Origin of the sequence: Nostoc sp., from assembly GCF_036919495.1 — a bacterium.
Taxonomy (GTDB): Bacteria; Cyanobacteriota; Cyanobacteriia; order Cyanobacteriales; family Nostocaceae; genus Nostoc.
In genome coordinates this window covers 1-52,917 of record NZ_JBALBZ010000071.1, presented here as the reverse complement: position 1 = coordinate 52,917, position 52,917 = coordinate 1, and the positions used below count along the sequence as shown (strand labels likewise).

Below are 52,917 nucleotides of genomic sequence, written 5' to 3'. Positions count from 1 at the left end.
TATTAAATCAGGGTGAGTTAGTTATTAAATGGCATCGAAAGATAAAAAACAAGGGTAATAGTGGCTATGTTGCAATTTAAATGCCGATTAGCTTAGTATCTTCAATTGTGCCAGTGTTCATATTCGACGGATGCAGAAAGCAGGGCAAACGCATCTAAATATTGACGAGCCTGAATCAGGATGAAATACACCAAGACTCAAACTAAATAAGGCTTTGAGGAAATTAAATCCCACTCACCTTGAAAATGATAATCATTGCGAGGGGGAGTTAGAGGCAGCCGACGGCTGCCTAAATTTTCACAGTCAGTTCTCCACTAAATAGCGTAGGTTTTCTCACAGTCTGATTCTCAATAGTTTTAGATTAATGACTAGGAATCACGAGAAAACCAGCGCAAAGAAAAACTCAATTTATGCGCTCGCTAGCGCGTTGGGCGGTTACGCCATCGAAAACTCTTCAAAGTGAACTTATGATGGCGTGAAAAGTCAGGACGGCTGCCTGTCAGAGAACATGGTATTCTCACATTTATCACAAAGAAGAATTACATTCTCCCAGCTCCTAAAATGAAGCTCAAACCAAAAATCACGATTGCTGACCATTTTTGGGGAATAGAAGACCCACGAATTGACCGCACTAAACGACACAATTTAATTGATATCATGACCATTGCTGTATGTGCTGTGATTTGTGGAGCGGATGGTTGGACGGCAATCGAGACGTATGGCTGTGCGAAGTATGAGTGGTTAAAAAGATTTTTAGAACTTCCAAATGGAATTCCATCACACGATAGATGGTGAAACAACGGTTGAAACCCATTATTTTATCAGTAGCCTTGAGTCAAATGCTAAACAGTTTGGTAATTCTATTCGTAGTCATTGGGGAATTGAGAATTCATTACATTGGATATTGGATGTCGCCTTGAAGGAAGATGACTGTCGGATTAGGAAAGATAATGCTCCACAGAATTTTGCAATTCTTAGACATATTGCAGTTAATCTTTTAGGTCAAGAGAAACGTGTCAAACGTGGAATAAAAAATAAACAGTTTCTCGCTGGACTGGATAACAATTATTTAGCAAGAGTTTTAGCATTAACATAAACTAATATATCAGAAATTAAATTTGAATATTTAGGAAAAATTTCACTTTTCCTCTAGATGAACATAGTTTTATAAACTCGAATCTTGAGCTATTTTAGTATCAATAAATAATTATTCAGCTTCAGATAAGGTAATTCATGTTTTTTGAGAATACTTCATTTATTTTCTTTATCATTTTATGCATTTTTACAATTATCTATGTCATTTTGAAATCTCTCTTAGTTTTTATTAGTAAATAAGGTGCGTTTCCCCTACTCCTAGATTGACTTAGCTGAGGACAAAAAGCATTAGAGGATGTTTGTCAAGCTTTTGAGAAATGATTTGCATCAACTTGCTCCCGGTTAGCCAAGCACCTGCTGCGGAAACTGTGAATACTAACCCGTTCAATGCCCAGCCGCGCACAAGTATCTCTGAGAAATTTATCAGTGCTGAGAAATAAAAAATACCTCTCAAGTAATAGATGTATTCTGTGCTGTGATAGAGGATTTTCTGTTCCTACTTCAGTATTATATGTAGACAAGGGAATTGTTAGAGAAATCATAATTTCTCTGCTATTTACCTAATGTTTAGCGTATCTTGCTTAGAGATAAACAATTTTTAAGGTCATGTTGGTAGTAGATAAATAGTCTTATAATCACGATAGCAAACATGAATAACACAAACGAAGTTAGTAGTAATAATAATTTGGATCGGCAGGAGATAGAGAATGAAACTGATATGTCTTCGTCATCTAATGAACTGATACAGACAAAAAAAACAATTAATATAGATGGTCAGCGTCCAGTCGATCCAAGTAATTTTGAAATAAAAGAAACAATTAATATAGATGGTCAGCGCCCAATTGGTAAGAATGAAAACGATTATGATAAAACAATTAATATAGATGGGCAACGCCCGATTGCTAAGAGCGCTTTTCAAGAACATGAGATGCTAAATGTAGACGGTAAGCGTCCAATTGACCCTAGTGATTTAAATGTTGAGGAGATTCTTGACATAGACGGTCAACGTCCAATCACTAAGAGTAATTTGCAAGTTCAGGATACTCTAGAGATAGATGGTAGCCGCCCAATAGTTTCAGAGCACACTACTGAAGAGCAAATACTAACGGATTATGTAGATTAAAAGCACGACTTTCGTTGATACTGTAAACTAGTTAATATAAAACAAGGGCACGCAGTTATCTACATTATCATACACTTTTGTATTATGCTTTTGCTAACCTGTTTAGTGTATGCAATAAGATAAAGTTTTTAGTAAGTTGTCAAGGGAATCTGACAGTTGCATGAAGCATTTGCAATTTGTAGTAGTTTGCCAAGAAAGGTAGATAGCCGTAAAGAGCAAATATGTCTAAATACTTTACTTTCGCTCAAAGATAAAAATAATTGAAATCGGTTTGTTTGTCTTGGGATCACACGGCTCGTATAAATTTAGCAATCGGTAATTCAAAGCATGAAACTGGTTGATCCATGATTCGAGAGTTCTAAAATACCAAGGAGTAGGGTAAAATGGCTGATCTGCAATTGCTTGCCATGAAGTTTTGCGCCACTCATTGGAGTATATAGAGTCACCGCAAGCAATTATCGGATGAAGCGTTTGAATGATTATTTTGCCTTTATCCTCTAACAAATTATCGCCTGCCTTGGCAATCTTATCAAGAGCGCATTCGCCTAGAATTGAAAAGTTGCAAATAAAGCAAGAGAAATAGTTGATGGTGCTAAATCTTTGTGATGCAAGATCCGAGTACAAACAGACAACAAAGCGAGAATCACCACTATGTCTTGCTGCCTCAATGAGATCGGCACAAAAATCAACACCCCAGCCATCAAATCCTAAAGAAAAAAGCTGTCGAGACAACCATCCCTCACCGCATCCAATATCTAAGAATGTTTTTGGATTAAGTTGGCTTACTGCTTTGACTATAGCGGCATATGTGGCGATCGCACGACTATAAATTTGTTTATTACGAATTGCTTGTGTCCATAACAAAGCATTCATCTGCCATGAGTCAAGGATTCGTTTTTCATTCTCGTCCATACAACACTGCTCAAATAGCACGAATATTTTTATATTTTAAAAACATAAATAATGCAGCCAGATGCAGGATTTCCACTATTTCCAAGAATCGCAGTTTTGCTAGTTGACCAAATACCCAAAATATGTATATTTTTATCCAGTGATAACAGCTATCTAACGTGGGTTCCAACACCAAGAAGAAAGCCTGTCTCTTTAAGCAGCAGACGTAGTTCTGCGTGAGGAAGTTTTGTGTCCTTGTTGTTATTTTCCCACATATCAGAAAAGAAGTCTTGCATCAACGCAATGATGCTGCGGTACTTGACGATGCTGGCAACATAAAACTCATCTAACTTCATCACCCCATCAGCATGTATCTGCTCGATGTTGTCAAGTAATATAGACCGCACTTCATAGGGTTTTAAGCCTTCTTTTATACTATATTTTTCCATAATCTTGTGTTTATCGTTATCCGAACATAAATCATACGATGATTGAATAAGATGACCAAGATTCCGCAGGACTTCTCCATAGTCGTAAAATGTGTTCTGCTTAAAGAAAAACTCTTCATCTGTAGTCAACGTAAAACTCTTGTCTAGTACCAAACCAAAATCGGTCAAATATATCCGCTTACCGTCGGTGAGGATGTTGCGAAAATGTGCATCAAAGTGGATGATTCCCTTCGTTCTCAAAAAGTTAATCGTTGTGCGTAAATCATCCAGGGGTTTCTGAAGTTTGTTGGGGTTTAAGAACAGCCATGTTTCCAGAACATGCGGTATGTACTCTAGAAACAAAAGCAACTCATAGTTGGCGTTCGCTCTATCTAACACATAATTTCCGGCGTTGGTACTATTACCCCAGTACTCTACGTAACTTTTTAGACGTGACCTATCGACATCTGCACGCTGCCCAGAGAAGGGAATAATCCGATAATGGTACATCAGTGGGAAGGTGGCAATTGCCCCTGACAATACCCAGTTGGTTGTCTTGATATGGGTTACAAGTTCCCGGAAGACCCCAAAACCAGTGGAACCGAAGCCGTAATTACAGTAAGTCGGTAAGTTATAAATGTTTCTGGTGGAGAACAGGTTGTCAAATTCGATGTTTGTAACCGGAACACGTTTCACAAAGACCTTGGATTTCCCAAGGACAATGGTGTGATTCATCCCCCAACCCGTGCTTGACTCATTCGACTCACTATTGTCAAACAGATAACGCAATTGTGCATTATCTAACTGAGCTATTTGTGAACTAAGTTTGAAGTACTTCTTCTTTCTAAGTTCTATATGCTTTTTAGCCATTTACCCCGTCCAGCCACAGCATGAGAAACCGTAAAACTATTCTGAGTATTTTAACTAATTGACAAAAACCGCTTTATCTCAGCCTATCTGTGATTGGCGATCGCTTTTGAAGAAAACTTTGCGATTTACTGACTTTAAGCCTGCTCATCAAATCGGCTGCGAAAGCCTCCATATTTTATCCAATATTGTTTCAAATTGTGGCAAGGTGTATGCAAACTGGCTCTTGCTTGATACAAAATCACTTGACGATGAGCGCCCATCCAAATTTTATTACTTGGGTCAACCGAAATAATAGTACCTCCTAACGCTCCCACACATTGGGAAAAACGCTCAATAGCACTATAATCTACGGTTTCAAAAACAAAGAAATGACCTGAACAAATTAAATGCCTGCTGCGAATCCAGCACTGCATTTTTTTCTGCGCTTCTGGGGGTAGCATATTTGCTTTAATGTCCAGATTAGGCAGGGAAAGATCATAGGATATTTGGGACTTCATGGGCGAAACCCTCCCGCTTTTCAAACCGCAAAGCCCCAAAGCTAGATCCCCAAACCTGCTCGTTTGTATTGACATCCAGCCCTCTATCTAGGCTTACCCAAGTAGTTTGTGTGATTTCGACGTAACTATCGAGATAAGTCTGGCAGCCATTTTTCTCAATTAAGCACAAGTTTCCAGGCTCAACAGCACCTATAAATCTATCTCCCTCCCGTTTGAAAATCATCGAGCAGTTATATCTGCGTGCGATACAATCTGGGGTGATGGTTTTAAGAATGCTTAACTCACGGGCTGCACCAGCATAGTAAAGGGCATTTTTTAAACTGTAGTTTTCGATATAAATCTCATCGCCACGATCTACTAAGCGATGTACTCCCTGTCTATAAGGTCTCCACAAATCATAGTCATAAACCTGTTCTGAATAAAGCCCGATTCCTGAGAAGAATTCAAACGGTAATGGACGAAATAATACGTGAATATGGGCGTAATCTTTAGGATTTTCAAATGCCTGTTTATAATTGCTGAAATCCCCTGACATCCAACGAGCTAGGGTGATTAAATGATTCGATGTACTGTCGCGGATATGTGGTGGTGAAGAATTCATAAGTAGATGAGGATAAATAAACAATACAGAATTTGTTTTCTAAATAGGACTTACGCAAAAACACTCTCAAACTCTCATTCCTCCGTGACCTCTGCGCCCTCTGTGGTTCGTTTTCCGTTACCCGTGCGTAAGTCCTACTAAAGTTGCTTTTCTTGGGATTTGCCCAAGACCGCAGTTTCTGCAAAATTCAAAATTATGACTTTAACATATGGCAAAAGTGTCTATTAAAAAACTAATGACATAACGAAACTAACGTGGTCAATTCATATTGAGACTTACGCTCTGACGTTGTATATATATGACTAGAAATATCTAGAGAGCCATTTTTGGATCTAGTTTATTTGTGAATATTCTGGCGGATTTCGGAAGAAAAAGAGGCGGTGACAACTCCTGTACCAGCGCTGGTTTTAATTAGAGAAACCCGACAACGGACATTGGGATTGACAAACCATATCTTTTCTTCGGCGGCGGCGCGATCGTAGGCGGTGACTAGTACGAATGTGCTGTCTTCTGTTAAGTAATAATCGCCAGCCGCTGCGATCGTTTCAGCATAGCCTTGATCGCGCAGAAGTTTACCACGATGGGGATGAGTTGGATCGGGGATAGGAACTAGGACGCAACTACCTTTGATTTCATTTTCATCCCAGTCTGATTGGCCTTCCCAACTCATCCGAAAGGGAGACACAACTGTTTGAGGATCAATGTTATAGGCTTTACACAAGTCAATTACTGCCGGATCGTTATCTGGGAGAGCAATGATATCTATCTCAGACTGTACGGCTTCAAAGTGACTAAATGCTAAATGATGGGCACTGCGTTGCGATCGCCAACGCCCAATAGAATTTGCAACAAACTCTGTAATATTCATCAACTCTTTGGTTTGTGTTTTTAGCTATTTGCTTTTGGATTGGAGAATCTCCCAATTTCCCCTTACAGATCATCCATATACAAAATTTTAGGGCTGGAAAATTCTCCATTGGTAGCGTTAAGCTATTTCTGTGATACTAAGAATCTTGCCTCCTGTTTTCTGAATGCTCTGAATTTTTTGGGCTAGCTGGTTGTATCCCACGTCAAAGGTTGCCATGCTTTTAGTCACCCGAACACCAAAATTGGCTTTGGAGACAGCGACGCGGAACCGCTTCCCTGTATTGCTGATAGCACCGGAACCACCTGCTGGGGAAACAATTTTGGTCGCCAGGTTAACGCCAATGTCGCTAATCAATTTTGCTGATTTGCCCAAATCATTGGCAGCAAATCCCCGCATCAATGCGAAGGTACGGTTAAAACCGACATTCTTGACCCCAGTTTGGGTACGATTACCACGGGCAGAGGGTACAATATTGTCGCCAAAACTCCTGATATATTCGTCGCTGTCAATGTAGGAGTTTATTTCTGCTGCGTAGCCCTGAGTGTTGTAAATTTGCACATGTTCTGCCACTTCAGACTGATCTTGGGGGGCGCGACCGAGCAAATGTTTGAAGTTTAATTCGATAAAACGATAGGGAGAGGAAGTTTCAAAAAACAGCGAACGGTATAGATCGGATTGAGCCACGGCTCTGACGAAGCCAGTAACAGTAATGTCACCATTCCGCAATTGAGACTCTGCACTGGTAAGCCGTTGGTTTTCAAATACATGAGCATTGCCCAAAACTTGCCGATACACTGCTCGAATCGCGGCTTGCAGATCATTCTCGGTGGCGTTGTTGGGGCGTAATTCAAAGGACTCAGCTTCTATCCAAAGTGCCATGTTAATGCCTCCTAAATTTAGGATTTTCGTGTGATTTTTTGAAAAATTGCAAATTAAAAAAGTTAATCGTCTTGGTGGGCAATGCCCACCTTGTTAAAGGTTACACAATTTCAGTAATACTGACGATTTTGCCAGAAGTACGATGAATCCTCTGAATTTGCGGGGTCATTTTACTAGCTGGAACAATGTACTCAGTCGTACTGATGCGGCGGGGGCTGTCGAATTTGGAACCCGTCACTACGATTTTGAACCGTTTTTCGGTGCCAGAACCAATCACAGTTGCCGAAGAGGCTTTAATGGTATTGGCACTGTTGGTTGCAACTGCATAAACCAATTGGGCAGTTTTAACTGAACTGTCAATTTGAGCAGGGCCGCGATCGAGAGCAAATATCCGGTTGTAGCCCACTTGCTTGAAGTTGGCTTCGCTGCTTTTACCGCGATCGTAAGGTACTACGTTTTCGCCAAAGGCTGCTTGATATTCACTGCTATCGATGTAAGAATCAATTTCAGCATCGTAGCCCTCGGCGACAGTGCGAACAATATGCTCGGAAACTTCTCTTTGATCCTGGGGTGCGCGACCAAGCAAGTGCAGAAAGTTAAGTTCTACAAAACGGTAGGGAGCGCAAGACTCAAAGTAGCGGGTACGATAAAAATCAGACTTGGCAACGGCGCGAACAAATTCCCGCACAGTGATGGAGCGATCGCACAATTGTGATTCTGCTCTCACCAACCGCTCACTCTCCATGACATGAGGGTTGCCTAAAACTTGTTTGTAAACTGTACGGATGATAGTTTGAACTTCCTCTAAGTCACTAGCGGGCCAAAGTTCAAGAATTGTCTGGGATGCCATTGAAATCTATGTTCCTCAATTTTTTAGTTTGCACCTGAATTTATATAGCAGTGATACTTGCTATCACACCCCCCTGCTGGTGAATCCGTTGATACTCTTGAGAGAGCTTTTCGTATGGCACCAGAAAGACTTGGTTGGAACGGCGAAACTTGGAAATATTATTGAAGGTTTTGGCACGATAACCTGTGACTTCAATGCGGTAAACTTTACCACCAGCACTAGCATTGACTCCAAGACGAGTCCGCGCACCAGTAGGAGGTGGAGAGAAGGTTGCTCCAGCACTAGCAGGTGAAATTACTGCTGTAGGTGTGCCTTGAATTACTAATGAATTTAGCTTGGGAGCCTTGCCCGACAGGTCACCCTTCAGGCTGCTGCTGGAAGCACCCCGCACTAACTGAAAGGTGTGAGTAAATTGCACCATGCTCTGAAGCGCTTCGGTTTTATAGCCTCGGATGTAAGGCACAAAGTTTTCGCCAAAGGTAGATTGATACTCATCACTATCGAGATAAGAATCAATTTCAGCTTCAAACCCTTGAGTATCAAGAATGGTGCTGTGTGCCCGCATTTCTTCTAAATCTAGCGGTGGACGACCCAGCAGATGGCGGAAGTTGAGTTCGATCGCCCGATAGCGCGCACAACTGGTGAAAAAGCGAGAACAATAGAGTTCAGATTTAGCCACTGCTCTGACAAACTCGCGGACGCTCAATTCACCCCGCTTAAACTGGGATTCGGGCACAGCAAGCCGCTCACTTTCCATCACATAGGCATTGCCTAATACTTGCCGATAGACTGCCTGAATAATTGTTTCTACTTCTTCTTCTGAGCGACCCGATACCCACTCAACGGGAGGGGTTTCATCAAATAAACTTACTCCCAGGCGTGAAGCTGGTCCAAATGGCATTAATTGTTTCTCCTGTTAACGAAAGTTTAAGAAAATTGTTTCAATTTATAAATAAATTTCAGATTGCTCACCCAGTCCAATCAAATTGCTGGATTAATTTGTTGCAACTTAAATTGCCAGCTTCTATAAGCATGGAAGTTTTGATTTCCTAAATGCTCAAGCTTTTTAGGCGTTTTATCCGCTTGGTTATGATCATTTTCTTATGAGCGCGTAACGATAAGCATCAAGATTTGTAAAGTTTGAAAAAATGAGAGAATTTTGCACTCAGTTTGCACAAATGATTTTAATTTTAATGGGGATAGGGCATTGGGCAATAGTCAAGCATCTCCCTTGTCCTCCTTGTCCATAGTTCACTCCGTCGCCCTGGCGCGGATTAACAAATCTATTCCAATAAAATTGTCTGTCATAGTTTCCAGATTACCTGTGGCTGCTGCGATCGCTAGAGAAGTCCAACTACCGATGTTGGTGGTATCCATTTAGGCAGCCAGTTCAATTAATGCTTTCACCGTATAAATATGCCCATTATGCTTTCTTGAGTTCAATTTTGAATACACTATCTGCGGGTTTCTGGGCGATAGTGGCATCCCAAGCGATCGCCTGCAAAAATACATCACCAGAGTGCTTCTTAACTTTCTGCTATATTTGAGTTGTTACGCTGCATTTTTACTTTGGGTTAACCAGGACTAATTTACTACAGTAGTCGAATGATGGCGATTTTATCTACTAGCCCTCAACACCTGTTCAGCCCTCAATTTTAAATCTGGGAAGGTTAGAGAGACGATAGTCTGATTGCCTCGAAACTGCTGAATTTCATACTCCCCATTCACTAGCGTACAGATAGAGAGGGTGGGTTGTTTGGGCTTCCCAATGTGTCGAGTACCACCATTAGCTGCGTAGTCTGCAATCCAATATTCGGGAATGCCTAAAACCGCGTAGTCTTCAACCTTACGGGCATAATCATTTTGCCAGTTGCTACTAACAACTTCCGCCACAAATTTAATCGAACTGCCCAGTGTCAGGATTGACTGCTCAGACCAAAGCGGTTCTTTGATAAGTTCATCTGGATCGACAACTGCAACATCAGGTCGAAATGCTGTCATACCAATGTTAGAAGGGCGCAATAGTCCTCGCTGAAGGACAAACCAAGGTAAGCCTGCTCCGTCGATCTGGACACATATCTTTGTGGTAATGAAGGCTGCAACCTCTTCATGCATGCCTGTTGGTTCCAAGTCAAACACCTCTCCATCGATCAGTTCATAGCGGTTATCGCCACTATAACGGGCGAGAAACTCGTCAAAGGTGAGTGGCTGCTGTTGTATTGGTTGGTTGATCGCAATAGTCATAGGTCAACTTAGCCCAATCAATGCCTTCAGTCTACCAGATGGAATATGTAGGCAACCCAATACGGTTCGGATAAGCAGGGGAAGCAGGGGAGCTAGGGGCTGCCACTGTACCTAATAACAGCCGTAAATGCTGTATTTGCACGGGGGAAGTTTAGGCTAACGCAATCTGTCACAAAAAATCAACAGCGATGCCTGCGGCGGGCTTCTCTACGAGACGCTACGCGTAGCTTGCTTCCACGAAGTGGTACGCCTACGCACAAATGTCTGAATAAAGAATTTTTCCGTATAATATTCCTATTGAGAGTATTAAATTTTCTAACATTAACTTAACCAAATTTGAACTTTACATAAGTTCAGTAAAAAATGGAAATGTCCCCTTGCATTATAGATGTAGGTGTCTAAACGTTCCTCGAAGCAGCGATTCCTTCTCTCCGAGACGCTACGCGAACGGAAAGCTTCGCTAACGCAATCTGGTGCGAAAAAATCTAAACATCAACGACGAACTCAGAAGCGTCTGATTCAAACTTTATTTAAGAACGCCCATGATGCGATCGCTCTAATTGACGATCGCTTATGTTTCATAGATATGAATATTGCTGCTTGTGATTTACTCGGTTTATCACGTAAGCAACTCAAAGGGCAAGCTTTAGCTAATTTCATCACTGCGGAATTTACTCGTCAACCCAACTCTCTTAGTTTTCCACCGGGACAATCATTGATGGGGGAACTGTTAGTTTCATCTTCTGCCCAGAACCCGCGAGAGATGGAGTATACCTTAATACCTAACGTACTTCCCTACTGTCATCTACTGCTATTACGAGATATTAGTCAGCGCCGAGAATCAATGCAGGCGGAATTACGACAGCAACAGCAACGGGTAGAACTGTTTTCGGAAGTGACGCTGAAAATTCGCCAGTCGTTACAGCTAAAGGAAATTCTGCATACCACCGTCACGGAAGTGCAACGGATTCTGCAAGCCGATCGCGTGCTAATTTATCAGGTATTGCCAGATGGTACAGGAAAAACCATCAGCGAAGCAGTTTTACCAGATTATCCCACACTGATGCATCTAGAATTTCCTGAAGAAGTTTTTCCCCAAGAGTATCAACAACTGTATGCTCAGGGACGGGTGCGTGCAACCCCAGATGTACACGATCCGGCGGCTGGCTTGGCAGATTGTTTGGTGGAATTTGTCGATCAATTTCAGATCAAAGCCAAATTAATTGTACCGATTGTGCAAAACCTCAATGCCCAGTCACAGAATCACCTTTGGGGTTTGTTAATCGCGCACCAATGCGACAGCGTTCGCCATTGGGTGGATTTTGAGTTGGAATTGATGCAACAACTAGCCGATCAAATCAGTATTGCTTTATCTCAAGCCCAACTACTGGAACGCTTAGAAGAAGTTGTAGCAGCTCGCACCGCAGAATTGCAAGAGGAAATTAATGTGCGGATGCAGGTAGAAGCGGCACTGCGACAGAGTGAGGAACAATTGCGCTTAATTACCAATGCGCTACCAGTACTGATCGCCTATGTGGACGATCAACAACAATATCGCTTTAATAATCAAGCATATCAGGATTGGCTGGGGCAATCTCCTAAAGAAATTTATGGTTCCCATCTGCATCAGGTTTGGGGAGAAGATTGCTACCAAAGAATGCAAGTTTATGTAAAAACAGCTTTATTTGGGCAAGCCGTCAACTATGAAAATGATATTCTTTTAAAAGATGGGAGTTGGCGATCGGTTGATGTAACTTACATCCCTGATGTGGATGACCAGAACACCGTGAAGGGATTTTTCGCCTTGAGTAGTGATATTAGCGATCGCAAAGCCATTGAAAGGATGAAAGATGAATTCATTTCTGTAATTAGTCATGAATTGCGGACTCCCCTAACTTCGTTGCATAGTGCCCTGAAAATCTTAGCTACAGGGCGATTGGGCAGTCTCTCGACCGAAGGACAACAAATGCTAGGAATTGCCGATGACAGCACTGAACGGTTAGTGCGTTTAGTCAACAACGTCCTCGATTTACAGCGAATTGAGTCCGGCAAAGTCATCATAGAGTGCCAAGCCTGTAATGCTGCTAATTTGATGATCCAAGCAGCAGAGGCAATGCAAGCAATGGCACAGCAGCATGAAATCACTCTAGTCAAACAACCACAAGATATCTCAGTGTGGGCAGATGCAGATTATATCTTGCAAGCTTTAACCAATTTACTCAGTAATGCCATCAAGTTTTCATCCCCTGGAGGGACTGTTTGGCTAACCGTAGAACAAGAGCAAGGTTCCCCAAACCTCCCCAGAGAATTGGTGTTTCGGGTGCGAGACGAAGGGCAAGGCATTCCTGCTGACCAACTCGAACGGATCTTTGAACGGTTTCAACAAGTAGATTCATCAGATTCCCGCAAAAAAGGTGGTACTGGTTTAGGGCTGACCATCTGTCGCAAAATTATTGAACAACACAACGGCAGAATTTGGGCTGAGAGTACTCCAGGGTGTGGAAGTACCTTTGCATTTACATTACCTACCCTTGAGTGCGTCAATGAAGAGGCAGGGGGCAGGGGGAAATGACTTTTGACTTTTGACTTTTGACTTTTGACCTCCCCGAACGCGAACAGCGTCTCCAAGAGTTGAGGCTGAACTCTTCATCAGTTACACTGAATCCAGAGGTTTGTGCAATATTGAGATTGCTAACTTGACCTGAACGGTTAATAGTGAAGTTAAGCACCGTTCGCCGATTAGACTGGCTCATTCCTGGTAGCCACTGCTGCCGAACGCGTTGCTTTAGTTTGTTTAAGTAAGAGGTAAGGTCTATATCTTGACTGCGAGCATCAATACCAGAAGTAGCTTGGCGATCGCGGTTGGAATTAGCCAAGGCTGCCAGATCATCACCACGATAATTCTGACTAGATATACTCACAGTACCACCTAACAAACTTGCTGCACCTGTTTTTAGAGATGACTGAGCTTGGGTCGGTGTTCGCGCACTTAATCTAGTTGTCGATTGCCCTAACTTGTTAGGGTTGCTGGGTACTGGTAATGTCGTAGCTCTTTCAATCGCTGTTTTTCTCTGTGTTACGTTTTATTAGCAGGAACTTCAACTACCTCGATTGGAATCTCTTGGGCAATTTCTTGCTTCGGCTCACGCATCAAAGCTCTGTACCAATATTTGCTCCCTATTAATAAAATTGAGTGCAATAGAATAGAAGTAATTAGACCTTGGAGCATATCGATAGAGCGCACGCTCCGATGGTACAGAAATTTATCAGAATCAGCCATGTGATTGTACTTTCTTTAATAGCAGCCTCAACAGTCTATTTATAGAGTACAAGCTTCTGTTATTTTGGGTTATCTATGACTCTAAAAAACAGCAGACGATCGCTCCAAGCGATCGCACTTCCCGAATCTTCACGCCAATTTTTCCACCAATACGCTACTCACTACTCCAATAGCCTCTATATCAGTAGGGTTTTCGGCAATCTTGGGATTAGGCACTGCCTAGCGATTCGCATTTATGAACATCTGGATATATGCAGTTGCTGCAACCCTTAACTGTTAAATCTTCTAGTTTCAGTCTTCTGATATAGTGGTGATAAATTGTAGAATTTTCGCAGCCCCAGAATCAAGAAACCAGTTTTGATAACAACCAAGGTTAAGAACCAACGAAAAAATCAACATTTCTCGTTTGGTTTAGTTTAAAAGTTTCTGAAAAATCTCAGTACAGATCGAAAAGCCTAATTCCTTATTCCCTACTCCCTACTCCCCACTTCCCGCCCACGTAGATAATTTCATAAATCAAATACGATTCCTATATGCTTGTAAGAATGTGGGAGTATGTCAAGTCGCTTCGCTCCAATTAAAAATTAAAAAATTAAAAATTGCAATAAGTGGGGGATTGTACCCCAAATTAATTAAAAAAAGGTCAAGTTTAAATTGATGGCTCAACAAGTTTGTAGTAAGCACTAAAGTGCTTACTACAAACCTTCAAAACTAGCTTGATAAAGTAGTCAGAGTATGCTAGTCAATGGAAATCTGTTGAGGCCCACTTGCTTTGCCATTATTTGCATCTGTTGTGGTGCTGGTGTAACTATTGGAGCGGGTCTGTTGATCCAGCCAGCTTTTTACAGGATCTTCTGCAAGATTAAGCCGAAGCACACCAGAGAATAACCCACCGACAAATGAGACTGGATGCTGGATAAATTCTTTGAATATAGGTGACAATTCACTAATGAACATTTAGAGACTCCTGGCGGTGCCGTAAAGAATTATTACTTCTTAATTGATCGTAACCTGTTGAGCAATATATGGTTTGCGGGAACGAAAGATACAAATTTTGTCTGCCATGAACTGTTCTCCCCCTGTCCCCTTTCGTCTTCCTTGACCGATTAATATTGCAGACCGCTCGCTATACATAGACTCACATGTAGCTATTTCTTCACTACTTTTATGCCATTTATAGTTCCAGGTCGAGCCAACTAGTACGTTATTGTGCCTGAAGCGATCGCGTCCTGTTGCCTTTGCCTGATACAATGCTTTATCCGCCGCCGTAATTATTTCTTCAAAGTTAGAACCCGGATCGGGAATTGCTGTGGACAACCCAGCACTGAGGGTTATATGAGAACTAACTTGTGAATGACTATGAGTTATTGCCAATCTCCGCACCGCAAAGCAAATTCTCTCGGCAATTTTCAAATCACCAAGTTCGTCTGTGTCAGGCAAAATCACAGCAAATTCTTCCCCACCGGGCGACTAAATCAGCAGGGCGTTGAACAATATTTTTAATGGCTTTAGAAATTTCTATAAGAGCGCGATCGCCTGCCTGATGACCATAGGTATCATTGTAAGATTTGAAAAAATCTACATCAAGGGGGATGAGAGAACAACAAAATTCCCGACTTCTTGAAGAAGTCGGGAATCTGAGTCTGCTGCATCAATCTACAGAGAATCTATAAACTGCCGTACTTTTTCCAGGAGTGGCTGATATTCGATTTGCTCTGCTAACTCTTGGGCGTTTTGGTAGCACGATCGCGCCATTTTTTTGCGTTTCGTTGTGGCGTACAGGCTTCCCATATTCAGCAAAGTTGAAATTTCTCCCAGGCCATCGCCAAGTTGTTGATAAATCGCAATGCCTTGCTTATAGAACTTCATTGCTTGCCGATGCTCTGACAGAGTGCTATAGGTATAACCAATGTTATGAAGCGTTGTTGCCTCACCAGAGCGATCGCTGATTTCTCGACGTGTCAAAAGAACTTGATAGTAAAGCAATAGCGCTTGTTTCGGTTTTCCTAGATCGCTATAGATTGAGGCAATGTTATTTAAAGTGGTTGCTTCGCCAACCAAATTCTTGACTGCTCGTTGAATTGGAAGCGCTGCTTGAAAAAATTCTAGAGCTTCCTCAAACTTGCCTAAAACGTTGTAAGCAAACCCAATACCATTTAGGGTTGTTGCCTCACCAGAAAAGTCACCTAACAATCGGCGCATCCTCAAAATTTGGTGTTGTAGCAATAGTGCGCGTTTCGGTTCTCCTAACCGGGTATAAATTAGTGCTACATCATTAAGAGTAGAAATTTCACTTTGAGTATCTTGCGATCGCCTCAAGATTGGTAGTGCTTGGTTAAAACATTCCAACGCTTGCGAAAAACGTCCAAGACGGCTGTATGTAGAACCCAGATTGCTAAATGCAGTTGCTTCTGCTGGCGCGTTGCCAATTTCAACAGCAACCGAAAGCGCCTGATGGAAGCGCTCTAATGCTTTTTGAGGTTGCCAGCAACTGAGGTGAGCTAAACCAAGGTCGTTTAATGTATAACCTTCTCTGGCTCTGTCTGGAATTGATCTAGCCAAGTGTAAATTCTCCGTTGCCAGATCCAGAGACTCTTGAAATCTCCCCCTCTGGTAGTAGCGGCTTGCTTCATCACGACGTTGTTCCCACTCTTTGACTCGATTTAAAGGTTGCGTCATCTGACCTCAGTTGCATTCTGCGATAAATAGGCAGGACATCTTTTAGGAATGAACCTCTCTTAGGTTTCCCAAATTTTAACCTTAATTATCTACCTTTAGATATAAGACTTAAACAGAAAAATATGGTAAAACTTCATACTTATGGGATGTATATGAAGTAATTAATACAAATAACCTAGTAGTAACCCACAGCTATGCGCCCCTACCAAAGACCTAAAGCATATATTTTCTATAGCTTTATTGAGTTTGCAGCAGTGGGTTTTTATATGTAGCAGTTTGTTCGCCCATGATTCTGTAGCTTGCGATATCTGATAGTTTTAAGATTGCGAAATGTAAAGAGAATCATCCGGCTGCCATTCTGAGTTTAAGACAGCGTAATATACTACATCATGACCGTAATAGCTAGCATTCTTTTCGTACTTCATTCCTACCTTTTGAATCACCCGCACTGAAGCGATATTTTCTGGATGAGCAATCGCTACTATCCGATCTAGCTTCACTTCCCAAAATCCGAACTTTAAAGTTGCAAGAGATGCTTCAGTTGCCAATCCCATGTTCCAATAGGATTTGTCAAACACATAGCCAAGCTCAACTTCTGGCGTATTTTCCAAAAATCCAAGTCCACACCGGCCAATCATTGCACCAGTTTCTTTGTATATTACTGCCCACATCCCAAAGTTATATTGTTGCCACTGCTGGATATGTTTGCTTAAACTCGCCTGAGTTTGTTCCCTTGTTCTTGGCGACAGATAGCTCATGACTCCTGCATCGCTGTAGAGGCGAAATAGGTAATCGAAGTCGTTTAGATTGAAGTGCCTTAGTCGCAATCGTGCAGTTTCTATCTCAAGCATGGTATCAGAGGAACAGGACAAACGCTACTTTAAACATGCGTATTTTTTTATAAACATTAATATAATGCTCTTACTATGAGCATCTATCAATCTCTCAAAAAATCTTATACGCAAGATCGTCGGAATGAAAATGACTGGCGGTTGTTTTTGCGTTTAGTGCCTTATGCGCGTCGTAGCGGACGGCTGTTGGCGCTATCAATGGGCCTACTCGTACCGCTAGCCCTAGCTAATGCCGTACAACCACTGTTGATTGGCCAAGCTATCTCCCTAATTCGCAATGAACCAAGCACTTACGAATTTCTCAGGAATCGCCCCTTGTCCGAAGGGCTAAATATCCTGGAGGGATTATTATTAGTTGCGATCGCAAGCCGACTGATTTTTACAGCCTATCAGGGCTATTTAGTACAGAAGCTAGGGCAAAAAATCACCGCAGCAATTCGCCAAGACTTATTCCAACATGTGACTTCGTTAGCAGTACGCTTTTTTGACCGTACACCCGTAGGTAAATTAATCACCAGACTCACCAGCGATGTAGAAGTGTTAGGCGATGTCTTTTCTACTGGGGCAATTGGCATTGTGTCCAATTTGTTTTCCATGCTGGTGATTTTGGGTTTAATGTTTTCCATCGAATGGCAACTTACTTGCTTGTTGCTAGTGATGTTGTTACCAATTAGCTGGTTAATAGTTTACATTCAGCAACAGTACCGCAAAGCCAATTACAAAGGGCGGGAAGAACTTTCTATATTGAACTCACAGTTACAAGAAAATGTGGTTGGCATTAATATAGTGCAGTTGTTCCGTAGGGAAAAATTTAATGCGGAATTGTTTCGCGCCACAAACAGCCGTTACACTCAGCAAATGGATAAAACCATCTTTTATGATTCATTTATTTCAGCCACCTTAGAATGGATTGGTCTGATTGCGATCGCAGCTGTTTTGTGCTTGGGTGGTTCGTTACTATTAGGAAAAAGTTTAGCTTTTGGGACATTATCTGCATTTATCCTGTATGCCCAGCGATTATTTGATCCTTTAAGGGATTTTGCCGAAAAATTTACGGTAATTCAAGCAGGTTTTACTGCTATAGAACGCGTAGGCGATATATTAGATGAACCGATAGAAATTCGCGATCGTGCCAATGTCCGCTTCTCAATATTTGATGCAAAATTTGGCTACATAGATGAAATAGTTGCAAATCTAGAATCTCCAGACCTGATTTCCCCGCCTGAACTAGGAGAAATCCGTTTTGATCACGTCTGGTTTGCTTACAAAAATGATGATTATGTGATTAAAGACTTAGATTTCACCATTCATCCAGGTGAAAAAATTGCATTAGTCGGCCCCACAGGTGCAGGTAAAAGTTCGATCATCCGTCTTTTGTGCCGCCTCTACGAACCCACCCAAGGACGTATTCTTATAGATGGTATAGATATTCGGGAAGTACCACAGGCAGAACTGCGGCGCTACATGGCAGTAATTTTCCAAGAAGGCTTTTTGTTTGCTGGCGATGTTAAAAGCAACATTTCTTTAGGAGATGGCTATACCATTGAACAGATTCAACAAGCAGCAGAGCAAACCAACATTGCCCAGTTTATAGAAGAACTACCCCAAGGGTATGATACTCAACTTCGAGAACGGGGCACAAATATTTCTAGTGGTCAAAAGCAACTATTAGCCTTTGCGCGGGCTGCCATTCGCAATCCCCAAATTTTGGTATTAGATGAAGCTACTGCTAGTTTAGATGTTGGCACAGAAGCTTTAGTTCAAGAAGCATTAAACCAGCTTTTGCTCAGACGCACCGCCATTATTATTGCTCACCGCCTGTCTACAATTCGCAATGTAGACCGGATTTTTGTTCTCAAGCGCGGCGAATTAATCGAACAGGGAAGCCACGATCAACTACTGCAAGAAGGAGGGCTTTATGCCACTTTACATAACTTGCAGATGTTGGGAACTTAGGATATTTTCAGAATAATCCCAATGCTCAACCTAGAAATTGCTTAGTACAACTTGGCGTAAATCCAGCTAACATCTCAATTAACAAGACTTGGAGCAACATACCCTTGTTAAAGCTAGGCAAACATTCTGCTTTGCGGTACTAACCCTCTTTTGTCAGAGTAGGAAAAGCCAATAATCCAAACGGTTACGGGGCTTTATACCAATTCTGTATGAAAATGCACATAATCAGTCCCCCCAAAACATCGGGGGGACGGCATAGCCGGGGGGTAAATATATGCAGCTTCACAAAGAAACGGTATTAGTTTCCACTTTTTAAGCTATAAATTTTAGTTTCTATTAGAAAATAAAGTCTCAAACCTTGATTAAATCAAAGCCTCAGAATTTGGCTTCGATTATTGTTTTCCGAGAGTGACAAAACAGGGTTAAGTAAGTCGGTGCAATAAAACCAAACTATGTAAACAAAAGTAAATAAGGCTCAAACTATTTCTCCCCCTTTCCCCTGCCTTATTGCAACAATAATTATTTACGCCGACCTACTTAGATAACCATCTGACCTACAACATTTGGCGCATCAACCCGCAAACTCATCTGCTCACAACGCACAGTTAACCAAGGCTGACCTAAACCTATTGCAGAAAAAGGACTTTCGGCGGGAATTTCTAACTTAGAACCAATCAAACCCAACACAGACTCAAATTCAGCAGGGAATATCAACAAATCAGCACCCTTGGCGCCAAAAGCAGAAGCACTTAACCACTGTCTCCATGCCAAGCTTTGTTGATTATAGTTAAGACTACACAATTTTCGGTTTCCCTGATGCACAGTAACATGCTTTCCTTGTTTCCAACTAAACTCAGCTAGTTCCTTTGGTAGTCCCCAAATTTCTCGACCGCCAGCCACCGAATCAGCATTATCTACATAAATATGGGAAACCCAACCACCGATTTTGCTTTGGTAATTAACGACAGCTGGGGTAATAATTAACTCACTGTACTCCAGTACCGAGCCTGACCCGTAATGAGATAAATAGACACTAGCGAGAGTTTTACCAGGCCATACAGAAATAATTTTTAACTCTAAGGGAATCAAAGGGCGCACTTGGTCAACATTTACCAAATGTAGAGTTTGGATAGCATTGCCCTGAAGTGTCCAAGGTGCTTGTGGATATGGCATAAGAGAGTTAGGAGTTGAGAGTGAGGAGTTAGGAATAAAGTTAAGAATTAAGATTAAGAGTTACCAATATTAGTTCTACTCAAACTTCAAACTCCTGTAGAGACGCGATTAATCGCGTCTCTACTCCTAACTTTTAACTTATAACTCCTTAAAAAAAATCCCCACTCAGGGATTTGCCTGAGTGGGTAATATGAGGTGCGACTAAATAATCTTCCCAACAGAAGTAGGGGAATTATTTGCTCTCTGTAAAATCAGCGTCAATTACATCGTCGCCGCTACCAGAGCTACCAGAGCCAGATGTGGAACCACCATCTTGAGGTTCAGCACCAGGTGTAGCACCGCCACCAGCTTGTTGATAGATGTTGCTACCAACAGCAAATAGTGCTTGTTGCAATTCTGGGGTGAGCTTTTTGATTTGCTCATCGTCTTCTTTAGCAACTGCTTCCCGCAGTTCTTTCACTAAACCTTCGACTTTGGTCTTGTCAGCATCGGGAACTTTATCGCCCAATTCTTGTAGCTGCTTCTCAGCCTGGTATGCTAAGGAGTCGGCTTGGTTCTTGCGTTCAATCTTCTCACGCCGTTCTTTGTCAGATGAAGCGTTTTGTTCAGCTTCTCTAACCATCCGGTCAACGTCAGATTTATCTAGGGTAGAAGCGCCGGTTATGCTAATGGACTGTTCTTTACCAGTACCTTTGTCCTTAGCGGTAACGTTAAGGATACCGTTGGCGTCAATATCAAACACCACTTCAATTTGAGGAACACCGCGTGGTGCAGGAGGAATACCATCGAGGCGGAAGGTTCCCAAGCTCTTGTTATCGTTAGAGAATTCGCGTTCACCTTGGAGGACGTGAATTTCGACGTTGGTTTGTCCATCCACAGCAGTGGAGAAGACTTCCGATTTCTTGGTGGGAATTGTGGTGTTGCGGGGGATAATTTTGGTCATCACGCCGCCCAATGTTTCAACACCCAAAGATAACGGTGTCACGTCTAACAGCAAGATGCCAGTTACATCACCAGCCAGTACCCCAGCTTGAATAGCTGCACCAACTGCTACGACTTCATCAGGGTTGACGGTTTGGTTTGGGTCTTTACCCAATACCTGCTTCACAATCTGTTGGACTGCGGGAATGCGGGTAGAACCACCAACTAACACCACTTCATCAATATCGCCTTTGTTTAACTTGGCATCCCGAAGGGCGTTTTCCACAGGAATACGGCAACGGTCGATTAAGTCAGAGCAAAGTTCTTCAAATTGAGCGCGAGTTAGGGTTGTATCTAGGTGCTTGGGGCCATCCTGGGTAGCAGTGATAAATGGTAGGTTGATTTCTGCTTGGGTGACGCTAGAAAGCTCAATTTTGGCTTTTTCTGCGGCTTCAGTCAGACGTTGTAAAGCTTGCTTGTCTTTCCGTAGCTCAATGCCTTCGGCTTTCTTGAACTTCTCAGCTAAAAAGTCAACTATTTTTTTATCAAAGTCGTCACCACCAAGGTGGGTATCACCCGATGTGGCTAGTACTTCAAAAACTCCATCTCCTACTTCCAGCACGGATACGTCGAAGGTACCACCACCAAGGTCAAACACGAGGATGGTTTCGTTACTCTTCTTGTCAAATCCATAAGCCAAAGAAGCTGCTGTAGGCTCGTTGATAATCCGTAGAACTTCAATCCCGGCAATTTTTCCAGCGTCTTTTGTCGCTTGGCGTTGCGAGTCATTGAAGTATGCGGGAACAGTGATTACAGCTTGGGTTACAGTTTCACCCAGGTATTTGCTGGCGTCTTCAACTAGTTTGCGAAGAACTTTTGCAGAAATTTCTTCAGGAGCAAACGGTTTACCAGCTATAGGACAATCTAATTTGACATTGCCGTTGCTGCTGAGAACTTTGTAAGAAACTTCCGTAGCTTCGTTACTCACTTCCTCATAGCGGCGTCCGATAAAGCGTTTGACTGAGTAAAACGTATTTTCGGGGTTCATCACTGCTTGGCGTTTGGCGATTTGCCCAACCAAGTTGTCGCCATTTTTCGCAAATGCGACTACTGATGGCGTTGTCCGAAAACCTTCAGCATTAGCAATTACTGTGGGTTTACCACCTTCCATCACTGCCACGCAGGAGTTCGTTGTTCCTAAGTCAATTCCAACTACTTTTGCCATTTTAGGTGCTGGCTCCGTATAACTACAAATGAATGAATGAGAATATAAAGGACTAAATTTTGAACCAACAGGGTCAATAAATCAGCCAGTTCAGCATGAATACCTTTGTTTTGGCTTTTCTGGGGTTAAAACTCCAGATATGCTGATATATATACTGAAGCTTAGTGTTAGCCAGTCCATGAAGGGTGGTTTCCCGAACCTTGCTTAGGACGGTTAAACTAACTAAACAGTTTTTTTAGTTATTTCATGGATTTTTTGCCTTCACTCTGTCTAATGTATGGGAATTAAGACTTTCAGTAATTAGGGTGAACCGTAACGGTAGAGTCGTGTTTGCCGCCTTTAGAGGTAATAAGTTACAAAAGTACCGAAAATAGAACAAAATTAAAGAGCGCGACGCCGAATAGCTCACCCCAAGGATTGCTTCCGTATTCCGTATAATCAGCAATATTTTGGTATTGGGCATTGGAGAAAATACTATTTAGGGAATTCCAAAAAATAAATTATCCAATTTTTGGACTTCACTACGACTTTCCCTCCCCCTGCCCCCTGCCTCTATAGCGATGGTATATTTTTTTATTTAGAAGCCCCTTAGCGCTCACTTGAGCTTAGAGAAAAGAGTTTCCCAGTTAATAGCAGGCGGTCTTTGTCCCTGGTTGACTATTTCAAAAATTTTCCTGGAACTACTTGGGTGTAAAAGACATTCTACACAAGCGTTTGCTACATCAATCCGGCTAGTATCACCTGAAAGTGTATCCCCAGTGCCTACTACCACACCGTATTTACCCCCAGTTTTTGCCTTGAGGAGGGTGTTGAGGTCGTATGAGGTATATGGCCCGTCAATCAGGCGTCCTGGGCGGATAATGGTGTAGGGTAATCCTGAGTTAATAATGGCCTCTTCGCCCTTCTGTTTAGCATCCAACACGCCAAAAGCATTAAGAACACTAAAAGGAAACTGATTTTTACGAAGAATTCCGCAAGAAGAGACGAAAACGAACCGCTTCAAATTGTGGGGTGCTGCTGTCACTAGGTTGCTTACACCTTGGGCATCGACTTTTGCGGGACTATTCTTTGCTTTTGCTTCACTAGATTTCGGGTTAAGGAAAGTGATTCCCCATTCAATCAAGTTTTGGGATTGCTCAAACTCCCATCGCGCAGAGGGAAAGGCAGTGGTTCCAGTACAACTGATGATGTGGCTGACATTTTGTGTTGCGGCTGGTAGTGTAGCTGGCTGGCGGATGTCACCAACGGCAATTTCTACTCTGTGGTTAAACATTTCTTCGGCTTTTGCGGCATTGCGTGTCAGAACGCGAACTTTCAAACCCTTTTCTAGTAACTTGCCTACCACAAGTTGCCCGACGCCACCAGTAGCACCAGCAACTAGTACCAAATCTTCAACTGAATTAAAAGAAGTCATAACATGCCTTTAAGATAGTCTATTGTTAATCTACTCAAAAAATGCGTAGGTGTAGCCAGCCGTAGGCATCGCCATAGATCCAGATTAAAAATTTAGCTAATGGCTGTTGACTCTGTAGTTTTCAGGCACATATCTGGGAATTTTAAAATCAGGGCAAACTCCCCAAAACTGAATTAGCGCAGTAGCCAGCACTTGAGGTTTCGAGCCAGGAATGAAAATTAGTCAGAAATTAATTTTGGGAAATCTAGGAATAGCTAGTCTCTCAGTTATTGAGTACCTAACAGAAGATTTGCCTAAAATTGGTATGGGATTATCGATTAGCTACCAGATAATTACTGAAAAACATGGTGGATCTTTGCAATGCATTTCAGCACCGGGACAGGGTGCAGAGTTTGTAATTGCAATCCCAATTCGAGAAGCGAAATCAGCACAATCATCAATCTGCGATCGCACTTAGAGGGGAAATTGCGCCCGAATTGTTCGGTTCTACCACTGTCGCCACTACACAAATAGCTATAACCTCTTAAGTAGTAGTGAAATGTCTACCCTAGACGCTGTTAGTCGCTCTTGAATTAAGGGGTGAAAGCCTGTGTACAAATGGATATTGCCAAGTCTGAGCGAAATCTTGGCTGAAAATCAATCAAGTGTAGCTGAATGTTCACCTGCTAAAGCAGAGCGGCAGTGGCGTGTCAGCCTAGCAGCGACAGAACATTTGCTATTAAATACTTTAGCAGCTGCTTCAGTTGACACAACCCAAGGATTAGTTTTAGCTGCACCAGCACCTTTATTTAGTCAGCCAAAACTGACTCAAAGCTTACAAACAGTAACTTTTACCGCAAAACCATTTAACCCCTTGGCGCTGATGCCATTTCAGATGCCAGATGCAATCGCCTCTGTAAATGAAGAAATCGCTCCTCATGAATCGGTACTTTCGTTGTTACCTGCCGATCCGCTAGGTGCAGAACAATTTTGCTTGGTTTTTACAGATAAATTTAGTTTAGTACTGGTTTTAGCAACCCACAAAAACGGTAAAAAAACCTTTTCATTTTCTTTTGAGCCAGAGGTAGTGCAACAGGCTTGGCGATCGCTAGGAGCAAGGGTAATGCTGGCTAATCCAGAATTTTTTGGCCGTCTGGATACTTTAGTACAAGATTATTCTCCGGTAGCGCCAGATTGCCGCATCATGATTCAGTTTAGCCAGTTGTTGCTTCAGGAATTAACAGAAGCAGAAGAGACTAAGGACTCTTTAATAGGAACTGGAGACAAGGAAGACAAAGAAAATAACCCATATCCAATCCCCAAAGTCCAATCCCCAAATCCTGATGTAGAATTGCTCCAAGCTTTCGCTCACGAAGTCCGCACACCTCTAACAACTATTCGCACCATGACTCGCCTACTGCTGAAGCGGCGAGATTTAGATGCCAGCGTGATCAATCGCTTAAAAATTATCGATCATGAGTGTACCGAGCAAATTGACCGCATGGAGTTACTGTTTAAAGCAGCGGAATTGGAAACTACTACCTCAGCAAAATCGCCAAAAACTCAACTCACGCCGATGTCTTTAGATCAAGTGTTGCAGCAGAGCATTCCCCGTTGGGAACAAGCAGCGCATCGACGGAGCTTAACTTTAAATGTTGTTTTACCCCAGCAACTACCAACTGTGGTAAGTAATCCCATGATGCTGGATCAGGTACTCACTGGTTTGATAGAGAATTTCACTCGCAGCTTACCTGCTGGTAGCCATATTCAAGTACAAGTTATTCCCGCCGGAGATCAACTTAAGTTACAATTATCGCCCCAATTTGGGTGCAAAGATTCAAGTAAAACCGCCATACCTGCAAGGCCACCAATTCGCAAAGCTCTGGGCCAATTGCTGATGTTCCAACCAGAAACGGGTACGATTAGTTTGAATATCGCCGCAACTAAGCATTTGTTTCAAGCGATCGGCGGTAAATTGATTGTGCGTCAGCGTCCACACTATGGGGAAGTTTTGACAATTTTCCTTCCCCTAGAAGTTAGCAGTAAACATAAATTAGGACTTGAAACTTAGGAGTGAATATTCAAGATATTTTTTTTCAAAATTATAAATATTCACTCTAAATTAACCTGAGTTCGATAAACCTCTCCCTGGCTTTACTACGTAGTAAAGCCAGGGAGAGGTCTTTTATATCAAATATTAGGACTTAGGCAAAATATCTCTCAAACTCTGACTTCTCCGTGCCGCGCCAGTTGCTTCAAGTCGGGGAACCCGCCCAACGCACTGGCTTCTCTGTGCCTCTGCGGTAGCCTGCGGCAAGGCGAAGCGTTTACGTTATTCCTAATACCAATTTTGTATGAAGATGCGCTTATGGTGCAAGAAATAAAGAACGAACCGCCAAGAGCGCCAAGTACGCCTTCGCGTTGGCGAAGCCTCTCGTAGAGAAGCGTCTCGAAGAGAAGAAATAAGAAATTAAGAGATTTGGCGCAGCTTTACAAAGAAACGGCATAACTCATACGTCAGTTTTAAAATAGACTTTGTTTAGCAATCTAATTATATTTTTATAACTTGTCATCTGTAAAAATAGATGCCAAAAATGTATAGAAATTCTAGTTAAAAGCGAAGTATACACTTCTGCAAAAATCAAAAGGAAAATTATGGCAACTTTTGAAGTAATCGAAAAAGAAAGCTTACGTTTAGTCAAGGTAACTTTACAAAACGAAACAGTCAAAACTGAATCTGGTGCTATGTACTATATACGTGGCAACATTCAGATGCAATCTAAAGCCCCTTCAGCAGGCGGGTTTTTAAAGTCCCTAGCCACGGGAGAAAACATTTTCCGTCCTACATATACAGGCACTGGTGAATTATATTTAGAGCCTTCTTTATCGGGATATCACATTTTAGAATTAGACGGTAGTGAATGGATTTTAGATAGTGGTGCTTATTGGGCTAGTGATGGCACTATAGAAGTAGGAGTTGAACGAAACAAATTTGTATCAGGCTTAATTGGTGGCGAGGGATTGTTTCAAACAAAAGTGAAAGGTAGGGGTACAGTAGTGATGGCAGCACAAGGCCCTGTAGAAGTAATAAATTTACGAAATGACCGATTAGTTGTGGATGGAAATTTTGCCATAGCTCGCACAAGTAGCATAAATTATCGCGTTGAAAAAGCTACCAAATCTCTTTTAGGTTCCATGACTTCTGGTGAGTTTCTCGTCAATACTTTTGAGGGAACTGGTACTGTATTGCTGGCTCCTGTACCTTATTGGCAAGTCATGATGCTCCGCCAAATTAGCGCCGCACTACCAAAAACTTCTAGCTAATAATCATCGGTAAGCTTAACTCATCGCAAGTCTTTCCGGCACGCTTGTGCGATGCCTGCGGCGGGCTACGCCTACGCTAATTTTCTTGAATTTCCGTGGATAAATCTAGTTATTAGTCATTAGTAGTAATGACTAATGACTAAAATTTTTATAACTCAAATAGGATTGCTATAGCACCATAAAGTTAACTCAGGGGATAGTTGTAACTCATCACTCATTTTCTATTGCGATCGCTTTCGGGGTATCGCCAACGCTTGGCAGTTGTACTGTAAATGTGGAACCTTCATATAATTTACTTTTCACAGAAATAGAACCGCCAGAGCGCACCAGCAATTGCTGTACAATTGTTAACCCCAACCCAGCACCACCATAATCTTCATTTGCTGCTGTACGCACACGATAAAATCGGTCAAAGATTTTGGAAATCTCGCTTTCGCCAATACCGATACCTGTGTCGCGGAATTCTAATTGGACATAATCGCCTTGAATTCGGGCACGCACCCATACTTCACCCCCATTAGGAGTATACTTAATGCTGTTATGCAACAGATTAATCACAATCTGCCTCAGCCCACCACTCACACACCAAATAGGTGGAAGTTCAGTGGGTACGGTGTAGGCTAGCATAATCCCTTTTTCTTGGGCTAGAGGTTGGTAGGTACTAACTACTCCAGGTACAATATCTGAGAGCCGCACCGACTCTAAAGCTGTTCCCTCTAAATTACGTTCCAGCTGCACCAGTTCCAACAAACCAGTAATCAGGGAATTTTGCTGATCGCACTGGGTATTTAACATCTGTAAATAACGTTGTCGCTGGGAGGGTTTAAGATTAGGGGAATTCAATAATGAAAGTGCTGTCTTCATGTGCGTCAAGGGTGTACGCAATTCCTGACACACATTTTTTAAGTATTCATCTTTAAGTTGCTCTTTGTTTTGTAGTTCTTGATTTTGCTGCTGCAACTTGGTAGTTCGGACTGCGATGATTTGACGATTAATTTCATCTTGTCGCAGGAGTTGTTTTGCAAACAGTTGATTCATCAGTGCGCCTTGGGGCGCAGTTGGACAAGTAAAATCAACAGGAATTGGGGATGATTCTGGCGTAATTGCTTGTTCAATACCATCTAATACTTGCTGAATTACTCTTCCCTCAAGAGTGTTTATAATCAGCAACGGCTGGTTTTTATTAGTATTTACCTTCCCCGATGTCTTATTTTTATGTTTTTTCAGTGGTCGATGAGCCAAAATTAAACTGCAAAACTGGGGCGATAACACCATCAGAAAGTTTTCCCGTCGCATTTGGCTATCTGGTGATAGGTGAACGGGGACATGATGAGATAAGGAGGGGGATGAGGAAGATGAGGGAGATGAGGAAGATAAAGGGGTATTTTCTTCCCCCGCTTCCCCTGCTCCCTCATCTTCCCCTGCTTTCCCATTTTTCCTCGCACTCTCGTCAATCTGGCAAGTATAAATGAGACTAGATGCATCTACCGAGGATTGATAACGCGCTAGTTCTGATTGCCAAATTTTTTCCGGTGGTAACTTCACCCATAAAGTGGCTGCAATTTGCTGCTCAATTAGTAAGTCAATTTGCGCTCTCACCAGTGATAGCAGAGTAGCAGGACTGAGGGACAATGGTTTAGGAGGCGCTTGCACTCCCATAACTAGTTGATAAACAGACAGATCCTTAGCCAGAGAAACATTCATGAGTCAAGCACAACTTGAATGAAGCAAGAAATAACTCTGTTTTCGATTTTCACCTTTATGTGTGCATTTTTTACAAAAATCATACCGAAATAAACATTAACTATAAAAAACTACATCTACAAGGGAGTGGAAAGTGGGGAGTAATGGAGACAAAGGAGGCAGGGGGAAAAGGTGACAAAAGGTGAGAACTTGCAACAAGTTTTTCCCTTCTCCTTCTCTCCATGCCTAATGCCCAATGCCCCATGCCCAAATTAAGGTTGTATGTTCAGTCTTTGGTGCAAAGCGTCGCGTGCGTGTTCTCGGTCGTCAAAATGAATTTTTTCGGTGCCGAGAATTTGGTAGTCTTCGTGACCTTTACCAGCAAGTAACACTCCATCACCGGGTTGTGCTTGTAAAATAGCGGTACGAATTGCAGTAGCCCGATCGCAAATTACAGTTGGTTGTACAGTATCAGCAATTCCCGCTAAAATATCTTGCAAAATCCGTTCTGGGTCTTCAGTCCGGGGGTTATCCGATGTCACTACTGCAACATCAGCTAACTCAGCAGCAATTTTACCCATTTTTGGGCGCTTAGTGCGATCGCGATCGCCTCCACAACCAAACACACAAATCACCTTGCCAGGTATAAACGGACGTGCAGCTTTCAATAAATTCTCCAAGCTATCTGGTGTGTGGGCATAATCTACAATCACGCTAATATCTTGGTTAGCATCAATTTGTACCCGTTCCATCCGTCCGGGAACTCCAGGAAACTCAGGTATCACAGACGCTATTAATTGCAAATCTAGCCCTAAGTGTAAAACTGCTCCTACGGCTGCGAGAAGATTTTCTAAATTATATTGTCCGACTAGGGGCGATTGAAAAGCTACATCACCTTTTGGTGTATGCAATGTACCACTGACACCATTGGGCTGGTAACTTAAATCACTCATCCATAAATCGGCGCTGTTGTCGTTTACACTGTAACTCCAAACGCGCTCAGAATCTAATGAGGCAATTAACCGCTTACCGTAAGAATCATCAGCATTAATTATTGCCCGTCCCTTGAGATAATCAGAGCTAAACAACAAAGCTTTGGCGGCAAAGTAATCTTCCATATCGGTGTGATAATCGAGATGGTCTTGGGTAAGATTACTGAACACTGCCACCTCAAATTCACAACCCAACACTCTACCTTGAGCCAGAGCGTGAGAACTTACTTCCATCACACCGAACTCACTACCAGCCTTTACAGCCTCTGCTAACTGCTGTTGCAGTTCCACCGCAAAGGGTGTAGTGTGGGCAGCAGTTTGCTCAAAACCTGCCCAACGAGTGTAAAGAGTTCCCATTAAAGCTGTAGCTAGATTAGCTTTAATGAGCAGAAATTCAATTAGATGAGTAGTTGTCGTTTTGCCATTTGTACCAGTCACACCCACCAACTTGAGTTTTTGCCCTGGATAACCATAAAAAGCACTGGCTATCTGGGCACAAGCTTGAGTTATGTTACTTGCACTAATGACCACAGCCTCATTTGTAGGAGGATTTTTTTGTGCAGCTTCGGGAGAAACGATCGCAGCTACAGCCCCCGATGCGATCGCACTTTGCCAAAATTCCCCACCATCAACCCGCGTTCCTGGCATCCCAATAAACAAATCTCCCACACGACAAGCATGGGAATTCGTCTTCAAACCCTTAACTTCCACATCCTTCATCGGATGGCTAGACAATTGTTCAACACTGTCTACCGCCGTTAGTAATTCCCGCAATTTCATTTTGTGAGCCTCGTCACCTTCTTGAGCTTGCGCTTATTCTGCATTATTTTTTTCTAATTGGCTAAATACTTACGCAACATTTGCTCCAACTGCTGCACACTAGCACGAGGAGAAGGACGCGGCAATGGTGCTTCTATAATTTCTCCCTCTGCGCCCTCTGCGCCTCTGCGGTTCGATAAATAAAGTATCGGCACTTCATACTGATATGCACCAAACCAATCTTCACGAGTCGTAATATCCCTAATTTCCAACTCGAAACTGAGATTTTGGATTTGTTCTAGCTTTTCTTGCAAGCCTTCACATAAATGACAGCCGGGTTTACTGTATAAAATTAATCGCATTTGTTAATTAATTACCATGAACACTATTTTACATATCACCAAAAGCGAACAATGGGAACAAGCAAAAATCCTCGGAACCTATCGGGGTGATACGTTAGACTCGGAAGGATTTATCCACTGTTCGACAGCAGCACAAGTTATCTGGGTGGCGAATCGTTTTTTTGTCAATCAAAAGGGTTTGGTAATTCTTTGCATTGATTCGGATCGAGTTAAAGCTGAAATTCGTTATGAAACTGCGGAGGTATAGGACTCATATTTGATTATTGAAATATACGTAGGGTGCGTTACGCCAAAGGCTAACGCACCGCCCAAAGGTTAGGTGCGTTAGGCTACGCCATAACACACCCTACTTACTACTTAGATTTTTTCAGAAATCAAATCATAGTCCTATAGATAATTTATTTCCTCATATTTATGGTGAGTTAAATATTAATGCTGTGTTTCAGTGGTTGGTTTTGAGGCGGGAGAGGATGGATTTTTTGTGTTGCCGAAAGAGGTTATAAGTTTAGAATAATACCAATTTGAAAAAAGAATGCGACAAATGGATATGTTGCAATCATTAACTGAATTGGTATAACGAACCGCCAAGACGCCAAGGACGCAAAGAAGAGATGGAAGGTTTTAATGTGGGTGAATATGTTGATCAAATGGCGTTGTTGTTGGATTTGCAGCTAAGGGATGAGTATCATGATGGTGTGGTGGAAAATTTTGAGAGAATTAGTGCGATCGCTAATCTGGTAAATTCTTTTCCTCTAACGGAGGATATTGAAGCTGCACCAGTTTTTGAACCATGAATGATGCTGTATCAATAGCTGCTGCTGTGCGTGAAGGCAAAGTTAGCGCGGTGGAAGTTACTAAGGCTGCGTTAGCACGAATCGCAACGCGGAATCATCTATTCAACTGTTTTACGACTATAACTGCTGAGACAGCTTTAACAGATGCAGCCCGCATTGACAGGGAAATTGCCCAAGGTAATAATTCTGGAACCCTTGCGGGTGTACCTTTTGCGGTGAAAAATCTCTTTGATATTGCTGGTTTAACGACTCTGGCGGGATCGAAAATCAATGCAGAAAACCCAGCAGCTACTCAAGATGCAACCGCAGTAGCGAAGTTGAAACAAGCGGGTGCTGTGTTGATTGGCGCTTTGAATATGGATGAGTACGCTTATGGGTTTGTCACAGAAAATTCCCATTACGGTGCTACTCACAACCCCCATGATTTACAGCGAGTTGCTGGTGGTTCATCGGGTGGTTCGGCGGCGGCGGTTGCTGCTGGGTTAGTACCGCTGACGCTGGGTTCTGATACTAATGGTTCAATTCGCGTTCCGGCGGCGTTGTGTGGTGTTTTTGGTTTCAAGCCGACTTATGGACGCTTATCTCGTGCTGGGGTAGCTTTATTTTCTAGCAGTTTTGACCACATTGGACCTTTTGCGCGTTCGGTGCAGGATATCGCTACGGTGTTTGATGTGCTTCAGGGAGAAGACGATCGCGATCCAATTTGTACTAAGCGTCCGCCTGAATTGGTTTTACCACAACTCAATCAAGATATCTCTGATATCAGAATTGCGATCGCTGCTGATTATTTCACCAAAGGCGCAGAACTGGAAGCTTTAGCAGCAGTCCAAAAAGTAGCTGATGCATTAAATATTACTGAATATGTAACCATACCAGAAGCACACCGCGCCCGTGCGGCAGCTTTTGTGATTACAGCTAGCGAGGGCGCAAATCTGCATTTGGATAAATTGCAAAGTCGTCCTCAAGATTTTGATTCAGCGACACGCGATCGCTTTTTAGCTGGGGCGTTAATTCCTAGTAGCTGGTATCTGCAAGCCCAACGCTTTAGAAAATGGTACCGCGATCGCGTGCGGGAAGTCTTTCAAAATGTGGATGTGATTCTCGCCCCAACTACACCAATTTCCGCACCGCTAATTGGTCAACAAACCATGATTTTGGATGGGGAAGAAATTCTTGTCCGTCCTCATTTAGGGCTATTTACTCAACCATTATCTTTTATTGGTTTACCAGTTTTATCAGTACCAATTCAGCGCCCAAATACTTTACCTTTAGGTGTGCAATTGATAGCAGCACCATATAATGAAGCGTTAATTTTACGGGTTGCGGCTGCGTTAGAGGTAAAGGGTGTAGTTTCAGCACCAATAGTCTAGTAAAAATTCCTAATTTAGAATCCAGAATTAATAAACGCCAGATTCTAAATCAATACGCATAATACCAATTCTGTATGAAGATGCACATAATTAGTCCCCCCAAAACATCGGGGGGACGGCGTAGCCGGGGGTAAATATATGCAGCTTCACAAATAAACGGTATAAGCGTCTCGTTATGCAGTAAAATTACGAGTATTTTTATTACCTGAAATTAGGGACTTCCAAATAAAAAAATGTTCCAAAACTGAGGCAAAAACTCTCTCTATTTCTTCTCTCTGCGTTCTCTGCGCGGCAGTCGCTCATGGGGGAAACCCCCAAGACCGCGCTGCCTTGTCTCTGTGGTTCGTTTCTTGGAATAATTTATTTCTTGGAAGTCCCTTAGCAACAGAATTTAACCAACAACAAAAAGCAAAACAAGAAGACCCAGACCACGACAAAGACAAATGATAAGTAAACTAGCATCTGTAATCAATAAAACTTAAGCTGTACTAATAAGTGCTGAAGCTGTAGTTACAAATGCTCATTATCTAATAAGTAAAACTAAAGCTGTATTAAATCAGCTTAATCATTAATTATAAATAGTATTTAAATGATAAGTAAACTAGAAGCTGTAGTTAATACAGCTTGTTCTAAACTTATCACTTAACAAGTTTTAGTAACTACAGCTTGTTCTGGAGTTACTAACGAACAAGTTTTAGTAACTACAGCTTGTTCTGGAGTTACAAACAAACAAGTTTTAGTAACTACAGCTTGTTCTGAAGTTACAAACAAACAAGTTTTAGTAACTACAGCTTGTTCTGTAGTAGGGTGCGTTGCACTGCACGATAATGTACCATCTTAAAAGTATAAAAATATACCTATTTTGGCGTAATGAAAAATTCTGCTACAAAATACAATAATTATTTGTGGATTTTGCTGAACCAAAATTTAGTTCCAGTAGGGCATAGTAATTTTAGAAACCTCACAAGGAAGTAAATCTATGTCTCAAAGAAAACGCACATCTCGCGTTTTAGAAAATGCTGAGTTAAGATTCGCTGGACTCAAAGCAATAAATCCCAATCTGGATCTTGGGGATGCTTATAACTTAACAAACCTGACACAATTACTTGAACAGGTACGTACCAAGTTAGAGGGGCACAACACTATTCTCAGCATGATTGACTCTTCCAAATTAGAACTTGAAGAGTTAGAACAAACTTTGGGCGCTTTCTCAGAGAAAATGCTCACAGGGATTGCTTTTAAATACGGCAAAGACAGCCGCGAATATGAGATGGCTGGTGGAGTTCGCAGAAGTGAGAGTCTCCGTAAAAGCAGAGCGACTCGCTTAAAAACTATTGCCAAGAAAGCATCAAGCCAGAGTGTTTAACTAATTCGTAATGACGCTTTCTACGAGACGCTGTGCGTACCCCTATACCGAAGTAAGCTACACGCAGCGTTCGGCTAATTTCCTGTTCATCTACCTCATCCCTGAATCTGTGCGCGAGTTACACTCCATCAAACCCCGGAGTGCTTTTTTGGGCAAAACCTACGCAGTATTGCAATCACTATGGCTTCTTTGTTTTCCTCTGCTATTTCTAACCCTACTTTTATTAGTTGTACTGCCCAAAGGCTAATGTATTCACCTCAGCTATTACTGTGTAGTCTGACAGAGTTTCACAACGGATATTGATCATTTTAAAACCAATTCCATAAAAACCCAGCTTGCTCGATATTCTAAAGGAATCTCTGTTTTTTCTAAATACGGCTCTATATCCTGAAAGCCACATACACGATAAAGTGTATGTGCTTCCTTTGCAAAAGGGGTGCTGTCTAAACGAATCTTTGAGTAACCAATATTAGAAGCTTCATTAATGATAGTTTCTAATAATGCTCTACCGATTCCTTTTTTGCGAAATTCTGGTCTTACATACATCCTTTTAATTTCGCCAACATCTTCACCAATCTTTCGCAAGCAAGCGCAGCCTGCTATTTTTGCCTCGTATTGTCCCAAAAGCAAGCGTCCTGAAGGCGGTATAAATTCCTGAAGTTGAGTCATATATTGTTCAAAGAATCTATTCACATCTAAATTGATGCCAAACTGATGGCTGAATATCAACTTAGTCTCGTTAAAATATTCCCAAAACAGTTCGTGTATATGAGATTTATGTTCCTCAGTCTCTACCTGCATAATTTTAAGCAAACTTTATGCCTCCGCTAAGTAATTAAATAAGAATCGGTATAAAGAGATTTTACTTATAACATTTATGTGCTAATTAAAACTTTAATTGTAGATGCTACTCAAGGGTGAAGAACATTATACATCATAAATTTTTGTTGCAAATACTACGGCCTATAGCTAGCGTAAAGTGGACAATTTGACAATCTTTAATACTCAAACTACTTGGCGTATAGTCATAATCTGTCCGCACGCAACAAGAACGCAAGACACTTAGTATATGGTTCGAGAACTTGAAAGAAAACGCCAGAGTGCAAAGTTTCCCGAAACTGCACCGGCTGCTAATCCCGTATTTTTTAGAACCTATAGCCGCCGCACAAAGGCAGGACTAAGGGAAACATGGGATGAAGTATGCGATCGCACTCTACTCGGCTTAGTGGAGTTGGGAAAGCTCACTCAAGAAGAAGCTGCCATACTGGATAAGATGCAGCGCAACTTGAAAGCTATGCCCAGTGGGCGCTGGCTATGGGTTGGTGGTACAGATTGGATAACCAAGCCAAAGAATTTTTCCGGGGCTTATAATTGCACCTCCACCAATCTCGAAGACTGGAGCGCCTTCGGATTAATGATGGATTTGGCAATGATGGGCTGTGGTACTGGAGCCGTCATAGAAGCAGAATTTATTAACCAGTTGCCTCCCATCCGTAATCAACTGAATGTGACTGTACAAGGCGAAATTGGCAGCACTCCTGTGCAATTACGGCGTGAATATACTGAAACTCATATAGAAGGCAATAACGTCACTATTCACGTTGGAGATAGCCGTGAGGGTTGGGTTGAATCATATCAAGCCCTATTAGAACTCTCCACTGATGAACGATTTTCAACAAAAGTTGAAGTATTAGTTGATATCAGTGATGTCCGAAAAGCAGGAGAAACTCTCAACGGCTTTGGAGGAGTTGCTAATCCGGTTAAGTTGCCCGGACTTTATCAGCGTTGTGCTTCCATCCTGAGTAAAGCTATAGGACGGCAATTAAATTCAGTTGAATGCTGTCTGTTAATTGACCAAGCTGCTGTAACAATTGTTGCCGGAAACATCCGAAGAAGCGCGGGGATGCGTCAGTTTGATTCTGGCGATCAACAAGGAGCCTCCGCCAAAGATAATTTATGGCAGCAAGATGAAAGTGGCAACTGGCGAATTGATCCAGAGCGTGATGCACTCAGGATGGCAAACCACACTAGAGTTTTTCACCGCAAGCCAACCTTAGAAGAATGTCTGAATGCTGTTCGCAAACAATATTATAGTGGCGAAGGAGCGATTCAATGGGCTGGTGAAGCCGTGGCGCGATCGAACATTGATTTGCTGCCAACACAAGCTCTAAAAGTTAACTTTTTGCAAGCTTACGAACAAGGAACAGCAAAACAGTGGTTACAGGAACACCATTCCAATCTTGATGCTAATGAGCTAGAACATCGTTTGGCCCGTTATGGGCTAAATCCGTGTGGTAAGTGATTTTGCCTCACGTTAAAAACCTCGCAAAAACGGGGAAGGCTGAGATGCTAATCCCGTGGTAATCAAAGGAACTAAAAAGCTTTTGACACCGTACAGCGTAGAGAGTGAAACTAGATTACATCCAAAATTGTTGTCTAGAATATAATCTCTCCAAGAGTGCGGGGGTGGATGTGAAAAACACTTTTATTATCTGAAGTCACATCTGCAAAAGGTACGCGGAGCTACTGCAAATAATTAAGCAGTAGAACTAGGGGATAAAAAGCCTTTAGGGTAACAAAGAAAGGAAATCATCGGTAGTAATTTCCACTGCAATTTGTCTGAGGTTCACCTCAATCAAATCGATCCACATAACTACAAAGAACAGGAGGAAGCTTTCACTGCTGGGGCACTATCTGTAGCAGCACTTTTAAATCACAAATTCCTGGAACCACGTTATCAATACAGTCGGGAATTAGACCCGATTGTGGGAGTTTCTTTTACAGGTTTATTTGATTTCTTTGTCCATGCTTTTGGTGTTGATTGGCTGCGCTGGTGGGAAGCCGGAAGACCTGCAACTCCACAAGGATTAGCTTTCAAGCGTGAGGAAGAAAAATATCTAAGTTATTGGAAAGATATTGTACATCGGGTAGTTTGGGATTATTGCGATCGCCACAATTTCAAGCGTCCAAATCGTTGTACCACAGTCCAGCCCAGTGGCACTAAAGCATTATTAACTAATGCTAGTTCAGGATGGCATCCCCCGAAAGCGCAAAGATTTATTCGCCGCATCACCTTCGGCAAAAATGACCCAGTAGCCTTAGCTTGTATTGACTACGGTTACAACGTCATTCCCTCTCAATCAGATAAAGATGAACAGGGCAATTTGCTGAACGATCCCTTTGATTCACGGGTGAGTGAATGGTTAGTAGAAATTCCTGTTTCTGTATCTTGGGCTGATTTACCAGGTGCTGATGAAATTGATGTTTCTAAGTTCTCAGTCTTAGCTCAATTTGATTTTGTCCTCCAGGTTCAACGTTGCTATGTGACTCACAACACATCAGCAACTTTAGAACTTCGCTCTGATGAAATCGAACCTTTAGCAGAGCGCATCTACGAAACTATCCAAAATGATGAAGGATATATTTCAGCTGCTCTTTTAGCTCGTTTTGACGATTTGCAATCATTCCCACGTTTGCCATTTGAACCAATAGATAAACCAACTTACAATCGCTTAAATCAAGAAGTGAAAACACGGCGTAAAACAGATGATTTCTGTGCAGTCTTAAGCCGTTATGATTTAGGCGAAATGGCAGAGGCTGGCCCTAGTGGTTGTGACTCCGATAAGTGTATGTTTCCCGATCAGCAACCAAACTCATAAGGTGAAATGACTATCAACTTAGAGTAGGGCTATTTCGTTCTAAATATAAACCGCCCAGAACTAAAGTTCCGGGCTAATAGCTTAAGTCCACTTTAGTGGACTAAAAGCCTTTCTTAGTCGTCTTTAGACGACTTTTGCTATTAGTCTCAGAATTTATTCTGAGGCGGGCTAGATGAGAATGAAATAGCCCTGTATATAATTTTTGGCAAAAGGAGTCCGCCAATTGAAAGCTTACGAAATTCAAAGCAACGCCGGAATTGATGCCCTCGTATTAGTCGATCGCCCTGAACCAAAACCAACTGCGGGACAAGTTCTCATTCAAGTCAAAGCAACATCCCTAAATTACCGCGATCTGCTTGTCATTGAAGGAGCTTATGGTTCTGGACAGAAATATCCCTTAATTCCCCTGTCTGACGGTGCGGGGGAAGTCGTGGCGGTAGGGGAAGGTGTGACACGGGTTAAAATAGGCGATCGGGTCGCTGGTATTTTCTTCCAAGACTGGATTTATGGCTCTTTAACCAAAGAGAAAATGAAATCCGATTTAGGAGGTGGTATCGATGGAATGCTGGCTGAGTATGTCGTATTAAACCAAGATGGTTTGATAATATTACCTGACCATTTATCATACATTGAAGGCGCAACCTTAGCCTGTGCAGCAGTCACAGCTTGGCATGGACTGGTGACAAAAGGTAATATTCGCGCAGGTGATAGTATTTTATTACTCGGTACGGGGGGAGTTTCGATTTTTGCTCTCCAGTTCGCCAAGATACACGGTGCTAGAGCGATTATTACTTCTAGTAGTGATGAGAAATTGGCACAAGCTAAACAGCTTGGTGCTGACGAAACAATCAATTACAAAACAACACCAGATTGGGAAAAGCAAGTTTACCAATTAACCAATCGTACAGGTGTAGATCATGTAGTTGAGGTAGGCGGTGCAGGTACTCTGCCAAAATCACTACAAGCAGTCCGTATTGGAGGACGTATTAGCTTGATTGGCGTATTATCAGGTAGAGGAAATGAAATTGACCCTATGCCAATACTTTTTAAAAGTTTAACAGTTCAGGGAATTTATGTTGGCAGTCGGGAAATGTTTGAGGCGATGAATCAGGCGATGCAACAGCATCAAATCAAACCGATTATTGATCGAGTGTTCCCTTTCACTGAAGCACAAAAAGCTTATCATTACCTCAAAAGTGCGGCTCACTTTGGTAAAGTCGTAATTAGTAATTCGTAATGACGCTCGTTCCTCTCTATGAGAAGCTACGCGAACGCGAACGCTAACGTAATTCCTTCCTATGCTCCCCCTAGGAATGTCTATCAGGAGCCTCATTAAAACTGACTATAACCTTTTCCCAGTCGTCTTTAGACGACTTTCGCTATTAGACTCAGAATTCATTCTGAGGCGGGCTATTTTGCTATGCAATTTCTATTATTTTGCTCTCAACCTTTAGATAGATGATAGATGCTTTAGCAGGCTATACCAATTTTGTTGATTTAAATCAGGATTTATTTGCTACTGTAAATCACTAATTTAATTATGTTATATTATATATAATAATAAAAAACTAATCTTTTATTAAAACATTTTTAGGAAATACACTTTTTGACATATAGGATCAGATTTTTGATTTTTCTCCTTATGCCGCGAGTTGCTTTTTCTAAAGACGGCTACATTCAGGAGAATCCCAATGTCATTAAATATAAATGCCCTTGAGCAACCAGCAAATCATTTGCTGGCAGCTTTGCCAGCCAGTGATTATGAGCGTCTTGTTCCCCACCTGAAGCTAGTTTCGCTCTCAAATCGGCAAATACTTCACGAAGCAGGCGAAGCGATCGCACAGGTGTATTTTCCTAATAAAGCAGTCGTTTCTATAATCACCACTATGGAGGATGGCTCGACTGTAGAAGCTGGTTTAATAAGCAATGAAGGCATGGTGGGTATCCCAGTAATTTTAGGAGACAACATCACAACTACAACAGCATTAGTGCAGATTCCAGACAGTGCTATGCAGATGGATGCGGATATACTCAGAAGCGAGTTCAATCGGGGTACAGCCCTTCAGAGCGTGTTGCTGCGCTACGTGCAAGGTATGTATACTCAAATTGCACAAGGAACTGCGTGCAACCGTCTTCATAAGCTAGAAAGGCGGCTGGCTCGGTGGCTGCTAACAGTTTCTGATCGTCTGGAATCAGAAGAATTTCCACTCACGCAAGAATTTATCTCGCAAATGCTGGGTGTACGTCGTGCTGGTGTCACCGAAGCAGCTAACATCCTGAGCCAAGCCGGAATCATCACCTACCACCGTGGTCAGATTAACATCCTGAATCGGGAGGCTTTAGAAAAAACCTCCTGCGAATGTTATCAGATTATAGAAGATGAATATGGCCGTTTATTGGGCTTATTGCCCAATAAACGGCCAAAATAATTTTTTTGGCTCTGCTATGTACGAAACCGTACAGACTCTAGCAAGTGTGTTTATTTAATATTTTTGAGATTGTCCTCGTGTTTCTTTAGCGAATACACCTTTCGACATTAGGATCAGAACCTTAAATCCTTTCCTTGTGCCCTGAGTTGGCTTTTCTAGAGTCACCTACTTTAAAGAGAGTGACTTCTAATGTCATTAGATAAAAGCCTTTTTCAGCAACCACCAAATAAGCTGCTTGCAGCTTTGCCAGCCAGTGATTATGAACGTCTTGTCCCCCATTTAAAGCTAGTTCCGCTCCCAGTTCAGCAAATCCTTTACGTAGCAGGCGAACCCATTACACAGGTCTATTTTCCTGATAAGTCAGTGGTTTCTATAGTCACCACTATGGAAGATGGCTCAACGGCGGAAGTTGGGATAGTAAGTAATGAAGGTATGGTGGGTATCCCAGTAATTTTAGGAGATAACACCACAATCACAACATCGTTTGTCCAAGTTGCGGGCGCTGCTATGCAAATCAATGCAGATGTACTTAAAGCCGAGTTCAATCGGGGCGGAGCTATTCAAAGCCTGTTGCTGCGCTATGTACAAGCTGTATACTCTGAACTGGCGCAAGGAGCTGCCTGCAACCGTCTCCATACACTGGAAGAACGGCTGGCTCGCTGGCTACTGACAGTCTCTGACCGTCTGCAATCAGAAGATTTTCTACTTACGCACGAATTTATCTCCCAGATGCTAGGTGTACGTCGTTCCGGCGTGACAGTAGCGGCTAGTACCCTGAGCCGAGCCGGAATGATCAGCTACCAACGTGGTCATATTAGCATCCTGAACCGAGAGGATTTGGAAGCAACTTCCTGCGAGTGTCATCAAGTCATACAAAATGAATTTGCTCGGTTACTGGGCATGAAGCCCAGTAACCGAGCCAGAAAATTTTTTTGAGTTAGGTGTACGAAACCGAACAGACTCGCAAAAGTAACTTAAATTAGAATATTATGAGCAAATTTCTCATTTAATGTTCAGTGAGCGACAACCCTGTTAAGCCGCAAGTAAATAAGTTACTCGCGGCTTTGCCAACCAGTGATTATGAGCGTCTTATTCCGCACCTGAAGTTAGTTCCACTTTCCACTCGGCAAGTCCTTTACGAACCAGCAGAACCCATCACACACGTCTATTTTCCCCAACACGCAGTGATTTCTATAGTCACTAGTATGAAAGATGGATCGACAGTGGAAGTTGGGATAGTGAGTCATGAAGGCATGGTGGGTATCCCAGTAATTTTAGGAGGCAACACAACAACCACAAAAGCGTTTGTCCAAGTTGCGGGCGCTGGAATGCAGATGGATGCAGATATTCTGAGAACCGAGTTCAAACGGGGCGGAGCTATTCAAAACCTGCTGCTGCGCTATCTACGAGCTATATATACCGAACTTACACAATCATGTGCTTGCAACCGTCTTCATACACTAGAAGAACGGCTGGCTCGTTGGCTTCTGACAGTATCTGACCGTTTGGAATCAGAAGAATTTCCGTTGACCCAAGAATTTATTGCCCAGATGCTAGGTGTACGGCGCTCCGGTGTGACAGTAGCGGCTAGCAGCCTCAGCCGAGCCGGAATGATTCGCTATTAGCGTGGTCAAATTAACATTCTGAACCGGGAAGATTTGGAAGCAACTTCCTGCGAGTGTTATCGAGTCATCCAAAATGAATATTCTCGCTTGCTGGGAAATCAGCTAAGGAATAAGGATTAAATTAGATCCATAACTTTTTTCTGGGGGCATGGCACTGAAATGCTTCTATGCAGGAAATCTGGAAGTTAATAAATCCTTATTCCTAAGGCGCGTAGGCGTAGCCCGTCGTAGACATCGCTAGTGAATGACTTTACCTTACTATGTCTGACACCGGACAGACGCTTACCAGTTAGTTCCATTAAGATTTAGTAAAGTATGCATCAAATGGCATTTATAAATATATGCGAATTTAATGCATTGCATTTACTACTCAAAGTGTTCCATCTGCACGGCGGTGAAAATAATGTCTAATCAGTCGATGTCTTTTAAAGGTCTGCGATTACTCGTTGTCGATGACGACCCTGATACGAGAACCTTACTTACCTTTCTATTTGAAATAGACGGAGCAGAGATTATTACAGCTGCTTCGGCAGGTGATGCTCTAGAAATAATGTCATTTTTTAAACCAGACATCTTGATTAGTGACATTTATTTACCTGATGAGAATGGCTGCTCACTGCTGAGGAAGGTCAGAAATATAGAAGCAAAACGAGGGAGAAAGATTCCAGCTATTGCTCTGACGGCATCTGCTTTCGACGAAGACCGTAATCGTGCATTATTAGCAGGTTATGATATATACCATTGCAAGCCGATAGATTTAGACGAATTAGCTTCTACGGTTACTAGTTTAGCTAGACTCGAACAATACGCTTGACATCTTTGGACGCATAAGTAAGGAGCCAGTAAGCAAGAAAGCTTCTACTAAATTTTATTTATTTTTGTAAGAATCTTTTAACTGATTTCAACGTGAATTCGACGGCGGCTTATATAGTGTCCGCTTACTTAGCTCAATCAAAAAGGCCTCACCCTGATTTTTTTACGCAAAATCGACCCTCTCCGACGGACGCTACGGTGTACACATAAGTCGTGAAATTCCACCTGACGCTTGGTTTAGTCCTCTAGTCTGGGCTGTTGGATTGCTCCAGGAAGCTCGTTAAACCAATTCGCAATTTCCAATTCGCAATTCGCAATTAAACGATTTCTTGTATTTAACTGCGAATGAGCGAAAAAGCGAATTGACAATTGTTTATGGTCATTGCGAACGTGAGTGCGTCTCGTAGAGAGGATAAACGACGAACGCAAGTGCGTGTTGCAGACAACCAATCGCAAAAACTATAGGATTATGCGATTACTTCGCCTCGCTCGTAATGACAATTTTATTGGGTCTTGAAACTCTTGCAGATAAGACTTGTGTGTATACCGTAGCCGACGGGCGAGAGGGACAGCTTTGAAATTTAGTTGAAGGCAGGGAGAGGTTTATCGAACTCACGTTGATTTTATTTTTTCTTAATTGCGCTACCAGCAAAAACCTTTTGACAATACAGAGATATAAAATATACTAAGAGTAAATACAGAGACAACTGAAATAGTTCTTCGTATTTACTCATTTTTTCATATAAAGGGGTGCATTATGGAATATCTTGCTTATTCTCAGATGTTTATTGCTCAAGAAGAGGCATCTCGAAACACCAAATATAATTCGTCTAAATCTCAATTAGATAGCAAAAAACCTCTTACATCTTCTGACATAGTTATTACTAAAGAAGAGACATTTGGAATTACCAAAGCTAAATTCAATTGGAAAAAACTTCTTAAATCTTCAGCTTGGTTAGCTTTAGCTGGTGTTGGTGTATTACTTATTGCTGCTGCCCAAATTCAAATTAGTACGGCTGCATTTGTCAAGACTAACGGCAGTTGTTTGCGTATCCGTACAGGTCCAAGCACTAACTACTCTTATGTGGATTGTGTACCAAATGGCGCAACACTTCCAGTCATTGAAAGGTATGAAAACGGTTTTGCTAGGCTTTCTACAGGTAGATACGTTTTTGCTCGATGGGTTGGTGATAGACCTAACAATACTCCTGTAACTAGACCTGGTGGTGTTGGTGGTTCGGTGATTCTTACCCCTGGTTCTAGAGGTCAGCTTGTAAGAGACGTTCAAACAGCTTTAGGTAATCTCAGAGTTGATGGAATTTACGGTCGAGAAACTGTTAACCGAGTCCGAAGTTTTCAGGCAAGTAAAGGTCTACTTGTAGATGGGACGGTGGGACCAGAAACACGAGCAGCTTTGGGTATTTAACCAGAAGTTACCCTTGGACAAAGAGGCAAGGGAGCAGGAAGCAAGGGGGATAGAACAGTTCTTGATGAGGTCATTTCCCCAAGCTTTTAGTCCCCTTTAAAACAATAAGGTTCAGTTAAGCATTTTTATTCTTCCCTCTGTTCTCTCTGTGCCTCTGCGGTAGCCTGCGGCAAGCCGATGCAGCGTCTACGTTAAAAAAATTGACTTTGATAAATTGATTCTACTATTTTCTTGTGGGATGGAGATAAATCATTCATCCCACACTCGACTATCGCTTGAGATATGGCGCTTTTTGCTGTTTAAGCTAATAAAAAATCGGCTTTTCTGCCGATTTTATGCATCCTGAAAAACAGAAATTTTGCATTTTGTTCACTCTAAGTTCCTAAGTTGATGTTTCTGATGAAAGACCCAGGTAATTTTGTACAATCTGCAAAATGCGCTCTGCTGCATGACCATCCCCAAAGGGATTAATTGCATTTGCCATTGCTTCATAAGCATCTGGATCGCTAAGTAACTCAGCAGCACTTGCAAAAATGTTCTCACTTGTAGTGCCTACAAGTTTGGCTGTCCCTGCTGCAACAGCCTCTGGTCTTTCGGTGGTATCTCTTAAAACTAATACTGGTTTTCCCAAACTGGGGGCTTCTTCTTGCAAGCCACCAGAGTCAGTGAGTAAAAGATGCGATCGCCTAATTGCACCCACCAATTCCCCATAATCTAGAGGATCTGTCAAGAAAATTCGCGGATGATTCCCTAAAAGTTCTTGTAACGGAACTCGCACTGTGGGATTGCGGTGTAATGGTAGCAGCAAAGCTGTATCAGGAAACTTGTCTAAGATTTGTAAAAAGCCTTGAGCGATCGCTAACAGGGGTTCTCCCCAATTCTCCCGACGATGAACTGTTGCCAACAGAACGCGGTATGAATCCCAGTCTAAGCCTGGTACATTACAAACTGCTTGGGTTGCAGCTACATTCAACAGCGCATCAATTACCGTGTTACCCGTCATGTGAATTTCACCCAAAACACCAGAACGGTGCAAATTTTCCACAGCCCAAGGAGTTGGTGCAAAGTGCAACTGAGTTATTTGAGAAATCAACCGTCGATTAGCTTCTTCTGGGTAAGGATTGAAGATATCATCAGTTCTTAAACCTGCTTCTACATGACCGATAGGAATTTTTTGATAAAAAGCTGCCAAAGCTGCGGCAAAAGCCGTGGTAGTGTCTCCCTGCACCACCACTAAATCTGGTTTTTTATCCTTAAATAATGCTTCTAACCCTTGTAAACTACGGCAGGTAATATCATTTAGAGATTGCTGAACCTGCATAATTTCCAAGTCATAATCTGCCTTAATATTAAACAGCTGCATAACTTGCTCAACCATCTCTCGATGCTGTCCAGTTAGAATTACTTGCGACTCAAAACTTGAAGACTTTTGGAAAACCTGAATCACAGGAGCTAGTTTAATAGCTTCTGGACGAGTACCCAAAATAATGCAAACACGTTTTTGATTAGTCATTAGTCATTAGTCATCTGTCATTTGCCAATGGTTATAGTCAATGGTCTATGGTCAATAGTCAATAGTTAGCGATCAATCATCACACAAACTATAAATACAAGTAAGTCAACGTAAATAATTATCGTTGGAATAAAGTAGGAAGAAAAAGGGTTTGAGCCTTGTTTACTTTTCTTCACACAGTTTGTTTTTATTGTGCCGACTTCCTTAAAAGGGTAAATCACACAATAAGCATAAAAAAACCCGGCTTAATCGGGTAGATGCACTGTTTATCGAATTTATCTATAAATGACTAGACCTTGATCTCACAAGTAAAATCACAAACAGCATGAAAAAACCCGGCTTAACCGGGCAGACGCACTGTTTGTCGTATTCACTTGTAATGACTACATTTTAATCTCACAAGTTAAAGGGCAAGCAGCGTAAACAGTAGCCTGCATTTGGTCTGCCTCTCCATGCAACCAGCTTAACCATTTAATTTCGCTAGGATGAACTCCTTTAACAGTTAGTACACCCGCAGCCAATACAACTGCCATGACATTAAACATTATTAAAGCGCCTGCAACAAGTAAAACAGCACTAACAGGCATCACAGATTGTAAAATAATCGACAACAGACATCCCACCGTAGCCATTAAGACAACTAGTGGAAAACCGACAACCAACAAACATACTGCTAATGTAAAAGTCCATATTAAAAAGCTTTTAATCATCAACAAGGAGTAGGTCTTTCCTTGATTAGAGCTTTGAGCAGAAACCATGACTTTTCCTCCTAAAAATACACAACGAATTTTAATTTTCAGTCATATCTTGCTTTTCGCAAGTAAACTGATTTGTCTCTCATTGAAATTCAGTATATAAAAACTAATTGGGAAAATGAGCATTTATTTACTAAAGTTTACAGTTAATTTTTTATAATTATGAATTAAAAATCAACGTTTATATCTATGTCAAACAACTTGTTTTATGCATCTGCCTTCAGATATATAAGCTAAAAGGTATGAGCTTTTAACCTTGATCCCCAATATATTAGTCTTATTCTACTTAACATTTCTTATAAAAATTAGTATTGGTTCTCATAATTTACCGATGGGCTGAAGAAATGATCTGCTAGTGTTTGTGCAGTTAATTGCTGGCAATTTGTGTCCATGCGTGGGATAAATTTCTCATCTAAAAAGCTCAGAATATTTATGATTTGTTATAAGTATTCTTTAGAACCAATCAATCTATGTATTTTTCCTGAAGGAGTTTGAGTCCTTACGTGTGTTAAACCAGGTTAAATAGGTTAAATAATTTATCTAAGTAATCTGACGAGTGGAATTCCAGGAAAAAAAAGATACAAATTGAGGTGGATGAAATGGATTGAAACTCTAGAACTATGTTCAATCCATTTCATCACCACTAAAGCTCGGGTGCAAGCACTCTCCAAAAGTCATCGAAGTAAGTGACTTGACTTCTCGTTAATTCAACTTTTTAACTGCCAAATGTGAAGATATATGACAGAATCACAGTCCCCATCAAATTTTAACTCTGTTAGCGAACGACCACTGCCGCCACCACCGCCAAACTTTAGTACACAGAGGCAGATGACACAAACATTGGATATGTCAATGGATAGGAGTACTAACGTTCCTGTTGCAGGTCATCGTCCGGTTAGTCCACCACCAATACCTACTTCAGTTCTCCCTAAAAACAGCAGTGCGCCGCCCACCTTAGAGAAGTTAATCAGGGAAGCTTACGATGAGGGATATTCTGACTTGCACTTGGGTGTAGGTGAAGTACCCCGCTTCCGTAGCCGAGGAGAAATTCAACCAACGGATTATCCAGAAACAGATAAAGAAGGTTTTATGAGTTGGTTACGGGAGGTGATGAGTGAGGTAGAAATTCAGCGCTTTGAAGAACACTTAGAATTTGACGGCGCAACTCAATATGACTTTGCTCGCGTGCGGATTAATGTTTTTGGCTCCCTTAAAGGGCCTGCGATGGTGTTGCGGTTGATTCCGCTAAAAATCTTGACTATGGAACAGTTAAGATTACCCCCAATTTTTCGGGATATTTGCCATCATCACAAAGGTTTAATTTTAGTGACTGGGCCCACTGGTTCTGGTAAGTCTACCACAATGGCGGCGATGGTTGACTACATAAATAAGGAGATGGCCAAGCATATCATCACCATTGAAGACCCAATAGAATTTATCCATCAAAGCCGCAAGTCTTTAGTCAAACAACGGGAAGTGGGAATGCATACCCGGAAATTTGACAATGCTTTGAAAGCAGCTTTGCGGGAAGATCCAGATTTGATTCTGGTGGGGGAAATGCGGGATAAGGAAACAGTCAACACCGCCCTAAAAGCCGCTCAGACTGGTCACTTAGTTATGGGAACCCTGCACACCAATAGCGCTGTCAAAACCATTGAGCGGATTCTCAATCTCTACTCTGGTGACGAACAAGATGCAATGCGGGTGGCAATTTCTGAGTCTTTGGTAGCAGTAATTGCCCAAGGTTTGTGCCGTACAACTGACGGGAAGCGGGCTGCTTTCCACGATGTACTGATAAATACTGAGGCTATTAAAGAATGGATCAAAGACGGTAAGTATGATGAAATTGGCGAGTTGATGAAACAAGCTGGCTTTGACGGCATGATTACGATGAATCAGTCGTTGCTCAATCTCTATCAAGACGGTCGCATCACTGAAGAGACTGCTTTGGAAATGTCACCAACTCCTAACGAAATGGCACAGTTTCTCAGAGGTAGAGTTTAAGATTGGGCATTGGGCATGGGAAGAGACAGAGGGGCAGGGAGCAGAGGGGAAAGAACTAATTTTTTATTCTCCCCCTTACCCCTACTCCCTACTCCCAAATATCTTTGTCATCCTGGTTGCGGTTATAGCTAAGGTAAAAGGTAAAAGAGAGAATTTTTTACTTTTAGCTTCGTAACCTCTGTGAATAATTTAACGACAAACAAACTATCTACACCCCAGTTGTTTAAAGGCATTGCCCTATTTACACCTGGAGGAGATTTAATTTACTGCATCGACCCTAGCAAGCAAGGTCGATGGCATTTGCATTTGTGTTCGGCTTTGCAAGAAATCCTAGATTTACCAGAGCCACCACACTTTTTAGTGCCTTGTTATACTGCAACTATTGACCACTGGTTAGATCCACGTACTCAGCAAGTGCGTACTTTTGCTGAAGCTTATCCGGCTGTAATTAGACATCAAGCTTTGCTCAATGCCATTTTTGCCACAGGGGAGTTAGTATGGCAAGCAGCTCCTTGGCAAGAGGGGTTGTGCGATCGCATGGTATTAACAACTTATCGTTCTTCATTCCCGCAGCTTTGGGAGGATCACGATTTAATTGTCCGTTTAGACCTTTCTGAACCTGTGCCAAAATATCACCAACCAGTAATAGTACAAAAAAAGGAAGCCATCACACAAGGCTATGTTCTGCGATTGTTTGTTGCTGGACATAGCAGTACCACCGAACGCATTCTGCAAAATTTACACGAATTGTTGGAGCGATCGCTTGGACATCCTTATACTTTGAAAGTGATTGATGTTTTAACTCATCCAGAACAAGCAGAACTCAATCAGGTTTCTGCAACCCCTACCCTTGTCAAAGTTTGGCCGCACCCAATTCGGCGCATCGTTGGAGAGTTGGATCATGTAGAAAAGATTTTACAGATGTTAGCTGCTAAGGAAAAATTTTAAGTTTTATAACGAATTGAAGGTTACAAAGTGAAACGCAGAGGTTTGATAGGTGGCAATTGTTTTCGCTAGAAATCCAAGGGGGCGATCGCCAAAACTAGTATTTAATGCAAGAGGTTTGATAGGTGGCAATTGTTTTCGCTAGAAATCAAAGACAGTCTGTACTAAGCTTATGGATAATCAACTACTTTGCAATCAGACTAATTTTATTGCCCAGTGCGCGAATGGGTAGGTGTTGGTGAAGAGGTGACTACAAAAATGGCTGAATTCCCGTGTATGGAAGGACTTGACGGCTGTAGAATCTTTAAACCATCCGCGCACCTTATGTGGAATGGCTTTCAGCTATTTTCGTTTAACACAATTGCCACTCCTCATGTTATGATTTTCCTATTCGCGCTATTGAACCTTGAAAACCAAATAACACAGGGCTTTCACACGCCGGCGATTGCAATCAACTAAAATCCCTATTAGGGATTGAAACTTTTGATTCTGTACCCCAATTGCCCACCTTCAAAAATTGCAATCAACTAAAATCCCTATTAGGGATTGAAACTCTCTCCTGTGGACTGGAACGGGCCGAACTTGGAATTGCAATCAACTAAAATCCCTATTAGGGATTGAAACAAAAACCAGGTTTGTAATAGATAGGAGTAAACAAATTGCAATCAACTAAAATCCCTATTAGGGATTGAAACCAAAAAACGTACTTTTTCTAGTCAATATGCTGAATTGCAATCAACTAAAATCCCTATTAGGGATTGAAACGTTTTTACCGTGCTGAGGTGGCATCCAACTAAATATTGCAATCAACTAAAATACCTATTAGGGATTGAAACATTCCGTATGCACTAGCAGGATGGAAGTGGGAATTAAATTGCAATCAACTAAAATCCCTATTAGGGATTGAAACAAAGTAACACTATCATTTATCTTAGCAACACGAGGATTGCAATCAACTAAAATCCCTATTAGGGATTGAAACTATCTGGAATGTCAGTTTCGTTAACAGGTATATCAATTGCAATCAACTAAAATCCCTATTAGGGATTGAAACTTGCCGCGTCAATTACTTTATTAATCTGAGTTACAAATTGCAATCAACTAAAATCCCTATTAGGGATTGAAACAGGGATATTCACCGCGATCGCGCGAGTTTTTGTAGATTGCAATCAATTAAAATCCCTATTAGGGATTGAAACTGGTAAATCTAAAGCTGATGGTATTTGGGATAAATTGCAATCAATTAAAATCCCTATTAGGGATTGAAACAACTTGGACGTTCAGGATTAGAAGTATCACCACTATTGCAATCAATTAAAATCTCTATTAGGGATTGAAACTGAGGTTTGGCACGACGTTAGTACGAAATATGGCACTTATAAATTACATTATGGCGATTTTGTTAAATTATAAAACCTGTCAGAACGCATCTGAGTTCCATTTCGCCAAACTTCCACTTTTTCAGGGCTGACTAAATAATAAAAACTACCATTATCCGCTCGATATCTGCCTTCGCCAATATTTAAAGCTGCGATTTTTATAGGCTTACTTGGGTCTTGTTTCAACTGCCCAATATAAAATAACTGACCATTTTCTTCACAGACTTTTACACGAATACTTGCAGTCTCACCCTCAATAATGGTAACTCCATTGCATTTAGCATCAGTCCTAGCAGGTGCAAAACCTATTGGAATTGGCTGTGAAAGTGAAACTTGTTTTGCTAGTGGGGGTGTTGAGACTAGGTGATTCTGGTTATCTACTTGCTGAACTTTAGAAGCAGAAGCAACACTTGCAGTTAAAGATGTTAAAAGACGAAGGGGGTCAACTGCTATTCGACCATTTGGATGAACTTCAAAGTGCAGATGAGGCGCTGTACTATTGCCTGTAGATCCCATCTCAGCAATAATTTGACCTTGAATGACCTGTTGATCCTTGCTCACCAACAAACGGCGATTGTGACCATAAACAGTGATACTGCCGTCAAGATGTTTAATAGTTATAGCATTGCCTAATCCCCAATTATCCCAACCGGCTTTGATGACTGTACCAGATGCAGCAGCAACAATAGGAGTTCCAGATGCCCCTGCAATATCAATTCCTTCATGTTGATATTTGCGGAAGCCTTGAGAAATAAATCCTTGAGTTGGCCAGATTAAGTTAGAAGCAGGGATAGGAGTTTGCCCAATTGGGGAATCGTCTGCTAACTGTGTTAGGGCAGGTGTACTTGTACTTAATACGGCGGTTAAGGATATTAACCCAATTAGTCCATAAGTGCGGTATCGATAAACAGTAACTTTTTTCATAAATTGAAAGTTTATTCAAACAATAATTCAGATAGTTTCTGATTATTTGCTCTTTCAAGCTGACTCGGTAAATATCAGGAAATTTAGCAGATATATATATAACCCAAGACCCTGAACAAACACCTTGGCCTTACAAGTGTAATCTTTTCCCCGTATGCCAGCCACCGACGCATCGAACGGTGGCATACGTTTGTTGCGATTCTTCCCTTTTGGCTCAGGACTTAGTGTAGTTATCGATTACTTTGGCTAAGTCTGGCACTGCTTCTTCTACGTGCTTTTTGGCTGAACCGCGAAATTTTTCATAGGTTCCCCGCACGATTTGGCGCTTGGCGTTCTTGACCCTAGCATCGGTGACACTCAGTAGCGCATCTGCCGTTTGCGAGCGATTCGCATTCAGGTATTCAATTGGATTGCCTTTCTGTACGCCTTCACTCCAGATGGGATCAAGTGCTGTGAAGCATTGCGGCAGGATCTGCTCAACGACGTAGGGGATATACCCTGGTTTGATCCCCTTCAGGGCGGCGAAGGCAGTTTTTAAAGCGATGCCGCTCATGCCTGACTTGGATGCAAGCTGTCCTTCTATCATGTTGCAACAATCATTTATAAGCATAGTCTTTTTGGTCGGGTTCAAAAGTCCCTCACTAAGTCCCATTTCACTTTTCCTTATCTAAGTACTTAATTTCTATTCGACTAATTTTTTTAGCAAGCAGGAAATTACAGAAAATGGTATCAGAGTTAGAGGATGTTATGGACATAAGGAATATAGCCCTTTTGTAGGAGGCAATAGAAGTCCATTGGTGTCAAAAGCTAAAAGCTAGCGTTGGCAAGCGTTCTTTGGTTGACCTCATCCTCTAGTGCGTTTTTTCAAAGTTTTAGAGGGAGCATCCCATTTTTGCAGAAATACTGATTCATGAGTGTAGTATGGGGAGAACACAATACTTACTTAAACCATAGGCATGACCCCCGAAGAA

Annotated in this window: 44 protein-coding genes, 6 pseudogenes and 1 CRISPR repeat array; of the genes and pseudogenes, 23 read left to right on the top strand and 27 right to left on the bottom strand. The window is 41.9% G+C overall.

Going from position 1 to position 52,917, the window contains the following annotated elements; all coding sequences use genetic code 11:
* The first annotated feature begins 561 nt into the window (after positions 1-561).
* The 3 genes and pseudogenes from V7K25_RS09745 to V7K25_RS09735 all read left to right on the top strand — a co-directional run bounded on the left by V7K25_RS09745 (position 562) and on the right by V7K25_RS09735 (position 2,218).
* Positions 562-1,096, top strand: a pseudogene (locus V7K25_RS09745) (ISAs1 family transposase).
* A 316-nt stretch (positions 1,097-1,412) separates the two neighbouring features.
* Entirely contained in the window at positions 1,413-1,535 is a 123-nt protein-coding gene (locus tag V7K25_RS09740) for a hypothetical protein (protein ID WP_335157342.1), read from the top strand.
* A 209-nt stretch (positions 1,536-1,744) separates the two neighbouring features.
* Positions 1,745-2,218 (top strand): hypothetical protein, encoded by a 474-nt coding sequence (locus tag V7K25_RS09735; protein WP_335157340.1) that lies wholly within the window; start codon positions 1,745-1,747, stop codon positions 2,216-2,218.
* 234 nt (positions 2,219-2,452) lie between these two features.
* Here the strand turns inward: V7K25_RS09735 and V7K25_RS09730 are convergent, their stop codons facing one another.
* The 10 genes from V7K25_RS09730 to V7K25_RS09685 all read right to left on the bottom strand — a co-directional run bounded on the left by V7K25_RS09730 (position 2,453) and on the right by V7K25_RS09685 (position 10,346).
* A complete protein-coding gene (locus V7K25_RS09730) occupies positions 2,453-3,130 on the bottom strand; it encodes a class I SAM-dependent methyltransferase (RefSeq protein WP_335157338.1) in 678 nt (225 codons plus the stop codon).
* 149 nt (positions 3,131-3,279) lie between these two features.
* Complete coding sequence (locus V7K25_RS09725; RefSeq protein ID WP_335157336.1) at positions 3,280-4,407, bottom strand: hypothetical protein; 1,128 nt, start codon at positions 4,405-4,407, stop codon at positions 3,280-3,282.
* Positions 4,408-4,541: 134 nt separating this feature from the next.
* Positions 4,542-4,904, bottom strand: coding sequence for a CpeR family transcriptional regulator (locus V7K25_RS09720; protein ID WP_335157334.1), 363 nt, complete (start codon positions 4,902-4,904; stop codon positions 4,542-4,544).
* On the bottom strand, positions 4,882-5,505 hold the full coding sequence (locus V7K25_RS09715) for a chromophore lyase CpcT/CpeT (RefSeq protein WP_335157332.1): 624 nt from the start codon (positions 5,503-5,505) through the stop codon (positions 4,882-4,884). The genes V7K25_RS09720 and V7K25_RS09715 overlap by 23 nt, the downstream gene beginning before the upstream one ends.
* A gap of 337 nt (positions 5,506-5,842) precedes the next feature.
* Complete coding sequence (locus V7K25_RS09710) at positions 5,843-6,373, bottom strand: phycobiliprotein lyase (RefSeq protein ID WP_335157330.1); 531 nt, start codon at positions 6,371-6,373, stop codon at positions 5,843-5,845.
* A gap of 117 nt (positions 6,374-6,490) precedes the next feature.
* The gene (locus tag V7K25_RS09705) at positions 6,491-7,252 is read right to left on the bottom strand and encodes a phycobilisome rod-core linker polypeptide (RefSeq protein ID WP_335157328.1); all 762 of its coding nucleotides are present in this window, start codon (positions 7,250-7,252) and stop codon (positions 6,491-6,493) included.
* A 100-nt stretch (positions 7,253-7,352) separates the two neighbouring features.
* Positions 7,353-8,102, bottom strand: coding sequence for a phycobilisome rod-core linker polypeptide (locus tag V7K25_RS09700; protein WP_335157326.1), 750 nt, complete (start codon positions 8,100-8,102; stop codon positions 7,353-7,355).
* A gap of 40 nt (positions 8,103-8,142) precedes the next feature.
* Complete coding sequence (locus tag V7K25_RS09695) at positions 8,143-9,003, bottom strand: phycobilisome linker polypeptide (RefSeq protein ID WP_335157324.1); 861 nt, start codon at positions 9,001-9,003, stop codon at positions 8,143-8,145.
* Positions 9,004-9,353: 350 nt separating this feature from the next.
* Positions 9,354-9,479: a hypothetical protein gene (locus V7K25_RS09690; protein WP_335157322.1), complete on the bottom strand. Its 126-nt coding sequence runs from the start codon at positions 9,477-9,479 to the stop codon at positions 9,354-9,356.
* Positions 9,480-9,719: 240 nt separating this feature from the next.
* Positions 9,720-10,346: a Uma2 family endonuclease gene (locus V7K25_RS09685; RefSeq protein WP_335157320.1), complete on the bottom strand. Its 627-nt coding sequence runs from the start codon at positions 10,344-10,346 to the stop codon at positions 9,720-9,722.
* Positions 10,347-10,740: 394 nt separating this feature from the next.
* Here V7K25_RS09685 and V7K25_RS09680 point away from each other — a divergent pair, with 394 nt between their 5' ends.
* A complete protein-coding gene (locus tag V7K25_RS09680) occupies positions 10,741-12,918 on the top strand; it encodes an ATP-binding protein (protein WP_335157318.1) in 2,178 nt (725 codons plus the stop codon).
* On the opposite strand, the gene V7K25_RS09675 is transcribed toward V7K25_RS09680, so the two are convergent.
* Positions 12,887-13,267, bottom strand: a complete 381-nt coding sequence (locus V7K25_RS09675; protein WP_335157316.1) for a TonB C-terminal domain-containing protein — start codon at positions 13,265-13,267, stop codon at positions 12,887-12,889. The two genes, V7K25_RS09680 and V7K25_RS09675, sit on opposite strands and share 32 nt — an antisense overlap.
* 434 nt (positions 13,268-13,701) lie before the next feature.
* Here V7K25_RS09675 and V7K25_RS09670 point away from each other — a divergent pair, with 434 nt between their 5' ends.
* The gene (locus tag V7K25_RS09670; protein ID WP_335157314.1) at positions 13,702-13,899 is read left to right on the top strand and encodes a hypothetical protein; all 198 of its coding nucleotides are present in this window, start codon (positions 13,702-13,704) and stop codon (positions 13,897-13,899) included.
* Positions 13,900-14,364: 465 nt separating this feature from the next.
* On the opposite strand, the gene V7K25_RS09665 is transcribed toward V7K25_RS09670, so the two are convergent.
* From V7K25_RS09665 to V7K25_RS09650, 4 genes and pseudogenes are all read right to left on the bottom strand, one after another.
* Entirely contained in the window at positions 14,365-14,583 is a 219-nt protein-coding gene (locus V7K25_RS09665; protein ID WP_335157312.1) for a hypothetical protein, read from the bottom strand.
* A gap of 39 nt (positions 14,584-14,622) precedes the next feature.
* Positions 14,623-15,220, bottom strand: a pseudogene (locus tag V7K25_RS09660) (diguanylate cyclase).
* Between the two features lie 62 nt (positions 15,221-15,282).
* Entirely contained in the window at positions 15,283-16,305 is a 1,023-nt protein-coding gene (locus tag V7K25_RS09655; RefSeq protein WP_335157310.1) for a tetratricopeptide repeat protein, read from the bottom strand.
* A 317-nt stretch (positions 16,306-16,622) separates the two neighbouring features.
* Positions 16,623-17,156, bottom strand: a complete 534-nt coding sequence (locus V7K25_RS09650) for a GNAT family N-acetyltransferase (RefSeq protein ID WP_335157308.1) — start codon at positions 17,154-17,156, stop codon at positions 16,623-16,625.
* A 75-nt stretch (positions 17,157-17,231) separates the two neighbouring features.
* Here V7K25_RS09650 and V7K25_RS09645 point away from each other — a divergent pair, with 75 nt between their 5' ends.
* The gene (locus tag V7K25_RS09645) at positions 17,232-19,112 is read left to right on the top strand and encodes an ABC transporter ATP-binding protein (RefSeq protein WP_335157306.1); all 1,881 of its coding nucleotides are present in this window, start codon (positions 17,232-17,234) and stop codon (positions 19,110-19,112) included.
* A gap of 537 nt (positions 19,113-19,649) precedes the next feature.
* Here V7K25_RS09645 and V7K25_RS09640 read toward each other — a convergent pair.
* The 3 genes from V7K25_RS09640 to V7K25_RS09630 all read right to left on the bottom strand — a co-directional run bounded on the left by V7K25_RS09640 (position 19,650) and on the right by V7K25_RS09630 (position 23,845).
* On the bottom strand, positions 19,650-20,285 hold the full coding sequence (locus V7K25_RS09640; protein ID WP_335157304.1) for an acetoacetate decarboxylase family protein: 636 nt from the start codon (positions 20,283-20,285) through the stop codon (positions 19,650-19,652).
* 232 nt (positions 20,286-20,517) lie between these two features.
* A complete protein-coding gene (gene dnaK / locus V7K25_RS09635) occupies positions 20,518-22,431 on the bottom strand; it encodes a molecular chaperone DnaK (RefSeq protein WP_335157302.1) in 1,914 nt (637 codons plus the stop codon).
* Positions 22,432-23,026: 595 nt separating this feature from the next.
* A complete protein-coding gene (locus V7K25_RS09630; protein ID WP_335157300.1) occupies positions 23,027-23,845 on the bottom strand; it encodes an SDR family oxidoreductase in 819 nt (272 codons plus the stop codon).
* 301 nt (positions 23,846-24,146) lie between these two features.
* Between V7K25_RS09630 and V7K25_RS31580 the strand changes: the two are divergent.
* The 3 genes and pseudogenes from V7K25_RS31580 to V7K25_RS09615 all read left to right on the top strand — a co-directional run.
* Positions 24,147-24,302 (top strand): annotated as a pseudogene (locus V7K25_RS31580) (ATP-binding protein); the annotation flags it as partial.
* Positions 24,303-24,434: 132 nt separating this feature from the next.
* Positions 24,435-25,895: a sensor histidine kinase gene (locus tag V7K25_RS09620; protein WP_335157296.1), complete on the top strand. Its 1,461-nt coding sequence runs from the start codon at positions 24,435-24,437 to the stop codon at positions 25,893-25,895.
* 584 nt (positions 25,896-26,479) lie between these two features.
* Complete coding sequence (locus tag V7K25_RS09615) at positions 26,480-27,148, top strand: AIM24 family protein (protein ID WP_335157294.1); 669 nt, start codon at positions 26,480-26,482, stop codon at positions 27,146-27,148.
* A gap of 210 nt (positions 27,149-27,358) precedes the next feature.
* Here the strand turns inward: V7K25_RS09615 and V7K25_RS09610 are convergent, their stop codons facing one another.
* The 3 genes from V7K25_RS09610 to V7K25_RS09600 all read right to left on the bottom strand — a co-directional run bounded on the left by V7K25_RS09610 (position 27,359) and on the right by V7K25_RS09600 (position 30,944).
* Positions 27,359-28,852, bottom strand: coding sequence for a DICT sensory domain-containing protein (locus tag V7K25_RS09610; protein ID WP_335157292.1), 1,494 nt, complete (start codon positions 28,850-28,852; stop codon positions 27,359-27,361).
* A gap of 251 nt (positions 28,853-29,103) precedes the next feature.
* On the bottom strand, positions 29,104-30,603 hold the full coding sequence (locus V7K25_RS09605) for a UDP-N-acetylmuramoyl-L-alanyl-D-glutamate--2,6-diaminopimelate ligase (protein WP_335157290.1): 1,500 nt from the start codon (positions 30,601-30,603) through the stop codon (positions 29,104-29,106).
* A 53-nt stretch (positions 30,604-30,656) separates the two neighbouring features.
* Positions 30,657-30,944 carry a glutaredoxin family protein gene (locus V7K25_RS09600; RefSeq protein ID WP_335157288.1) on the bottom strand — a complete coding sequence of 96 codons (288 nt, stop codon included), beginning with the start codon at positions 30,942-30,944 and terminating at the stop codon, positions 30,657-30,659.
* Positions 30,945-30,960: 16 nt separating this feature from the next.
* Between V7K25_RS09600 and V7K25_RS09595 the strand changes: the two genes are divergently transcribed.
* The 3 genes from V7K25_RS09595 (at position 30,961) to V7K25_RS09585 (ending at position 33,108) form a co-directional block, all read left to right on the top strand.
* Positions 30,961-31,191 (top strand): DUF952 domain-containing protein, encoded by a 231-nt coding sequence (locus V7K25_RS09595; protein WP_335157286.1) that lies wholly within the window; start codon positions 30,961-30,963, stop codon positions 31,189-31,191.
* 364 nt (positions 31,192-31,555) lie between these two features.
* Positions 31,556-31,738, top strand: a complete 183-nt coding sequence (locus V7K25_RS09590; RefSeq protein WP_335157284.1) for a DUF4089 domain-containing protein — start codon at positions 31,556-31,558, stop codon at positions 31,736-31,738.
* Entirely contained in the window at positions 31,735-33,108 is a 1,374-nt protein-coding gene (locus tag V7K25_RS09585) for an AtzE family amidohydrolase (protein WP_335157282.1), read from the top strand. Before V7K25_RS09590 ends, V7K25_RS09585 begins: the two co-directional genes overlap by 4 nt.
* 642 nt (positions 33,109-33,750) lie before the next feature.
* Here the strand turns inward: V7K25_RS09585 and V7K25_RS09580 are convergent.
* Positions 33,751-33,879, bottom strand: coding sequence for a hypothetical protein (locus V7K25_RS09580; RefSeq protein WP_335157280.1), 129 nt, complete (start codon positions 33,877-33,879; stop codon positions 33,751-33,753).
* Positions 33,880-34,087: 208 nt separating this feature from the next.
* Between V7K25_RS09580 and V7K25_RS09575 the strand changes: the two genes are divergently transcribed.
* A complete protein-coding gene (locus V7K25_RS09575) occupies positions 34,088-34,474 on the top strand; it encodes a hypothetical protein (protein WP_100900943.1) in 387 nt (128 codons plus the stop codon).
* A gap of 303 nt (positions 34,475-34,777) precedes the next feature.
* Here the strand turns inward: V7K25_RS09575 and V7K25_RS09570 are convergent, their stop codons facing one another.
* On the bottom strand, positions 34,778-35,287 hold the full coding sequence (locus V7K25_RS09570; RefSeq protein ID WP_335157278.1) for a GNAT family N-acetyltransferase: 510 nt from the start codon (positions 35,285-35,287) through the stop codon (positions 34,778-34,780).
* Positions 35,288-35,543: 256 nt separating this feature from the next.
* On the opposite strand from V7K25_RS09570, the pseudogene nrdJ (V7K25_RS09565) reads away from it, so the two are divergent.
* From nrdJ (V7K25_RS09565) to V7K25_RS09530, 8 genes and pseudogenes are all read left to right on the top strand, one after another.
* A pseudogene (gene nrdJ / locus V7K25_RS09565) lies at positions 35,544-36,773 on the top strand (ribonucleoside-triphosphate reductase, adenosylcobalamin-dependent); the annotation flags it as partial.
* A 286-nt stretch (positions 36,774-37,059) separates the two neighbouring features.
* Positions 37,060-38,133: pseudogene (gene nrdJ / locus V7K25_RS09560) on the top strand (ribonucleoside-triphosphate reductase, adenosylcobalamin-dependent); the annotation flags it as partial.
* A gap of 223 nt (positions 38,134-38,356) precedes the next feature.
* Positions 38,357-39,370: a zinc-dependent alcohol dehydrogenase family protein gene (locus V7K25_RS09555; protein WP_335157344.1), complete on the top strand. Its 1,014-nt coding sequence runs from the start codon at positions 38,357-38,359 to the stop codon at positions 39,368-39,370.
* Between the two features lie 454 nt (positions 39,371-39,824).
* Positions 39,825-40,562, top strand: a complete 738-nt coding sequence (locus V7K25_RS09550; protein WP_335157276.1) for a Crp/Fnr family transcriptional regulator — start codon at positions 39,825-39,827, stop codon at positions 40,560-40,562.
* 189 nt (positions 40,563-40,751) lie between these two features.
* Positions 40,752-41,498 (top strand): Crp/Fnr family transcriptional regulator, encoded by a 747-nt coding sequence (locus tag V7K25_RS09545; RefSeq protein ID WP_335157274.1) that lies wholly within the window; start codon positions 40,752-40,754, stop codon positions 41,496-41,498.
* Between the two features lie 80 nt (positions 41,499-41,578).
* Positions 41,579-42,307, top strand: a pseudogene (locus V7K25_RS09540) (Crp/Fnr family transcriptional regulator).
* 283 nt (positions 42,308-42,590) lie between these two features.
* Positions 42,591-43,001: a response regulator gene (locus V7K25_RS09535; protein ID WP_335157272.1), complete on the top strand. Its 411-nt coding sequence runs from the start codon at positions 42,591-42,593 to the stop codon at positions 42,999-43,001.
* Between the two features lie 756 nt (positions 43,002-43,757).
* On the top strand, positions 43,758-44,426 hold the full coding sequence (locus V7K25_RS09530; protein ID WP_335157270.1) for a peptidoglycan-binding protein: 669 nt from the start codon (positions 43,758-43,760) through the stop codon (positions 44,424-44,426).
* A 382-nt stretch (positions 44,427-44,808) separates the two neighbouring features.
* On the opposite strand, the gene wecB is transcribed toward V7K25_RS09530, so the two are convergent.
* On the bottom strand, positions 44,809-45,939 hold the full coding sequence (gene wecB / locus V7K25_RS09525) for a non-hydrolyzing UDP-N-acetylglucosamine 2-epimerase (protein ID WP_335157268.1): 1,131 nt from the start codon (positions 45,937-45,939) through the stop codon (positions 44,809-44,811).
* Positions 45,940-46,322: 383 nt separating this feature from the next.
* Complete coding sequence (locus V7K25_RS09520; protein WP_335157266.1) at positions 46,323-46,697, bottom strand: hypothetical protein; 375 nt, start codon at positions 46,695-46,697, stop codon at positions 46,323-46,325.
* A 735-nt stretch (positions 46,698-47,432) separates the two neighbouring features.
* Here V7K25_RS09520 and V7K25_RS09515 point away from each other — a divergent pair.
* On the top strand, positions 47,433-48,698 hold the full coding sequence (locus V7K25_RS09515; protein WP_335157264.1) for a type IV pilus twitching motility protein PilT: 1,266 nt from the start codon (positions 47,433-47,435) through the stop codon (positions 48,696-48,698).
* 180 nt (positions 48,699-48,878) lie between these two features.
* Positions 48,879-49,646 carry a circadian clock KaiB family protein gene (locus tag V7K25_RS09510; RefSeq protein WP_109006847.1) on the top strand — a complete coding sequence of 256 codons (768 nt, stop codon included), beginning with the start codon at positions 48,879-48,881 and terminating at the stop codon, positions 49,644-49,646.
* A gap of 440 nt (positions 49,647-50,086) precedes the next feature.
* Positions 50,087-50,983: direct repeats of the CRISPR family, unit length 38 nt; unit sequence AATTGCAATCAACTAAAATCCCTATTAGGGATTGAAAC.
* 48 nt (positions 50,984-51,031) lie between these two features.
* Here V7K25_RS09510 and V7K25_RS09505 read toward each other — a convergent pair.
* Both V7K25_RS09505 and V7K25_RS09500 read right to left on the bottom strand, forming a co-directional pair.
* Entirely contained in the window at positions 51,032-51,946 is a 915-nt protein-coding gene (locus tag V7K25_RS09505; protein ID WP_335157261.1) for a M23 family metallopeptidase, read from the bottom strand.
* Between the two features lie 214 nt (positions 51,947-52,160).
* Positions 52,161-52,598: a DUF6918 family protein gene (locus V7K25_RS09500; RefSeq protein ID WP_335157259.1), complete on the bottom strand. Its 438-nt coding sequence runs from the start codon at positions 52,596-52,598 to the stop codon at positions 52,161-52,163.
* Positions 52,599-52,917: the final 319 nt, after the last annotated feature.

Excerpts from the sequence above, each read along its gene's own strand:
- V7K25_RS09740 (WP_335157342.1), top strand. The coding sequence starts at position 1,413 with ATGATTTGCATCAACTTGCTCCCGGTTAGCCAAGCACCTGCTGCGGAA.
- V7K25_RS09735 (WP_335157340.1), top strand. The coding sequence starts at position 1,745 with ATGAATAACACAAACGAAGTTAGTAGTAATAATAATTTGGATCGGCAG.
- V7K25_RS09730 (WP_335157338.1), bottom strand. The coding sequence starts at position 3,130 with ATGGACGAGAATGAAAAACGAATCCTTGACTCATGGCAGATGAATGCT.
- V7K25_RS09725 (WP_335157336.1), bottom strand. The coding sequence starts at position 4,407 with ATGGCTAAAAAGCATATAGAACTTAGAAAGAAGAAGTACTTCAAACTT.
- V7K25_RS09720 (WP_335157334.1), bottom strand. The coding sequence starts at position 4,904 with ATGAAGTCCCAAATATCCTATGATCTTTCCCTGCCTAATCTGGACATT.
- V7K25_RS09715 (WP_335157332.1), bottom strand. The coding sequence starts at position 5,505 with ATGAATTCTTCACCACCACATATCCGCGACAGTACATCGAATCATTTA.
- V7K25_RS09710 (WP_335157330.1), bottom strand. The coding sequence starts at position 6,373 with ATGAATATTACAGAGTTTGTTGCAAATTCTATTGGGCGTTGGCGATCG.
- V7K25_RS09705 (WP_335157328.1), bottom strand. The coding sequence starts at position 7,252 with ATGGCACTTTGGATAGAAGCTGAGTCCTTTGAATTACGCCCCAACAAC.
- V7K25_RS09700 (WP_335157326.1), bottom strand. The coding sequence starts at position 8,102 with ATGGCATCCCAGACAATTCTTGAACTTTGGCCCGCTAGTGACTTAGAG.
- V7K25_RS09695 (WP_335157324.1), bottom strand. The coding sequence starts at position 9,003 with ATGCCATTTGGACCAGCTTCACGCCTGGGAGTAAGTTTATTTGATGAA.
- V7K25_RS09690 (WP_335157322.1), bottom strand. The coding sequence starts at position 9,479 with ATGGATACCACCAACATCGGTAGTTGGACTTCTCTAGCGATCGCAGCA.
- V7K25_RS09685 (WP_335157320.1), bottom strand. The coding sequence starts at position 10,346 with ATGACTATTGCGATCAACCAACCAATACAACAGCAGCCACTCACCTTT.
- V7K25_RS09670 (WP_335157314.1), top strand. The coding sequence starts at position 13,702 with ATGACTCTAAAAAACAGCAGACGATCGCTCCAAGCGATCGCACTTCCC.
- V7K25_RS09665 (WP_335157312.1), bottom strand. The coding sequence starts at position 14,583 with ATGTTCATTAGTGAATTGTCACCTATATTCAAAGAATTTATCCAGCAT.
- V7K25_RS09655 (WP_335157310.1), bottom strand. The coding sequence starts at position 16,305 with ATGACGCAACCTTTAAATCGAGTCAAAGAGTGGGAACAACGTCGTGAT.
- V7K25_RS09650 (WP_335157308.1), bottom strand. The coding sequence starts at position 17,156 with ATGCTTGAGATAGAAACTGCACGATTGCGACTAAGGCACTTCAATCTA.
- V7K25_RS09645 (WP_335157306.1), top strand. The coding sequence starts at position 17,232 with ATGAGCATCTATCAATCTCTCAAAAAATCTTATACGCAAGATCGTCGG.
- V7K25_RS09640 (WP_335157304.1), bottom strand. The coding sequence starts at position 20,285 with ATGCCATATCCACAAGCACCTTGGACACTTCAGGGCAATGCTATCCAA.
- dnaK (WP_335157302.1), bottom strand. The coding sequence starts at position 22,431 with ATGGCAAAAGTAGTTGGAATTGACTTAGGAACAACGAACTCCTGCGTG.
- V7K25_RS09630 (WP_335157300.1), bottom strand. The coding sequence starts at position 23,845 with ATGACTTCTTTTAATTCAGTTGAAGATTTGGTACTAGTTGCTGGTGCT.
- V7K25_RS09615 (WP_335157294.1), top strand. The coding sequence starts at position 26,480 with ATGGCAACTTTTGAAGTAATCGAAAAAGAAAGCTTACGTTTAGTCAAG.
- V7K25_RS09610 (WP_335157292.1), bottom strand. The coding sequence starts at position 28,852 with ATGAATGTTTCTCTGGCTAAGGATCTGTCTGTTTATCAACTAGTTATG.
- V7K25_RS09605 (WP_335157290.1), bottom strand. The coding sequence starts at position 30,603 with ATGAAATTGCGGGAATTACTAACGGCGGTAGACAGTGTTGAACAATTG.
- V7K25_RS09600 (WP_335157288.1), bottom strand. The coding sequence starts at position 30,944 with ATGCGATTAATTTTATACAGTAAACCCGGCTGTCATTTATGTGAAGGC.
- V7K25_RS09595 (WP_335157286.1), top strand. The coding sequence starts at position 30,961 with ATGAACACTATTTTACATATCACCAAAAGCGAACAATGGGAACAAGCA.
- V7K25_RS09590 (WP_335157284.1), top strand. The coding sequence starts at position 31,556 with ATGGAAGGTTTTAATGTGGGTGAATATGTTGATCAAATGGCGTTGTTG.
- V7K25_RS09585 (WP_335157282.1), top strand. The coding sequence starts at position 31,735 with ATGAATGATGCTGTATCAATAGCTGCTGCTGTGCGTGAAGGCAAAGTT.
- V7K25_RS09575 (WP_100900943.1), top strand. The coding sequence starts at position 34,088 with ATGTCTCAAAGAAAACGCACATCTCGCGTTTTAGAAAATGCTGAGTTA.
- V7K25_RS09550 (WP_335157276.1), top strand. The coding sequence starts at position 39,825 with ATGTCATTAAATATAAATGCCCTTGAGCAACCAGCAAATCATTTGCTG.
- V7K25_RS09545 (WP_335157274.1), top strand. The coding sequence starts at position 40,752 with ATGTCATTAGATAAAAGCCTTTTTCAGCAACCACCAAATAAGCTGCTT.
- V7K25_RS09535 (WP_335157272.1), top strand. The coding sequence starts at position 42,591 with ATGTCTAATCAGTCGATGTCTTTTAAAGGTCTGCGATTACTCGTTGTC.
- V7K25_RS09530 (WP_335157270.1), top strand. The coding sequence starts at position 43,758 with ATGGAATATCTTGCTTATTCTCAGATGTTTATTGCTCAAGAAGAGGCA.
- wecB (WP_335157268.1), bottom strand. The coding sequence starts at position 45,939 with ATGACTAATCAAAAACGTGTTTGCATTATTTTGGGTACTCGTCCAGAA.
- V7K25_RS09520 (WP_335157266.1), bottom strand. The coding sequence starts at position 46,697 with ATGGTTTCTGCTCAAAGCTCTAATCAAGGAAAGACCTACTCCTTGTTG.
- V7K25_RS09515 (WP_335157264.1), top strand. The coding sequence starts at position 47,433 with ATGACAGAATCACAGTCCCCATCAAATTTTAACTCTGTTAGCGAACGA.
- V7K25_RS09505 (WP_335157261.1), bottom strand. The coding sequence starts at position 51,946 with ATGAAAAAAGTTACTGTTTATCGATACCGCACTTATGGACTAATTGGG.
- V7K25_RS09500 (WP_335157259.1), bottom strand. The coding sequence starts at position 52,598 with ATGGGACTTAGTGAGGGACTTTTGAACCCGACCAAAAAGACTATGCTT.